The sequence below is a fragment of the Bombiscardovia apis genome, assembly GCF_033095945.1.
In the GTDB taxonomy this organism is placed as follows: domain Bacteria; phylum Actinomycetota; class Actinomycetes; order Actinomycetales; family Bifidobacteriaceae; genus Bombiscardovia; species Bombiscardovia apis.
Genome location: NZ_AP026800.1, coordinates 1728153 through 1785823 on the forward strand (window position 1 = coordinate 1728153; position 57671 = coordinate 1785823).

Annotated in this window: 41 protein-coding genes, 2 tRNA genes and 1 pseudogene (1 of these 44 only partly in view); 11 read left to right on the forward strand and 33 right to left on the reverse strand. The window is 55.9% G+C overall.

From position 1 onward, the window contains the following. Positions 1 to 253: 253 nt before the first annotated feature. Positions 254 to 1624, reverse strand: coding sequence for a glycoside hydrolase family 27 protein (locus R8377_RS07005; protein WP_317643735.1), 1371 nt, complete (start codon positions 1622 to 1624; stop codon positions 254 to 256). A gap of 119 nt (positions 1625 to 1743) precedes the next feature. After that, positions 1744 to 2832 (reverse strand): glycoside hydrolase family 43 protein, encoded by a 1089-nt coding sequence (locus R8377_RS07010; protein ID WP_317642787.1) that lies wholly within the window; start codon positions 2830 to 2832, stop codon positions 1744 to 1746. Between the two features lie 261 nt (positions 2833 to 3093). On the opposite strand from R8377_RS07010, the gene R8377_RS07015 reads away from it, so the two are divergent. Next, on the forward strand, positions 3094 to 4107 hold the full coding sequence (locus tag R8377_RS07015; RefSeq protein ID WP_317642788.1) for a LacI family DNA-binding transcriptional regulator: 1014 nt from the start codon (positions 3094 to 3096) through the stop codon (positions 4105 to 4107). An 11-nt stretch (positions 4108 to 4118) separates the two neighbouring features. Here the strand turns inward: R8377_RS07015 and R8377_RS07020 are convergent, their stop codons facing one another. From R8377_RS07020 to metG, 5 genes are all read right to left on the reverse strand, one after another. Then, positions 4119 to 7154, reverse strand: coding sequence for a beta-phosphoglucomutase family hydrolase (locus tag R8377_RS07020; RefSeq protein ID WP_317642789.1), 3036 nt, complete (start codon positions 7152 to 7154; stop codon positions 4119 to 4121). A gap of 9 nt (positions 7155 to 7163) precedes the next feature. Then, the gene (locus R8377_RS07025; RefSeq protein ID WP_317642790.1) at positions 7164 to 8057 is read right to left on the reverse strand and encodes a carbohydrate ABC transporter permease; all 894 of its coding nucleotides are present in this window, start codon (positions 8055 to 8057) and stop codon (positions 7164 to 7166) included. Beyond that, the gene (locus tag R8377_RS07030) at positions 8054 to 9037 is read right to left on the reverse strand and encodes a carbohydrate ABC transporter permease (RefSeq protein WP_317642791.1); all 984 of its coding nucleotides are present in this window, start codon (positions 9035 to 9037) and stop codon (positions 8054 to 8056) included. The genes R8377_RS07025 and R8377_RS07030 overlap by 4 nt, the downstream gene beginning before the upstream one ends. Before the next feature lie 89 nt (positions 9038 to 9126). Beyond that, the gene (locus R8377_RS07035) at positions 9127 to 10506 is read right to left on the reverse strand and encodes an ABC transporter substrate-binding protein (protein WP_317642792.1); all 1380 of its coding nucleotides are present in this window, start codon (positions 10504 to 10506) and stop codon (positions 9127 to 9129) included. A 409-nt stretch (positions 10507 to 10915) separates the two neighbouring features. Then, positions 10916 to 12793 carry a methionine--tRNA ligase gene (gene metG, locus R8377_RS07040; RefSeq protein ID WP_317642793.1) on the reverse strand — a complete coding sequence of 626 codons (1878 nt, stop codon included), beginning with the start codon at positions 12791 to 12793 and terminating at the stop codon, positions 10916 to 10918. A 328-nt stretch (positions 12794 to 13121) separates the two neighbouring features. On the opposite strand from metG, the gene R8377_RS07045 reads away from it, so the two are divergent. Beyond that, positions 13122 to 13958: a hypothetical protein gene (locus R8377_RS07045; RefSeq protein ID WP_317642794.1), complete on the forward strand. Its 837-nt coding sequence runs from the start codon at positions 13122 to 13124 to the stop codon at positions 13956 to 13958. Further along, positions 13958 to 14356, forward strand: a complete 399-nt coding sequence (locus R8377_RS07050; protein ID WP_317642795.1) for a variant leucine-rich repeat-containing protein — start codon at positions 13958 to 13960, stop codon at positions 14354 to 14356. The genes R8377_RS07045 and R8377_RS07050 overlap by 1 nt, the downstream gene beginning before the upstream one ends. A gap of 63 nt (positions 14357 to 14419) precedes the next feature. Here the strand turns inward: R8377_RS07050 and rsmI are convergent, their stop codons facing one another. Then, on the reverse strand, positions 14420 to 15409 hold the full coding sequence (gene rsmI, locus R8377_RS07055) for a 16S rRNA (cytidine(1402)-2'-O)-methyltransferase (RefSeq protein ID WP_425604997.1): 990 nt from the start codon (positions 15407 to 15409) through the stop codon (positions 14420 to 14422). A gap of 34 nt (positions 15410 to 15443) precedes the next feature. Between rsmI and R8377_RS07060 the strand changes: the two genes are divergently transcribed. The 3 genes from R8377_RS07060 (at position 15444) to R8377_RS07070 (ending at position 18138) form a co-directional block, all read left to right on the forward strand. Beyond that, on the forward strand, positions 15444 to 17114 hold the full coding sequence (locus tag R8377_RS07060; protein ID WP_425604998.1) for a dolichyl-phosphate-mannose--protein mannosyltransferase: 1671 nt from the start codon (positions 15444 to 15446) through the stop codon (positions 17112 to 17114). A gap of 166 nt (positions 17115 to 17280) precedes the next feature. Next, a complete protein-coding gene (locus R8377_RS07065) occupies positions 17281 to 17988 on the forward strand; it encodes a VTT domain-containing protein (protein WP_317642796.1) in 708 nt (235 codons plus the stop codon). 77 nt (positions 17989 to 18065) lie between these two features. Beyond that, positions 18066 to 18138 (forward strand) — tRNA-Ala (locus R8377_RS07070). A 623-nt stretch (positions 18139 to 18761) separates the two neighbouring features. On the opposite strand, the gene R8377_RS07075 is transcribed toward R8377_RS07070, so the two are convergent. Both R8377_RS07075 and R8377_RS07080 read right to left on the reverse strand, forming a co-directional pair. Next, on the reverse strand, positions 18762 to 19553 hold the full coding sequence (locus R8377_RS07075) for a TrmH family RNA methyltransferase (RefSeq protein WP_317642797.1): 792 nt from the start codon (positions 19551 to 19553) through the stop codon (positions 18762 to 18764). Next, positions 19546 to 20337, reverse strand: a complete 792-nt coding sequence (locus R8377_RS07080; RefSeq protein ID WP_317642798.1) for a type I phosphoribosyltransferase — start codon at positions 20335 to 20337, stop codon at positions 19546 to 19548. The genes R8377_RS07075 and R8377_RS07080 overlap by 8 nt, the downstream gene beginning before the upstream one ends. 167 nt (positions 20338 to 20504) lie before the next feature. Here R8377_RS07080 and R8377_RS07085 point away from each other — a divergent pair, with 167 nt between their 5' ends. Beyond that, a complete protein-coding gene (locus R8377_RS07085; protein ID WP_317642799.1) occupies positions 20505 to 21545 on the forward strand; it encodes a virulence RhuM family protein in 1041 nt (346 codons plus the stop codon). Between the two features lie 144 nt (positions 21546 to 21689). On the opposite strand, the gene R8377_RS07090 is transcribed toward R8377_RS07085, so the two are convergent. Beyond that, the gene (locus R8377_RS07090) at positions 21690 to 23060 is read right to left on the reverse strand and encodes a DNA recombination protein RmuC (RefSeq protein WP_317642800.1); all 1371 of its coding nucleotides are present in this window, start codon (positions 23058 to 23060) and stop codon (positions 21690 to 21692) included. Positions 23061 to 23239: 179 nt separating this feature from the next. On the opposite strand from R8377_RS07090, the gene R8377_RS07095 reads away from it, so the two are divergent. Continuing rightward, a complete protein-coding gene (locus tag R8377_RS07095) occupies positions 23240 to 25162 on the forward strand; it encodes an HAD family hydrolase (RefSeq protein WP_317642801.1) in 1923 nt (640 codons plus the stop codon). Here R8377_RS07095 and clpB read toward each other — a convergent pair. The 4 genes from clpB to gluQRS all read right to left on the reverse strand — a co-directional run bounded on the left by clpB (position 25080) and on the right by gluQRS (position 30820). Further along, on the reverse strand, positions 25080 to 27842 hold the full coding sequence (gene clpB / locus R8377_RS07100) for an ATP-dependent chaperone ClpB (RefSeq protein ID WP_317642802.1): 2763 nt from the start codon (positions 27840 to 27842) through the stop codon (positions 25080 to 25082). The two genes, R8377_RS07095 and clpB, sit on opposite strands and share 83 nt — an antisense overlap. A 202-nt stretch (positions 27843 to 28044) precedes the next feature. After that, positions 28045 to 28860: a fumarylacetoacetate hydrolase family protein gene (locus R8377_RS07105; RefSeq protein ID WP_317642803.1), complete on the reverse strand. Its 816-nt coding sequence runs from the start codon at positions 28858 to 28860 to the stop codon at positions 28045 to 28047. 61 nt (positions 28861 to 28921) lie between these two features. Next, positions 28922 to 29746 carry a YggS family pyridoxal phosphate-dependent enzyme gene (locus R8377_RS07110; protein ID WP_317642804.1) on the reverse strand — a complete coding sequence of 275 codons (825 nt, stop codon included), beginning with the start codon at positions 29744 to 29746 and terminating at the stop codon, positions 28922 to 28924. 33 nt (positions 29747 to 29779) lie between these two features. Next, positions 29780 to 30820, reverse strand: coding sequence for a tRNA glutamyl-Q(34) synthetase GluQRS (gene gluQRS / locus R8377_RS07115; protein ID WP_317642805.1), 1041 nt, complete (start codon positions 30818 to 30820; stop codon positions 29780 to 29782). Positions 30821 to 30959: 139 nt separating this feature from the next. Between gluQRS and R8377_RS07120 the strand changes: the two genes are divergently transcribed. Continuing rightward, a complete protein-coding gene (locus R8377_RS07120) occupies positions 30960 to 31949 on the forward strand; it encodes an aldo/keto reductase (RefSeq protein ID WP_317642806.1) in 990 nt (329 codons plus the stop codon). A 100-nt stretch (positions 31950 to 32049) separates the two neighbouring features. Here R8377_RS07120 and R8377_RS07125 read toward each other — a convergent pair whose 3' ends face one another. The 14 genes from R8377_RS07125 to ptsP all read right to left on the reverse strand — a co-directional run bounded on the left by R8377_RS07125 (position 32050) and on the right by ptsP (position 50035). After that, positions 32050 to 33387: an amidohydrolase family protein gene (locus tag R8377_RS07125; RefSeq protein WP_317642807.1), complete on the reverse strand. Its 1338-nt coding sequence runs from the start codon at positions 33385 to 33387 to the stop codon at positions 32050 to 32052. Positions 33388 to 33513: 126 nt separating this feature from the next. Then, positions 33514 to 34260, reverse strand: a complete 747-nt coding sequence (locus R8377_RS07130) for a GntR family transcriptional regulator (protein WP_317642808.1) — start codon at positions 34258 to 34260, stop codon at positions 33514 to 33516. A 154-nt stretch (positions 34261 to 34414) separates the two neighbouring features. Continuing rightward, complete coding sequence (ulaA, locus tag R8377_RS07135) at positions 34415 to 35818, reverse strand: PTS ascorbate transporter subunit IIC (protein ID WP_317642809.1); 1404 nt, start codon at positions 35816 to 35818, stop codon at positions 34415 to 34417. Between the two features lie 5 nt (positions 35819 to 35823). Then, positions 35824 to 36120: a PTS sugar transporter subunit IIB gene (locus R8377_RS07140; RefSeq protein ID WP_317642810.1), complete on the reverse strand. Its 297-nt coding sequence runs from the start codon at positions 36118 to 36120 to the stop codon at positions 35824 to 35826. A 36-nt stretch (positions 36121 to 36156) separates the two neighbouring features. Then, positions 36157 to 36642 carry a PTS sugar transporter subunit IIA gene (locus R8377_RS07145; RefSeq protein ID WP_317642811.1) on the reverse strand — a complete coding sequence of 162 codons (486 nt, stop codon included), beginning with the start codon at positions 36640 to 36642 and terminating at the stop codon, positions 36157 to 36159. A gap of 184 nt (positions 36643 to 36826) precedes the next feature. Beyond that, complete coding sequence (locus R8377_RS07150) at positions 36827 to 38341, reverse strand: hypothetical protein (protein WP_317642812.1); 1515 nt, start codon at positions 38339 to 38341, stop codon at positions 36827 to 36829. 304 nt (positions 38342 to 38645) lie between these two features. After that, positions 38646 to 42056, reverse strand: a complete 3411-nt coding sequence (locus R8377_RS07155) for an InlB B-repeat-containing protein (RefSeq protein WP_317642813.1) — start codon at positions 42054 to 42056, stop codon at positions 38646 to 38648. Between the two features lie 236 nt (positions 42057 to 42292). Next, positions 42293 to 42366, reverse strand: a tRNA-Lys gene (locus R8377_RS07160). Between the two features lie 101 nt (positions 42367 to 42467). Further along, a complete protein-coding gene (locus R8377_RS07165; RefSeq protein ID WP_317642814.1) occupies positions 42468 to 44000 on the reverse strand; it encodes a formate--tetrahydrofolate ligase in 1533 nt (510 codons plus the stop codon). Positions 44001 to 44090: 90 nt separating this feature from the next. Beyond that, positions 44091 to 45617 (reverse strand): C69 family dipeptidase, encoded by a 1527-nt coding sequence (locus R8377_RS07170; RefSeq protein ID WP_317642815.1) that lies wholly within the window; start codon positions 45615 to 45617, stop codon positions 44091 to 44093. 229 nt (positions 45618 to 45846) lie between these two features. After that, positions 45847 to 47421 (reverse strand): PTS ascorbate transporter subunit IIC, encoded by a 1575-nt coding sequence (ulaA, locus tag R8377_RS07175; RefSeq protein ID WP_317642816.1) that lies wholly within the window; start codon positions 47419 to 47421, stop codon positions 45847 to 45849. Between the two features lie 40 nt (positions 47422 to 47461). Then, the gene (locus tag R8377_RS07180; protein WP_317642817.1) at positions 47462 to 47734 is read right to left on the reverse strand and encodes a PTS sugar transporter subunit IIB; all 273 of its coding nucleotides are present in this window, start codon (positions 47732 to 47734) and stop codon (positions 47462 to 47464) included. Between the two features lie 137 nt (positions 47735 to 47871). After that, positions 47872 to 48318 carry a PTS sugar transporter subunit IIA gene (locus R8377_RS07185; protein ID WP_317642818.1) on the reverse strand — a complete coding sequence of 149 codons (447 nt, stop codon included), beginning with the start codon at positions 48316 to 48318 and terminating at the stop codon, positions 47872 to 47874. A 58-nt stretch (positions 48319 to 48376) separates the two neighbouring features. Next, complete coding sequence (ptsP, locus tag R8377_RS07190; protein ID WP_317642819.1) at positions 48377 to 50035, reverse strand: phosphoenolpyruvate--protein phosphotransferase; 1659 nt, start codon at positions 50033 to 50035, stop codon at positions 48377 to 48379. 252 nt (positions 50036 to 50287) lie between these two features. Between ptsP and R8377_RS07195 the strand changes: the two genes are divergently transcribed. Both R8377_RS07195 and R8377_RS07200 read left to right on the forward strand, forming a co-directional pair. Continuing rightward, positions 50288 to 50557 (forward strand): HPr family phosphocarrier protein, encoded by a 270-nt coding sequence (locus tag R8377_RS07195; RefSeq protein ID WP_317642820.1) that lies wholly within the window; start codon positions 50288 to 50290, stop codon positions 50555 to 50557. A gap of 139 nt (positions 50558 to 50696) precedes the next feature. Then, positions 50697 to 51770, forward strand: coding sequence for a LacI family DNA-binding transcriptional regulator (locus tag R8377_RS07200; RefSeq protein WP_317642822.1), 1074 nt, complete (start codon positions 50697 to 50699; stop codon positions 51768 to 51770). Positions 51771 to 51792: 22 nt separating this feature from the next. Here the strand turns inward: R8377_RS07200 and R8377_RS07205 are convergent, their stop codons facing one another. From R8377_RS07205 to R8377_RS07220, 4 genes and pseudogenes are all read right to left on the reverse strand, one after another. Next, positions 51793 to 52953, reverse strand: coding sequence for a DNA polymerase III subunit delta' (locus R8377_RS07205; RefSeq protein WP_317642823.1), 1161 nt, complete (start codon positions 52951 to 52953; stop codon positions 51793 to 51795). 245 nt (positions 52954 to 53198) lie between these two features. Further along, positions 53199 to 53861, reverse strand: a pseudogene (tmk, locus tag R8377_RS07210) (dTMP kinase); the annotation flags it as partial. Continuing rightward, complete coding sequence (gene topA / locus R8377_RS07215; RefSeq protein ID WP_317642824.1) at positions 53858 to 56839, reverse strand: type I DNA topoisomerase; 2982 nt, start codon at positions 56837 to 56839, stop codon at positions 53858 to 53860. The pseudogene tmk and the gene topA, both read right to left, overlap by 4 nt. 117 nt (positions 56840 to 56956) lie before the next feature. Next, positions 56957 to 57671, reverse strand: the 3' portion of a protein-coding gene (locus R8377_RS07220; protein WP_317642825.1) for a phosphatase PAP2 family protein. Its footprint extends 599 nt past the window's final position; 715 of the gene's 1314 nt are visible here — the last part of the coding sequence; the start codon falls outside the window, past its right edge; it ends in the stop codon at positions 56957 to 56959.

The following is a 57671-nucleotide window of genomic DNA, read 5'->3' on the forward strand; positions in this document are numbered from 1 at the left end:
TCTTACAATCCTACAATAGAAGTTCCGATAATCCTACATTAGAGTTACCGATAATCCTACATTAGGATTGCCGATAATCTGACATTAGGCTTCCAAAAAGGGCGGCATATCGGGTTTTCTTTGAACTCTTGCATAGATTAAATCAATGAGGGGAATACAGACGGTTTTTACCATTTGCAGTCCGGTCAACATCTACATAATCTTGCTCCAAACCAGTGCATACAGACACAAAAGCTTTAGCTCCTGCTTGCGCTCACTCCTCGGGCTCGGTCGGATCTAAGGATAGCCAGGCGGTGCCGTGGGCTGGGATGGTGGCGGCGATAACTCGGTCGGGGCCTTCGCCTTCGATGCGAGCGTCGGATTCCAGGGTTTCTAGGCCTTTCCAGAGGTTGGTTATGGCCCAGGGTTGGGAGGCTTTGGCGATGCCGACGATGCTTTGGAGGGCCACTGAGAACTCGTGGGGCTCGGAGCCGGTCCAGAAGATAGCAGCGTAGAAGCCGCCAGCGTGGGCGGAGGGGGTGCCATCGGCCCAGTCAGCAGCCTCAGCCTTCCACACGATTTGGTCGCCCAAGTAGCTTTCGTCTTTGCCCCACTCGGCGCCGACTCGCTCGCGGATAATCTCACAGTTGCCCTTCGACCCGGCTGTCACCTCTTGCAGGGCGGGATTGGCAAGCAATTCCAGTGTTGCAGGCTCACTCGTGGGCAGGTCGCCGCCCACCATGAGCGGCGAGCGCCCCATGGCCCACAAGGTCAGCAAGGTCCGCTGCTCGTTGGGTGTGAGCAAGGATTGGCGGTCGTCGCCGCGCTCAGCCCGCAGGCCAATGTGCCCTAGGGGAAGCATGTCTGCGTCGGCCCAGCTGCCGTTGCGTTGGAAGGGAGCCCAGCGAGCAAGGCGTGCAAACTGCTGGAAGATGTCAGACCAGCGATCCCACAAATCGTCGGAAATACGCCACATTTGGGCATGCTCACGCAAAAAGTCCACGTGCGTAGTAGGCACCCAGCCGCCGGGCGAGAGGGAGAGCGTTATCTCGCAGCCGTGGGCGCGCTCAGCCTTCTCGATAGCGGCCGCATAGGAGGCGATTTCCTCCGAGTAGAAGGGAGTCTGCATATCGTCGACTTTGAGATAGTCCACGCCCCAGAGCGCAAAAAGGTCAACTTGCGCATCGTACCAGGCTTGGGCGCCGGGCTGGGAGTGGTCAATGCCGTAATTGTCGGGATTCCAAGAGCACACGTGGCTTGTGTCTGCAATCTGGCTGGCGGTGTAGGGGGTGCCAAAAACGGGCAGATCACGCTCGACCGCTAGGCGGGGCAGGCCTCGCATCACGTGTATACCAAAGTTGAGCCCGAGCGCATGAATCTGGTCGGCGAGCGGCTTGAAGCCGGCTCCATTCGCAGCTGAGGGGAAGCGCTGGGGGTCGGGCAGTTGGCGGCCGTATTCATCTAAGACCAGCGGTGCGTTCTCGTTGTATCCGTGGGCGCGGGCGGTGGGGTCGTACCAGGCAATGTCTACAACAAGCGTGTTCCAGCCGGCGGGCAGCAGCTTATCGTGCATGGCTTGAGCATTGGCCAAGACCTCTTGCTCGTTGACAGTCGTACCGTATGAATCCCAGCTATTCCAGCCCATCGGTGGGCGCCATGCCTTGGTCATGCTTCCTCCTTGAATGCGCATTGCGAGCGCGAATTTCCTTTTTCTTGACTTAGTCAACTAATTATGAGGCAGACAGCTAGCCGTCCCAACCACGCTTAGGCCATATCGGTCAGCGTCCGCAAGCGCTCATATTCAGCCCTCTCAAGCGAGAGCACACCGCCATGTTTAGTGTGGGGAGCCATCAAAAAGTCAGGGCTTTGCAGGGCTTCAAAACCGAGCTCGGGGCTGCTCGAAACCATAGGCCGGTAGCCAATCGAAGGAATCACATCTACGTAGAGATACCACAGGTCTCGGCTGTGCGAAGCGAAGAGCGCCGGCCCTTCTACGCCGCCCGGATCGCCGCCGACTGCAAAACTCGCACCCACCTTGCTCTGCGCTAGCTGCCACTGAGCTTCGGGCAGCCACCAACGCCGGTCATCGGTCCAGTCCAGCCATATCCCCTGCCCAAAAGCGTTGTCTTTAGTGGCCCGGTAAGTGCGCAACTTGCCCGAGGGCATTCGGCGTTGAACCATTGTAGTGTCGATAGCATTGCCTCCGGTATCAATGAAGACACCGCCGTAAGTAAAGCTCTCTTGGCTAAAGTCGCGCGTTGCTCCCCACAAAATCTGATCGTAGGCTGCCGCGTCTTCATGTTTGCTGTCGCTATCTGCAAAGAGCTTTGACGCCCAATACAGCACAAAAGCGCCTTCGCCCGGCCCATAGTAGTCACTCACCCACAGGCATTCGGGAGCCCAGGCCATGCCCAGCTGAGCATGGGAGCCATCTTCGCGTTGCGACACGTCGAGCTGCCAAGGCTGCGAAAAATGGACTAAGTCATCCGTTTGCCAAATTGTGAGCTTGGTGGAGCCGTGGTGGGACCAGTATTCCCAGCCGGAGCCGCCCGCGCCTTCATCGCCATAGACCCGCAAATCGGTTGCAATTACGTAGACTCGGCCAGACTCAGGATTGCGCACCAGGTAGGGGTCGCGCACGCCAGTAGTACCAAGGTTTGAGGTGAGGACGGGCTGGCCGCAGTTGAGCGGATGCCAACGCTCGGGATTGTCTCCCTCAGATAAGTCGAAATAAATGCGCTCAGCGTAGCCGTCAGGGTCTTCGAGAAAGTGGACCAGCAAGTAGCCGTAGGGATCACGGTCCGTATCGGGCTGGTTTGCCTGCCCGGCAGTTTCTTGGAGCAACCGACTCATCTTTCTCCTTCTTTGCAGATTGATAGGGCCAGCATCTTCCGCTAGCCGCCGTCACTGTTAGCGCTCACATCTTACGCTACAACCGCCACATTTTCCAGCTCAGCCCACTTGCAACTCACATCGCGCCAGCAGCGCGCCCTCCCCCAACACCTTTCTGCGCCCCTGCATTTGGGCATTTCTACGGCAGTTGCAGCTCGACTCCGCCGAGCATTCTTTCCACACAGAACGCAATAGGGGCCGGGGAGGTGAATAATAGGGAGTATGACCGTACGAATTGAAGAGGTGGCCAGCGCCTGCCAGGTTTCCACCGCAACCGTCTCCAGGGCTTTGCGAGGCTTGCCAGGAGTCGGGGAGAAGACCCGACAGCATGTCTTAAAAACCGCGCAAGACCTCGGCTACACTCCCTCACCAACCGCCGCTTCTCTAGCCAGCGGCCACACTCATTCCATCGGTCTAGTCCAGCCGGATATGTCTCGCTGGTTCTTCGGCAAAATCCTCGAATCCGCCGAACGCACCTTCCGCAAAGCCGGATACGACGCCCTTGTCTACTCACTGCCCGACTACTTAGGCCCAGTCCGCGAGCGCTTTAACCCAGACGTTATCAAAGGCAAGGTCGATGCCGTCGTCGTACTCTCGCTCTTCTTCGACCCGGAAGAAGAGGCCCAGCTCCGCGCTCTAGGCATTCCAGTTGTGTTCGTTTCCGTGCAACAGCCCGGTTTTGCATACGTTGGTATCGACGACGAGGAAGCCGCCGCGCGAGCTTGTCGCCATCTCATAACCCTAGGCCACAAGCGCATAGGTCATCTTTCGGGCCAAACCAACGACAAATGCCCAGTCGCGCCCACTCAGCGCAGGCGAGAGGGCTGGTGCAAGACCATGGAACGCTTCCACCTAGAATCGTCCGAAGATTTAGACGAGGCAGTGACCATCATGACCGCCTCAAACGGCTACTTGGCTACCAACCGCCTCTTGGACCGCAGGCCCGACATCACTGCAATTTTGGCATCTTCAGACGAGATGGCCATGGGCGCTATCCACGCTATTCGCTCCCGCGGATTGCAACCCGGGCGCGATATTTCAGTGATGGGCATTGACGGACACGACCTGGGAGCAGCTTTCGATCTTTCGACCATGGCCCAGCCGGTCCACCAAGAAGGCACCGCCGCAGCCCGCCTAGCCTTAGATGCCATAGCGGGCAGAGGCTCAGAGTCTGAGACAGTAGTGTTTCCAACTACTCTCGTCGAGCGCTCTTCCGCCAAATCTGCCCACAAATAAGCAATACCGGTCTACACCAGCCGCATCTCTCCGTTTACTTCTATCTCCAGCTCGGGGCCAGATATGCGGTACAATTCCACGGCTTCTTGAGTCAGCTCTACCCGTATTAAACTGCCCTTGATGCTCAAGTGATAAGTCATCGACTTCCAGCCCTTGGGTAGGCGAGGCTGGAGGCTAATTCGAGTGCCGCCAGTATCTCGCAGACCGCCGAAGCCACCCACGAGAGTCATCCAAGCGCCGCCAGCAGCAGCCAAATGGATGCCATCTGCAGTGTTGGCATGCAAGTTACACACGTCAGCAAAGAGCGATTCCATGAAGTAACGCATGGCTAAATCATCGTGCCCAACTTCAGCAGCAATAATGGATTGTGAAGCCGCCGAGAGCGTGGAATCTCCGGTAGTGAGCGGATCGTAATAGTCGAAATCAGCCAGCTTTTGGTCCAGACTAAACCAAGAGGAGAGCAGATAAAGAGCCATTACCACATCGGTTTGCTTGAGGACCCTGTGTCCGTAGATGGCGAGCGGATGATAATGCAACAGCAAGGGACGAGCCGTGAAATGCTCAAAGTCCCACTCAGGTCGGCTCATAAACTGAGCATCCTGAGCGTGGACTCCCTCTTCTTGCGCGTAAGGCATGAACATAGCTTCGCTGGCCTGGCCCCAACGCTCAATCTCGTCTTGGTCAAAACCGAGGCGGTCTTTTGCCTGATCGTAGAGAGTTGGACTCTTCTGCGCCAAACTTTGGGCTGCCATGCTTGCGGATTGGAGATTGAACCGAGCCATCTGGTTGGTATAGAGGTTGTCATCTACCATCGCCGTGTACTCATCGGGGCCCGTTACACAGTGGATATGGAAGCATCCGTCGCTCTGGTAGGAGCCCAAAGACAGCCACATGCGGGCCGTCTCCACTAAGATGTCTATGCCTTCCTCTGCCAGATAATCGTCGTCACCGCTAACCTGCACATATTGGGCTAGAGAGTAAGCAATGTCACCGTCGATATGGTATTGGGCAGTACCGGTCGGGAAGTATGCCGAGCCTTCTTCGCCGTCGATGGTGCGCCAGGGGAAAAGGGCACCGGAAAGATTCATAATAGCGGCTCGTCTGCGGGCAGCGGGCAGCATCATGTATCGATAGTGGAGCGCCTTCCGAGCCCGCTCAGGGTCGGTATAAACCAAGAAGGGGAGGATGTAAATCTCGGTATCCCAGAAGTAATGACCGTCGTAGCCCAAGCCGCTCAAGCCCTTAGCACCTATACCGTTGGTAATGTGCGCAGTGGCTTGGGCCAGTTGGAAGAGCTCCCAGCGAGTCACTTGCTGAATTCGGCCGTCGTCTTCAGCATCAATCACGATATCGGCCCGCTGCCAGAACTCCTCTAGCCACGATTCCTGCTGAGCTGAGACCTGGTCCAAACCCTGGTCGCAAGCCTTGTTCAAGGTCTCATAGCAGCGCTCAACCAGCAGGCGAATATCTTCGCCCTCAGTTTGCACTACGAGCCCTTTAGTGATGCCCCTTGGCACCAGTGGGAAGCTCTGATATGCAGCGTAACGCTCAATCTCGGCTGGCTGGCCCTGGTGCACTTCTACATGCCACACGTCACCTTCGAGCCGGCGGCGGCCTTTGTCGCTATACAAGTACTGACGAACCGCCATAGCCATAGTCAGTTGAGAATTATTGCAACGATACACATGCGTCTCGCCCTGGACTGGGTTGATAGCACTGGCGTCTAGGACTTCGTGGATACCACAGCCGTCGATAGGCTGCGACTTACGGGGGTCGTCAGTAGCCGCCGCATTAGGCACTTCGGCGTTAATGCGACCCTCAACCTCAACTTCTAAGTCTCGCTCTTGGCACTGCAACCGCAGGCTGCACACAGCAAGGGCCGGATCAAAGAGGCAAGCCATGCGAGAAACCTCAACCGCGAGCATGGCGCCATCTTCCAAGCGATAGTAACTTCGGGTGGCAGATATACCAGCCCGGAAGTCTAAGCGCTGGGTAGTTGATTCGGGCTCACCTAAGAGCTTGCCGTCTACCCGCAGAGTGAAGCCGCAAGCGTCGGGCACGCCCTGAATCACCTGGCCCACTCGGGCGTATCCGTAGGCACCTTCGGCATGCTTAATAGCGTATGTGTCGTGGAAGCCACTCATGAAGGTACCAGAGCCGAGACTACGGTTAGGGTCGCCATTGGCTCTTATGCCCAGATTGCCGTTGGACACCGAGAGGAGGGTGGCAGACTCAGGCCTCGGCTGGCCTTCTTCTTGCAAAGCCCAAGGGTCAATTGGATAGATACCCTCGTCTAAATCAGGCTTTTGGTATATGGTGGTGCGCTTGGCTGAACCTTCAATGAGCTCAACCAACTCTGACACCACCATATCGGCTCCAGAAGCAAGCAATGCGGAAGCGCCAACACCGCGGTCAACGCCAACTACCAAGCCAAAGTTGCCAGCCCTGCCAGCAGCCACACCAGAGAGCGCGTCTTCTACTACAACGCAATCGCTATTGTTGAGCCCCAGCAGGTCTGCCGCCCGACTGTAGGTGTCGGGCGCTGGCTTACCTTTAAGGCCCTCTTGGGCACGAATGTTGCCATCTACGATGACTTCAAAATAGTTGCGAATGCCGGCTGAACGCAAGACCGTATTCGTGTTGCGCGAGCTTGACACCACAGCCAAGTGAATGCCCATACCCATCAGATGCTCAAGCAAATCTACGGTATCTGGATAGGGTTGAATGCCCTCTTCGGATAGAAGCTGCTCAAAGACGGCATTCTTTCGATTACCGAGACCGCAGATTGTTTCGTCATCAGGCCCATCTGTGGGACTACCCCAAGGCAGGTTAACTCCCCTGCTCTTGAGGAGGGAAGCCACACCGTCGTAGCGCGGCTTCCCATCCACATACTGGTAGTAGTCCTCTTCTTGGTAGGGCTCAACGCTGGCAGGCAGGGTTTGCTTGAAAAGCTGAGCCCAAGCCTGCTTGTGCAAGCGCACGGTGGGCACTAAGACACCATCGAGATCAAAAAGAACAGCAGAGGACTGGGTAATTGTCATAGACATGAGGGAGTTTTAACCTTTCACCGCGCCTGCGAGCATTCCGCGCACAAAGTATCGTTGCAAGAACAAGAAGACCGCCACCGGCACAATCATGGCAATGAAGGCTCCAGGAGCTAGCAGATACCAAGCGGATCCACGCGATCCAACCATGTCTGAAAGCCTTGAAGTCAGCGGCGCTGTAGCCGGAGTATTGCCTGCAAAGGCAAGCGCCACGAGCAGGTCGTTCCAGACCCAGAGGAACTGGAATATAGCGAAGGACGCAATGGCCGGCACCATGAGAGGCAAGACCACCTTGAGGAAAATCTTTACATGGCCCGCGCCGTCGACCTTAGCGGCCTCGACCAGCTCCCGAGGAATGTCTTGCATGAAGTTGTGGAGCAGGAAGATTGCCTGCGGCAAACCGAAAATGGTGTGTGAAAGCCACAAGACCCAGAAGGTGGAGTTCAAGCCCCAGTTGACGTATTGAGTCAGCAGGGGAATCATCGTGACCTGGATGGGCACTACTTGCATGGAAAACACTGCAATGAAGAGGACGTGCCTGCCTCGGAAGTCGACCCACGCGAAGGCATACGCAGCCAGCAGAGCTAGGGTGATGGGAATGAGCACGCCGGGGATGGTGATGACGAACGAGTTCACAAAGTATGCGCCCAGGTTGTAATTACCGCCCAAAACCGACTCATAATTGCCCAAGCCGAACTGATGCCAATTCGAGGGCAGTAAGGTCTCCCACCAACCGCTGCGAGAAATCGCCATACGGTCGTCTCTAAAGCTAGTGACCAACAGGCCCAGCGTCGGCACGGTCCACACCAGAGCAATCACAATAGAAATCGCAGATGCCCATGGTGAGGAGAGCTTGTTTTTAGTGCGAATAAGCGCCTTTTCCTGACGCGTAAGTTTCCTGCTCATCTTACTTCCTGCGACTTTCTCATCTGATGAACGTTGAAAACAATCAGCGGTATCACCACGATGAACATGACCACTGCCAACGAAGCACCAAGGCCGGCATTTTGATATTGGAAGGACTGGGTGTAAAACTCATTTGCAATGACCGATGTGCCGTAATTACCGGCAGTCATCGTCCGCACCACGTCGAAAGCCTTCAAGCCGCCCATAGCAACCGTTGTAGTTACCACCAAAATCGCGGGGCGAATCATAGGAATGGTCAGATAGAAGAACTGCTGGCGCCCGTTGAGACCGTCGAGTCTTGAAGCCTCAACAAGATCTTCAGGAATGGCCTTAATGGCAGCAGAGAGAATGGTCATAGAATACCCAGCATGCAACCAAATCATTACGAAAATCAGCAGGAAAGTGTTGATGGGCGCACTCATGAGCCACTGAGGAGCTACTACGTGCTGGCCGAATAGACGGGCCACGCCCGTATACAGGGCCGAGAGCAGGCCTACCTTTTGGTCGTACACGAACTTCCACACGATGGAAGCACTCACCATAGAGATAGCCATCGGTAAGAAGAGTAGGGCCTTTTCTAGTTTTTCAAATCGAGTACGGTCAACAAGAACCGCATAGACTAAGCCAATGCCCGTCGAGAAGAGAGGAACGAGAATCGTCCATAAGATGGTGTTGAGGAGCACTTGGAGGAACTGAGGTTGGGTGAAAATGGTCACGTAGTTGGCGAAACCAACTGCATTCGTGCCGTCTCGACCATAGAAGGACGAGCGAACCGTCATCACCGTGGGATACAAGAGGCCAAAACAGAGCAAAATGATTGTGGGCGTTAGGAACATAATCGCCACACCCCAGGAGGGCATTCGTTTCGGCAGATTCGTAAGGAAGAGTACCAAGGCCATAACTCCCACGAAGAGAAGGACAGCCAAAACCATGGCCAGCAACTTGGTCAGGTTGGTATCTGGATGCAGGATGGTGTCCATGCTGTATCAAGCCTTTCAATAATGAACCCGGCAGTTGGGTGCCTGCTTTCAACACCCAACTGTCGGTATTTGTCTAATGCTGTAGAGGCTTACTGCCCCTTGGGCCAAGACTGCTCGATTGCATCAAGCACTTCTTGCTCAGACTTGTCTTGCGCGAAGTAGGAGATCATCTGCTTCCAGAAGGAGCCGGAGCCCACTTCCGAAGGCATGAGGTCTGAAGCATCGAAGCGGAAGGTGGTGCCCTTGTCAGTCAGAGATGAGTACGCCAACTTGGACAGACCCTTGAGGTTATTGGTATCAATACCTGAATTGGGGGTGATGGCGCTCTTCTTGAACTTGACATAGCCATTTGCAAACTCAGGAGAAGCTAAGAAGGCTTGGAACTGCTGCACTTCTGGCCTATCCGAGAAGGCCATAGCGAAGTTGCCGCCGCCGAGCATGGACTTGGTGTCCTTATCTTTTCCGGGCATTTGGAAGGCCCAAGCATCGCCGTCAGGAGCTATCTTTATGTCAGGATTCGAGGAGTCGTAGTTGTTCTCATAGAAGAGGGCCATGTGCATCATATAGCTGGTGCCTTCAACCAAGGGATTGCCTGCATCCTGCCAAGCAGTGGAAGCAATAGACTGTACATCACCAAAGCCACCATTGACATAGGCAGCGTTCTTTACAATCTTGCCAATTTCCTTGAAAGCATTGAGAATCTGAGGATCGTTGAAGGGAATCTCGTGGGAAGCCCACTTGCTGTAAGTCTCACCACCCGCGAAGCGAATCACGGCATCTTCCAGCCAATCAGTACCTGGCCAACCGGAGTCAGCACCACCTTCAAGGCCCACCGACCAAGGCTTGGTATTAGGATCGTTCTTGGTATCTTGGGCGATTTTCTTGGTTAAATCCATCATCTCGTCCCAAGTTTGCGGAACTGTGTATCCCTTTTCCTTGAACTTCTTGGGCGAGTACCATACGAAGGACTTCACGTTGGCATCGAGCGGAATGGCTACGAGCTTGCCATCCACGCTCGAATAATCCTGCCAATCCTTGGAATAGTACTTAGTTACATTTTCTGCAGCGTCTTTTGGTACAGGCTTGACCTTGCCGGTGGCCGACATGGTTTTAATCATGCCAGGCTGAGAAACAGCTGCAATATCGGGAGCCGAACCGGCCTTGACCCTTACTGGTAGCTGGGAAGCCACATCGCGTGAGCCCTCGTGCTCGACCTTTGCACCGGTGCAGGATTCAAACTGGTTGAATACCTTGGTAATAGCATCTGCGTCTTGATCAATCCACAGGGTATATACCGAAATCTTTTTGCCACTCAAGTCGCCGTACTTTTTGTATGGAGAGCACTCGACCTTGCTGCTTTCGGAATCACTCTTGTTAGAACCGCCACTCGAACCGCAGCCAGCAACTCCTACGAGCGTAGCGATACTTACGGCCAGCGCTAGCCCTTTAGCCACTTTCCCCTTGTTCATAATTATCCACTCCATCGTGTTATTTTTCATTGCACTGAATTGTTTAGCGCGCCGATACGCACAGTGCAATCGTAACAAAAAGTTAGAGCTTGCGCAAACGCTTACTCTCTTCTCTCTATTGGTCTCTAGAAGCATTGAAAAGAGTGGAAAATGAGCAGTTCGTGGCTGCAACCTAGCCAATATGGTGGCATGGCCAGACTGTGTATACAAAAAGAAAAAGCCCGGCGAACAACACCGGGCTTTGAGAAGAGAGAGAAGAAGGTTCAATTATGGGGTTCCCGGGGAAGAACCTCACCAACCGTTCACCACCGGCCGGTAATACTTATATAACCACCCAATACTGGGCAACGCGGTAGAGCAAGCTCAAAGTTACCTCAAAGTTTTGTATCGACTCTGTGAAGGCTTGGGCTTACTCATGGACTTGGCCGGCCTTGAGTTTGGCTTGCTCAGCCTCGAAACGCGCTTGAGCCTTGGCCTTACGCTCGTCTAGCTCAGCTTGGAAGCGGTTCAACTCCTCTTCAACAGCTTCCGGGGGAATCTTGGCAAAAATAGGAGTCGGTTTAGGAACTACAGCCCCTTCTACAATGGGCTCGCTCTTCCAAGGATGCACCGTTTCGCCCAGCTGGTAGTCGCCGGTAATGGTGGGATAAGTAAAGCCGGGCTTATCTAAGTCCTCTACCTCTTCAATGCGAGGCAGGGGCGAGAAGGTGCCCGTGCCGCCGAGAGCCTCCCAGACCTTCTGCGCAGAGTGGGGCAGGAAGGGCGCGAGCAGGTGGTTGGCATCAGCAACCGCCTGGGCCGCCGTGTGCAAGACCGCAGCCAAACGCTCGGGGTCGTCCTTAATCTTCCAAGGCTCAGTAGCCGAGATGTACTTGTTGATATCGCCCACCAACGCCATAGCCTCGCCAAGCGCCGCCTTCTGCCGCTGGCGCTCAATCAGGCCACCAACCGTATCAAAAGCTGCCTGAGACAGCTCCAGCAGAGCCTTATCGCGCTCGTCGAGCTTAGCTGGATTCACCACCGGAATCTGGCCAAAGTTCTTGTTAATCAAATTGGCTACGCGGTTGACCAGATTGCCCCAAGCAGCAGCCAGCTCTTCGTTGTTGTGACGGGCAAACTCGGCCCAGGTGAAGTCTGCGTCGGAAGTCTCTGGGCCAGCCACGGAAATGTAGTATCGCACGGCGTCTACCGGGTAGCGGGCCAAGATGTCTTTCACATAAATCACGATGCCGCGCGAGGAGGAGAACTTCTTGCCCTCCATGGTCATGAACTCGCTGGCCACCACCTGCTCGGGCAGGTTGAGCTCGCCAAACTTGCCGGGCTCGCCGCCCTTAGAACCCTCGCCGTTGTAAGCCAGCAGCTCGGAGGGCCAAATCTGGGAGTGGAAGGTGATGTTGTCTTTGCCCATAAAGTAGTAGCCCAGCGATTCTGGGTCACTCCACCACTTGCGCCAAGCGTCCGGATCGCCCTGGCGGCGGGCCCACTCAATCGAGGCAGACAGGTAGCCGATAACCGCGTCGAACCACACGTAGAGCTTCTTGTTGGGATTGTCTATCCAACCAGCAACCGGCACCGGAATACCCCAGTCAATGTCTCGGGTAATGGCGCGCGGTTTTACCTCGCGGAAGAGGCCCAGCGAGAAGTTCAATACATTGGTACGCCAGTCTTTGCGGGTCTTGAGCCAGGCTTCGTTGGCCTCGGCCAGCGCGGGTAAGTCGAGGAAGAAGTGCTCGGTCTCCTCAAAGCGCGGAGTTTCGCCATTTATCTTGGAGCGAGGGTTAATCAGCTCGTCTGGGTCGAGTCCGTTGCCGCAGTTGTCGCACTGGTCGCCGCGAGCGCCGTCGTAACCGCAGATAGGGCAGGTGCCTTCAATATAGCGGTCGGGCAGGGTGCGGCCCGTGGATGGCGAAATTGCAACCTTTTGGGTGCCCTTGTAAATGTAGCCGTTTTCTAAGCACTGCTTGAAGAGCTCTTGAACCACCTGCTCGTGGTTGCCGGTCGTGGTGCGGGTAAAGAGATCGTAGCTCAAACCCAGCTCGCACAAGTCTTTGACGATGACCTTGTTATAACGGTCGGCAATCTCCTGTGCACCAATGCCTTCTGCCTCGGCCTCAACCAGAATGGGGGTGCCGTGCTCGTCGGTGCCGGAGACCATGAGGACTTCGTTGCCCTTCATGCGCTCGTAGCGGGCGAAGACGTCTGAGGGCACGCCGAAGCCTGCTACGTGGCCGATGTGACGGGGGCCGTTGGCGTAAGGCCAGGCTACAGAAACCAGTATTTTGCTCATACTGGTAGATTATCGGCCCTAGGGTACAAGGCGGGCGCTTTCCTTTACTGAGCGCAGCAGCGAGCGCGGGCTTGGACCGAGCCGGGTTGTAAAGGCGGACTGCGAGGGCGAGGGAGCGTTTTATTTGCTCACTTATGCACGCTCACTTGTCCACAAGCCGCAAAATGGGTTGACTTTATGCACAAATCTACTGTCCGGAATCACTTTCAGGTCGCTTTCAACACACTCTTATGCACCGCCAAGCTCACCGCGAGGGCAAACATCCACATCCGCCCCTTGCAGCAGCGCACGATTCGCCACCCCCTGTGCCCGCCTTTAGGCTCGAATCATGACTGATAGCAGACTCACCAGTAGCGCCGGCAGCCCCTCCGACGCAGGCACAGCCCTCCTCGAACGACCAGCAATCATGCAGCCCAGCGGCCCTACTCCTGCCACTGCTCAAACCTTCCGACCGCCCCTGCGAAGACCTCCCTCTCGCCCGGCCCGCCGCCATCCAAGCAAAGCCCGCAGTTCCGCTTGGAAGCAGGGCATACTTGAGGAGCAGGGCCAGCCTGACCAGGTCACCCGCCGTCAAATCGCCTCCCTGTCTAAGCCCAAACCCAGCGCCAGCGATTCCCTGCCCGATCTGGTGCTCCTGAGCAAACTACCCGGCCCCAACAGTATGCGCCTGCTGACTCAATACCGCCTCGTCGAGCCTCTCGACCCCAACGCCGCCTACCTGAGCGAGCGCGCCAGCGGTATTTTCGGCCGCGCCGCGATTGCTAAGCGCCTCATACCTTACGGCACCACTGCCTGCAACAGTTTGGCCTCTTGGGTGTGGTCGGGCGGCCTTTTCCCGCCTTACTTGGACGTAGTTTCTAGCTCCCACTTCCGCACTCCCATGTATAGCCACCCCTTGCGGGTTCACAACCGCAAGCTCCCCTTTGAGCACATGATGAAACTGGGTAGGCTCTGGACCACTTCACCCCTGCGCACGGCCTGCGATTTGGCTTGCGAGGAGCGCTCAGACGAAGACAATTCTGGCAAAGTAGCTTCCCTGCATACACTGATGGAGCAGTATCAAGTTAGCTCGAACGCCTGCCTGAACCTGCTGGCCGCCAATCCGCGCTGGCCCGGGCACAATTCGGGCATTGAAACCTTTAACCTTTTACGAAAGTTGGCATAATGAAGCTGTTTTCCAGCATGAAACGCGGCCGTCGAGCAGTCAAGAAAGTAGACAAACTCAAGCAATTACGGGAGGGCACTCAGGCCGGCGCTAATCCTAGCCAGCGCCCAGCTCAGAGGTCAAGCAGCGCTGGCAATACGGGCAATGCAGGCAATCCAAGCAGTGCAGCGCCCCCAGTGCCACCCCTACTGCTAACTCCCGCGCTTGCTTGCGACCCGGGAACACCGCCGGAAGTGCTCTGGCATATAGCCCGCGAGGTGCCCGAACTGCGGCGCTGGCTGCCGGCCAACCCTAAAGCGTCGCCCGAGATGCTTGAAACCATATCTCAACTGGGCGGCCCCGGCGTCAAGCAAGCGCTCACTATATTGTTAGAGTCGCTGGGAGGCAGCAGCAGATAGTTTTGCTGACTTTCTGCACTACTCACGCTTGCTGGAAGCCCCCGCTCAGCAGCGCTTACCCGCTTATGCGCCCTGCTGCTGCTCAAGCTCCAAAACTGCCGCATACACGGCCTTGCGCTTAGGAATCGAGCCGTCTGGCAGCGGATGCTCGGCCACTACCTGCCCAATGGCATCCTTAACCCGCAGACCTTGCTCTTGTGCGCGAGCGATGGATAATTGCGCCAGCGCTTGCGTCGAAAGCACCTCCGGACTGGCCTCAATCGCCTCCTGCGCCGAGGCTCCGGCTACCACGAGCACGAACTCACCCCGAGGCTCATTTTCATGGACAAAGTCATGTAATTCTTGCAGGCTGGATCGCTTCACTTCCTCATAAGTCTTGGTTAACTCCCGGCACATAGCCATCCGCCGCTCCGGGCCAAAAGCCTCCAGCAAGTCGTCCATAGAATCAGCCAAGCGCCGAGGCGACTCGTAAAAAACCATCGTGCGCTGCTCAGCCTTCAGTGAGCGCAAATATTGCCTGCGTTCAGACTGCTTGCGGGGCAGGAAACCTTCGTAGCAGAAGCGGTCCGTCGGCAGACCAGACAAGGCCAGAGCGTCGAGCACCGCACTCGGCCCGGGCGCGCAAGTTACCGGCAGGCCGCGCTCAATAGCCCGACGTACAATCGCCAGCCCGGGGTCGTTAATAGTAGGCATGCCTGCGTCGGAGACTACCAATACGCAAGCCCCCTGCTCCACTTGGTCTAGCAAATGGTCGGACTGCTTGCGCTCGTTGTGGTCGTGGTAAGCCACCACTCGCCCGCCCACGCGCACACCCAAGCGGTTAGCCAAATCGTAGAGCCTGCGGGTATCTTCGGCCGCAACAATGCTGGCTCCGGCAAGCAAATCACGCAAGCGCTGGGAGGCATCAGCCGTGTTGCCAATAGGCGTGGCCGCGAGCACCACCGTTCCGGCAGGCACCAAAGCGCTCGACGAAAGCGAAGCCGGGCCGCTTTCCGCAGCTAGTTCCTGCTGTTGTGACATGTCTTGTGTTGATTCCTGCTCTGCCTCACTCATAGCTCTAGTATCGCTTAACCTAGAGATGATGAGTATGGTGAAGCTAAGATCCTTGCAACATAGCTCCGGCCGGGCATTGGGAACCGCCAGGAGCCGTGTGCGCGCGCAGCTTGCCCGCCTGAGCCCCCGCGCGAAAGGCTGGCTCGGCTCCCTGCTTATGGCCGTGTTCGCCGCGATCCTGCGCTTCGCCCGCCTTGGCTCCCCGCGAGCTGTGGTTTTCGACGAAACCTATTACGTTAAAGACGCTTGGACCATGCTCATGACCGGCGAGCCGCGCGATTGGCCCGAAAAAGTGGGGGCCGCCAAAACTCCCATCGACCAACTGTTTGCCTCTGGCCAAACGGATTTGTGGCTTTCTAGCGCCGAATACGTGGTGCATCCGCCCATGGGCAAGTGGTGCATCGCCTTGGGTTTGAAGCTCTTCGGCGGCGCGGGCAACCCCTTCGCTTGGCGGGCTGCAACCGCTCTGGCGGGCACTATAGCCGTGCTCCTCTTATGCCGGGTGGCCTTGCGCCTCTTTAAGAACCTGCCCTTGGCCTTGGCAGCAGGCTTCCTCATGGCGGTCGACGGCCTGGGTATTTCCATGAGCCGCACGGGTTTACTCGACAATTTCATCATGATTTTTGCCCTAGCCGCCTTCGCCTGCCTGCTGGCCCACCGCGACTGGGCCCAAGAGCGCCTACGCAGCTCCTACCAGCAAGACATCCACTCGCGCGCCGCCAATTTTGCAGTCACTACCCGCCGCTTGGGCCGCAAACGAGGGCAGACCCGCCTCGTGCTCGACTCCTCCGGCCCCTTCATTGCCTGGTCTTGGTGGAGGCTGGCAGCCGCGGTATTGCTGGGTTTAGCTACCGGTACTAAATGGTCGGGCACATATTTCTTCGCAGTATTCGCCCTGATTTCCGTGCTCTGGGATGCTTACGAACGCCACGAAGCCGGCTACCGCGCCTGGCTCCTCGCCGCAGTGTTCAAAGACGGTCTGCCGGCCGCCGCTTACATGCTCCCCGCTTGGGCCGCGAGCTACATGGCCACTTGGCTTGGCTGGTTTATCCACCCCGATTCCTACCTGCGCAATTGGGCCGAGCGCAACCCGGGCGAGGGCCTGACTTGGCTGCCTGGAAGCCTGCGCTCCTTCGTGGAATACCACCAGCAAATGTGGCAATTCCACACCACCCTCGACTCGCCCCACCCCTACATGGCCAACCCGCTCACCTGGCCCCTGCAAATTCGCCCCACCTCCTTCTACTGGGAAAAACTGCCCGACCATCCGGGCTTGTGCAAGCTAGCGCCCGGCTCCTCTTGCATCGCTTCGGTCACCTCTTTGGGCAACCCGATTCTGTGGTGGCTGGGCTCAATCAGTCTCATATTGGGAATCATTATCGCTTGCATCTTCCGCCGCGGCGACTGGCGCTTCCTAGCCGTCGGAGCTGGTCTCTTGGCTGGCTGGCTGCCTTGGGCCCAATACCTACACCGCACCACCTTCACCTTCTACGCCATCGTCATCCTGCCATGGATGATTCTCGCTATCTGCTATCTGGCCGCCTGGCTCAAAGACAACATGGCCGCCCGCAGCTACCGCCGCACCTGCACCATCACCCTCAGCCTTATCGGCGCAGTCTCCCTCTTCTTCTACCCCATTTGGACCGCTATCCCTGTGCCGTACGGCTTCTGGCTAGTCCACATGTGGCTCCCCAGCTGGGTGTAGGGCCAGCCGCACCCCTCTTCTCGCGCCGCTTCTCGCAGCCCAATTGCGCCCGACTTGTGTGCCCTTCGCACGGGTCTGAGCACGCCTGCCCACTTCGCTGCCCGGCTTGCTATGGTTGATAGGGTTTGATGTGTCTGCGCTCGCTAGATGATGGGATTTGCCACCTATGGGCTTTATCAATTGGATTATCGGATTATTGAAGGATCCTCGCTCGGCCATTGCCTCTTGGATTGCTATGGGCCTAGTGCCAACGTACGCGTTTATTTTCCTGATTATCTTCGTCGAAACGGGCGTAGTGTTCATGCCCTTCCTGCCCGGCGATTCGCTGCTCTTCGCGGCAGGTGTCTTTGCCCACGATCCCAAGTCTGGCATGGGGCTCGATATTTTGCTGCCCATAGTGTGGATTGCGCCTATCTTGGGCGACCAGAGCAACTATTTCATCGGCCACTATTTCGGCCGTGCCATCATCCGCTCCGGCAAAGTCAAGGCCATGACTCCCGAGCGCGTGGCCAAAACCGAAGGCATGATTGAAAAATGGGGCCCGCTAGCTGTGTTCCTGGGCCGCTTCTTCCCCTTCATCCGTACCTTTATGCCCTTCATCTCCGGCATCTCGGGCATGCGCTGGTCTCGCTTCACGCCCTTCTCTATCTTGGGCGGCCTAGTCTGGTCTACGCTCTTCACCCTTTTGGGCTACTTCTTCGGTGGCATTCCGGCCGTGCAGGATCATTTCGAGCTCGTTATCGTGCTGATCCTGCTGGTTTCGGTCTTGCCCACCGTAATCGGCTTGTTCAAGGCCAAGTTTGGCAAAAAGAAGACGGCAGCCGAGGCCGAACCTACCCCGCTTGCAGCCGAGTCGGAGCAGAGCGAGCGCTAACCCTCCCCAAGTTTTGCGTTTGACCTGCGGTCGCGCTAAAGTAGCTAAGTTGCTCGGCTACGGTCGGGCAACGATTCGGGGCTGTAGCTCAGTTGGTAGAGCGCTTCGTTCGCATCGAAGAGGTCGGGGTTTCGACTACCCTCAGCTCCACAAACAGTATGTATAAACAAAAGGGCCGTCTTCATAATCATTCATGAAGACGGCCCTCAATAGTTTGTTGACGTTAAATCGCAATCAGGCTAAAACCTCAGAAAACGCGCATTATATGTAATAAGAGTCAATACTAAGAGTTCAGCTGAAGTAAAAATACGGGCGGATAGTTTTTGGCGGGTCACACATGTGTGAAGCTGGTAGCAGACACAGCAACATCACTTTCCAAAGTACCTCATCATCTGCCTAGGTTGCGAGTTTCCAGCCACTCACCAGCTCTAACGGCCAAAAGCTCGCGATACTTTCGCCAATTCGCGAACATTCGGCCACTTTTTCGCGTTTTATGGCACAAATTTCGCGACTTCTTGGCCGAAACGCGAATTTTCGGCCATTTTCGGGGTTTCAGTGGCCGAAAGTTCGCGACTTCCGGGAGCATAGTCCTCAAGCGGAACAGGGCCACCACTCATTGAAAAGTAACAGTTTGGACTTGTAGGCGACGGCTATCAGAGCTCAGCACAAGCCAATCGCCCGCCACAAGGCAAGCAAAAACAGACAACCCCAAAACCGAAGTTCGCCAGCGGCCAGTCACGCTCAAAAAGAGCCATAAAGCCAGATTCCAGCCCTCAACCCCGCAAGTGTTGGGCAACCCATGAATGCATAGCTACTGCGGCGGCGGCACCGGCGTTGATAGAGCGCACCGAGCCAAACTGCGAGATGTAGACCACCTCGTCGGCCAGGTCGAGCGCCTTCTCAGACAGCCCCGGCCCCTCCGCGCCAAAGAGCAGCAGGCAGCGATCCGGGAAGGTATAAGTCTCAATCGGCACTGCGCCGGGGATAATGTCTAAGGCGATGACCTTGGCTTGGGCGGCCACTTGGTTCATGGAGAGCAGGTAGTCGCGCTGGAGCGGGTCACTCGCATCTTGCGCTTGGAGAGCGAAGCTGTGGGCCTCGTGAATGCGCTCCTGCTTCCAAGCCGTAACCAGCGACTCGATGGAGGGATAGTGGTCTACGTGCTGGTAGAGCTCGGTCATAAGTGAACCCTTGCGGTTCCACTTGTGAGGCCCAACAATGTAGACGTGGCCCGCACCGAAAGCGTTGGCCGAGCGCACCATAGAGCCGATGTTGAAGTCGTGAGTCCAGTTTTCGACAGCCACCTCGAAGCCGTGGCGCCCGCGTATATCTAAGTCGATGCGGATGGCCTCCACCCGCCAGTAGCGGTAGCGGTCGAGTACGTTACGACGGTCGCCCTCGTCGAGGAGCTGGGGGTCGAGTCTGGGATCATAGTTGGGTGAGTCAGCATCGTCTGGCCTAGATTCGCCGGGGTGCTCCTGGGCCCAAGGACCTACTCCCACTTGGCGAAAGACCGGCTCGCCCGACTCCATAGCTGCCTGCGTAATCGGATTGGGCTTAGTCATGAGACTCACCCTCGCTAGTTGAAGCTGGAGCGAAGAGCTCCTCGTCGTAGGCGCAGATAAAGGGTAGGGTTTGCTCGGTGTTATCGATGGGGTCGATGACTTCGACCGCAGCGTGGAGCGCACCTTCGGACAAAGCTTGGGCTGCATTTGGGGCAGTTTGCTCTGCGGACTCAGCATCGGAATCAGACGCAGATTCGAAATCAGACGCAGACTTGCCGACGCCTCCCACTAGCGAGGCTATAGCTACGACGCTAGCGCCCTGACGGCTTACGATACCGCAATCCAAACTTAGCTCGTTTCCATTGCGCAAGGTGACTAGCGAAGAGGTTTGCACATAGGACTTTTCGCTCAGCCAAGCATCGAGCAAGATAACCCGCTTGCCTTCTATGGAAGGCCCCTTAATGCTGGGATAAACGAAGTCCATCACGAATGCGTCGAGGTCTTGCCCGCGCGAGGCAGCGGCGTGGAGCATAGCGCCGGCCAGCGGCACGGCAGCAGCAGTCAGCGCCCCGACTGCATCGAAGTCGTCGGTAGAGTAGCCCGCCTCTTCCAAAGTATCGAGCAATACATGCCCAGCTAGTTCAGCTCCCCGGTGGTCGAAGCTCACGCCCGCCAACTCAGCAAAAGCTCGCCCGTCAATCTCACGCGCTAGGAGCCCGCGCAGCTGCTCTCGCGGCTCCAGCATCTCCTGCCCGCCAGACGCGCGCTGCCCGCCCAGCTCCCCGCTTCCAGTCAAGCGAAAAGCTCGGTCGTCTGTATTCGTATCATCATGCTCAAAACCCATACTCCAAGCGTATCGCAGCAACGGACGAGGCACGCTATTTACCGCCAAATATCACAGCCGAAAGCGGTTCGAACTTGTATAATTATGCTTGAGGGACTGAGACTGCGCACAAGCTATTGAAACCAAAGGCTCCTCGATTGAGAGCTAGGGCCATACGAGGAGAAAAAATGAGCGATGACTTATCGGAGCAGCCGCAAGCCCGAGTAGTGTTGTACCAGCAGGACGGAAACAACGTACCGGCCCAAGTCACCTACTGGAACGAAACATTCTGGATGCCGCAAAAGAACATCGCTGGACTATTTGGCGTGAACGTGCCTGTCATCTCGAAACACTTGTCGAACATTTTTGCCGATGGTGAGCTTGACGAAAAGGCAACAGTTTCCAAAATGGAAATAGTTCAAAACGAAGGCAGCAGAACGGTTTCACGGCCTATCTCCTTCTACAATCTCGATGCTATCATCGCCGTGGGCTACCGAGTTAACAGCAAACAGGCCACCAAGTTCCGCCAGTGGGCCACGGCCACGCTCAAGGAGTACATCGTCAAGGGATTCGTGCTCAACGACGACATGCTCAAGAACGGCCGGCCTTTCGGCAAGGACTACTTCGACGAGCTGCTGAGTCGTGTCCGCGATATTCGTGCCAGCGAGAAACGCTTCTACGCGAAAATTTGCGAAGTCTTCCAAGAGATAAGCGTGGACTACGACAAAGATAGTCGCATCACCAAGGAGTTTTACATGGAAGTGCAAAACCGCTTCCACTTCGCAGCGACAGGCAAGACAGCACCGGAAATCATCGAAAGCCGCGCCGACGCGAATAAGCCTCACATGGGATTGACTACTTGGAAAGGCTCTCCGGAAGGCCGCATCCACTCCTCGGACGTGACAATTGCTAAAAACTACCTAGATGACAAGGAACTCGACCGGCTCAACCGTCTTTCCTCTGGCTTCCTAGACATGATTGAATCACGCATCGAAAACATGCAAACTACCACCATGGCCGAATGCGTCGAACTAGTAAACCAATACATAGGGCTAACAGGAGGGGCAATCCTCCAAGGCAAGGGCAGTAGGTCGCGGGCGCAGGCCGACCAGAAAGCAAGAGAAGAGTTGAAGAAATTCAACGATATAGACCCAGCCCAGCTCTCCGACTTCGAGCAAATGGTTCGCGGTATAAACAGTGCATCAACCGCCAAGAGCAAAGGTCTCTAAGACCAAAACAGACGCACCAAATACAGCTGGAAGCAGATTCCCATGTACTGAGCCCCGATAGCAACTCAACACCGACTCGATGATATGTATTGGCCAGGCGAAGTGTGCTCTGCGTTGTGGCAGCAAAGCACACTTGCTGGGGAATTAGAGGCTGAGGGTGGGGAGTTCTGAGTTGAACTCTGACTGAGTCTCGGGTGAGGTCAGCTCTTTGATGTCGGATTGGTCGGAGTCTAGGATTTCTACTGGGTCTATGACCTTGGAGGGGTCTAGATTTTGGAGTTTGCGGGCTGTGACTAGAACTCGCGATTCTAGGGTGGTGGCGAACTGGTTGTATGCCTTGACCGTGCGACTGATGGAAGAGCCGAGCTTGTTAGCCCTCTCGCCCAAAGTAACGAAACGCTCGTAGAGTTCACGGCTCAAGGTGAAGAGTCGCTTAGCGTCGTCGGTCAGACTCTGCTGCTGCCAGGCGTAAGCTACCGACTTTAAGACAGCCCACAATGTGACTGGCGAAGTCAAAGCTACCTTTTGCGCGAAAGCGTCGTCCATCAAAGAAGGATCTGCCTCCAAGGCAGCTTGCAGCAAGGACTCGCTGGGAATGAACGCAACTACGAAGTCTGGCGCAGTCTCGAAAGCGTTCCAGTATTCCTTGTCTGCCAAGGCTTTGACGTGGTCGCGCAGGGCCTTCGCGTGAGACTTGAGCAGCTCCTGCTTGCGGGCCAATTCCTCTTCGGAGGCGGTCTCTGGAATATCGCAGGCACGCTGATAATCAGAGAATGGTGCCTTGGCATCGATAGGAATGGTCTTGCCACCAGGCAGGTGCACCACCATGTCTGGCCGCAGTACCCGCCCGTCGGAAGCGGTTACAACCACCTGAGTGTCAAAGTCAACATGCTCCAAAAGCCCCGCAGATTCGACGATATTTTTGAGCTGAGCCTCGCCCCAAGCACCGCGGACCTTGTTGTTGCGCAGGGCAGAAGCTAGGGAACTTGTCTCCTTATCCAAACGGCCCTGCTGCTCGCCCAAACTCTTCAACTGCTGGCCGAGAGCGCCCATCTCTTGCTTGCGACCCTCTTCAATCTGAGAGACCTTATGTTGTAAAGCATCTAAGTTCTTCTGAACCGGAGCCAAAGCGCTGAGCACCTTACTCTGCTCTTGCAAGGCCTTGGCCTGCTCTTGGCGCTTTTCTTCCTCGCGCTGCTGAGCCAATTCGCGCTCCCGTGCCAAGCGCACCTGCTCAGCCTGCTGGGCTTGAGCCAGCTGCGACTTCACAAATGAGAGCTGCTCACTAGCCCCCTCGAACTGGGCCCGATACTGAGCCACCCGCTCATGAGCCTGCGCCATTTGAGCCCGCAGGTCTGCCACCTGAGCGTCGGCTTCTTGATTAGCCCGATTTTGCGCATCTCTCAAGGCTTCGCGCCCACGAACTTGACCCATACGAAGGCCCACAAAACCGCCAATCGCCAGGGCACAGATGACCGCGAGGAGCAGGATAATCATAGATAAAGCGTCGAACATATGTTCTAGTCAACCACACGAGCTGGACTCGGTAACAGTCAGCAATTCGCACGTTCCGCGAATGAATGAATACAAATCGTGCGCGCAGGCCAAAAATAGGAGACAATAGAAAGGAAGGAATCTAATATGACTCAGCGGGGCAACCTGCCCAGTTGTTTGCGCTGCCTTGAGGAGGCCCTGTGGGAATTGACATCTTTCTGGCGGTAGGTGACATCCTCGTAGCCGCCGCGCTCACATGGTTCATCGTATGGTATTTCCTCTTGCCTACTCTGCGCAAGGAGGAGCCCGATAGTCCAGACAGCGAGCGTTCTGCTTCAACAACCAACAAGCAAAACCCCATCACCTACCAAGCCGACAGCTCAGATTCTGCGGCCAATCTCGGTAGCAATAACAGCGAGCAAGAAGCCAGTCCACGAGAGCGGTCAACAGCCCTGCAAGCCCAACGCCAGCACAGCCGCCGACTCACTCTCATCGCAGCAATCCTGAGCGCGCCCGTCTTAATCGTCGATGTGTGCGCCAGGCTAGCCCCCGATTTCCTCCCCACTTGGCTCACCAGTCCTTGGATCCAAGCCATTCTCATAACACCTGCCGTTTTTTACTGCGGCCGCCCCATTTATGCAGACAGCTGGAATCGACTGAAAGCCCACCAGACCAGCATAGGCACCCTGGTTACCATCGCTGTGGCCCTCGCATACGCATACAGCCTGGCTGCCTGCGCCTTCCCCAGCCTCTTGCCCGAAGGCTCCCGCCAGCCCTACTTCGACGTTATCGGCGTTATTACCACGCTCGCACTGTTTGCGCAGACGAGCGAGCAGAGCGCCCGGCTCACCATTTTTTCCGGCCGCATAGAAAACGATGGCAGCAGCAATGCACACAATGTCAACACTGCAGGGAGCTTGGCTCAGCTGATTACCCGCGCCGTTTTTACCCCTTCATCTGCCCAGCGCCAGGTCGACATGCTGATAGCTAGGGCTGAGCCGGTGGTGATGATTGTGGCTGTCTGGACTTTTATGCTTTGGCTGCTCGTGGGGCCTCAACCCCGGCTGGCGCATGCCGTGGCCAACGCTGCTAGCGTTCTCATTATCGCCTGCCCCACAGCCCTCGCTCTCGCCATCCCGCTCGCCTTCCGGGCCGCTTTGAGCGCTGGTCTCAATCACGGCATGCTCTTCACTTCGCCGCGAGCGATGGGCCACTTAGCCGACACCACGAGCGTAACTATCGACGAATCACTACTCAAAGCCAGCAATAATGCCGACGCCAACGAAAGCACCTGCGTCCAGTTAGCGCGGACCAGCACCCACCTACGCGCCATGAGCATAACGAGCATAGTTCTAGAATCCAGCAATGGTGGCGACAGCGTCGAGCAGTCAGCCCGACGGGCAGGTGTCGATTTCCTGCTGACCGGTGTCGACAGCGAGCGCAAAGCACGCTGGGTGGAGCGCTTTATCTACGATTTGCATCAGGCCGTGGGCATGGAAGCAAGCCAAAAGCCCATACAAGAGAACGCATCGGGCTTGGTTGCATTCGCCTCTTACCAGGGAGCGGAAGCGCAGGCCCAGTCCACAGCACAGGTTCACATCGATATAAGCGATGCGGCTCAAGCCCTTACCAGCGGCCCCGAAACCATTACACAAGAGCAAACCAGCGATTGGGGCAGCCGGGATTTGGTGCTCCAGACCGGAAATATTGACGGCATTGGTCAAGCAATTGAGTTAGCCCGCGCAGCCAAGCGCACCATCAATCAGAATCTGAGCTGGGGATACGTTTACAACATTGTGGCCATTGCTCTAGCAACTGGCTTGACCTATCCGCTCTTTGGGTGGATGCTCAACCCAATTATCGCTCCTGTTGCAACGGCCATGGCTACGATTATTTCGATGCTCAACATTCGCCGCCTCAAGCAGCACAAGAGGCTGCGCAAGCATTGGAATACTCTCTCGCTCGCGCAGCCCGAAGAGCTGCCCACTTTGGCAGCCCACCGCCCACAAGTGATTGCAGACGGTGGTCACCAATTCGCGGTCAGTCCTGAGACCCAGACGGATTCTGCAACCCAAAAGGCTGAGAACCTTGGTCGCCCTGACCTACCTGACCAGACTCGCTAGCAGAGTCTCCATCGATTGACACATCGTCAACCAACTTGTCGGTAGGCCAAGCGGTGAGTTCCAAGTGCTCGCCGCCGGTCTGGTCCACTAGAACCGTGTCGCCGTCGTGAACACTGCCAGCTAGGAGCATGCGCGCCAGCTGATCGCCCACTTCGGTTTGTACCAAGCGGCGCAAGGGGCGGGCACCGTAGGCCGGATCGTAGCCCATATTGGCCAACCATTCGCGGGCCGAGTCGGTCACGTCGAGCGTGATACGGCGGTCGGTTAGGCGACCAGCCACCTGCTTGACTTGGATATCAACAATACTGCCCAGCTCCTCGCGGGTGAGCGGCTGGAAGATAATCAAATCATCCAAGCGGTTCAAAAACTCGGGCTTGAAGGAGGCGTGAACCGTGTCCATAACGGCCTTGCGCTTAGCTTCCTCATCCATCTCGTCGTTCACTAAGAACTGCGAGCCCAAGTTCGAGGTCATAATCAGAATCGTGTTCTTAAAGTCCACGGTCCTGCCTTGACCGTCGGTCAACCGCCCGTCGTCAAGCACCTGCAAGAGAATGTCAAACACTTCCGGATTGGCCTTCTCAACCTCGTCAAAGAGCACCACAGAGTAGGGCCTGCGCCGCACAGCCTCGGTGAGCTGACCGCCCTCTTCGTAGCCGACGTAGCCGGGAGCTGCGCCGATGAGCCGCGAAACCGAAGCCTTCTCCATGTATTCTGACATGTCGATGCGGACCATGGCCTTCTCGTCGTCAAAGAGGAAGTCAGCCAATGCCTTAGCAAGCTCAGTCTTACCAACGCCGGTGGGCCCTAAGAACATGAAGGAGCCTGTGGGTCTGTCGGGGTCTGAGATGCCTGCACGCGAGCGCCGGACCGCGTCCGAAACCGCGCGAATGGCTTCCTTCTGCCCAATCACCCGCTGGCCTAAGTAGGCTTCCATGTTGAGGAGCTTCTCGTTTTCACCCTGCATGAGGCGGCCGACGGGAATACCAGTCCAGTCAGAGACAATTTCTGCCACTGAATCGGCATCCACATGGTCGGGCACCATCGGCTCTTGCGCGGAGCCAACTGCCGGATTTGCACCTTGCGCTGCCCCGCTCGGCTCAGAACCTTCCGAAGCCTTGTCAGCCTCGTTTTCCGCCTCAGCCAATTGCTTACGAATCGTTGGAATCTCTCCGTAGAGAATGCGCGAAGCCTTCTCCAAGTCTCCCTCGCGGGTGGCTTTATCAGCTTCAACTCGCTTGGCATCCAACTGGGCACGCAGGTCGCCGACCTTGTTGTGACCGGCCTTCTCCTGATCCCAGCGGGCCTTGAGTCCGCTCAACTTCTCGCGCGTATCAGCCAGCTCTGCTTGCAACTTGCTCAGTCGGTCCTGCGAGGCGGGATCGTCTGCCTTCTTGAGCTGCATTTCTTCCATTTCAAGGCGGGTGACCTTGCGCTGCAATTCGTCGATTTCCTCGGGCTGCGAGTCTAGTTCCATACGCAGGTGGGCCGCTGCTTCGTCGACTAAGTCAATGGCCTTATCTGGCAGCTGCCGACCGGTAATGTAACGGTTGGAGAGGGTGGCCGCAGCCACGAGTGCATCATCGCCGATAGTTACCTTATGGTGGGCTTCGTAGCGCTGCTTCAAGCCGCGTAGGATAGCTACAGTATCCTCAACTGAGGGCTCCCCCACAAACACTTGCTGGAAGCGCCGCTCAAGGGCCGGATCCTTCTCGATATTTTCGCGATACTCATCCAAGGTGGTAGCGCCAATGAGCCGCAGTTCACCGCGAGCCAGCATGGGCTTAAGCATATTACCCGCGTCCATCGAGCCCTCGGAAGCGCCCGCACCAACTATCGTATGAATCTCATCAATGAAGGTGATAATCTGCCCGTTTGCCGACTTAATCTCGTTCAAGACTGCCTTCAGGCGCTCCTCGAACTCGCCACGATACTTAGATCCAGCCACCATCGACGACAGGTCTAGCGAAATGAGCTTCTTGCCCTCCAAGCCAGCGGGCACATCTCCCGCCACAATGCGCTGGGCCAGGCCTTCTACCACGGCCGTTTTACCCACGCCAGGCTCGCCAATCAAGACCGGATTGTTCTTGGTGCGCCGCGAAAGAATCTGGATAACCCTACGAATTTCGCCGTCGCGCCCTATTACCGGGTCGAGTTTGCCGTCCTTGGCCCGAGCAGTCAAGTCGGTAGAATACTTCTCCAGAGCCTTATATGTGCCCTCAGCGTCGGGGCTCGTGACTTTCGCCCCTCCGCGCACTTGCGGCGTGGCCTTGCGCAAGGCATCGGCAGTAGCGCCGGCCTGTTTCAAGATGCTGGCCGCCTGCGAATCCACATCTGCAATGGCAATGAGCAAGTGCTCGGTTGAGACGTATTCATCGCCCATCTGACGCATTTCCTGCTCGGCCCGCGATAGCACCTGGCTGAGTTGACGGCTGGCCGAGGGTTGCGCTGCGCTCGAACCCGAAGCCGAGGGCAGGGCCACTAAAGCATTGCGCACGCCAGCACTTATGGCCTGCGGGTCCGCTCCAGCTGCCTGCAACAAGCCCGGCACCACGCCCGACTGCTGGCGAAGCAACGAGTCCAACAAATGCAGGGTATCAACCTGCGGATTGCCTGCCGCCGATGCGGATTGAATAGCGTCTCCCAAAGCCTCTTGAGCCATGGTTGTAAAGTTCTGTTCCATGCTTCCTCCACTCTCTGAGCCCCGCATTCCTTGTAAACACAGGGCTTTCTTGTCTTGTCTATAAGGCTCAACCTGGCAGCAAGGAGCATTATTCCCAAACTTGAGTCTTTTTGGCTCAAGTTTTGAGTAGGCATAAAAAAGGCAGAGAACGCGCTGTGCATTCCCTGCCTTAAGCCCCTAATCTGGACCGCCTGTGCGCCCCTTACTCAGCCACAATCACATTGCGCAAGTCACCGATGCCGTCGATGTGAACAATGGCTTCATCACGCGGGTGCATCTGGCCGGACTTGTGCGGCGAACCAGTCATGATAGCGTCGCCCGGCAGCAGGGTTGCAAAGCTGGAGATGAAGGCAATCTGGCGTGGAATGTCGTTAATCAGATTGGCAGTCGTGCCGCCAGCGTCCTCAATCTCTTGGCCGTTGAGCTTAAAGGAAATGCGAGCATCAGAATAGTTGAGATCAGTCTCAATCCACGGGCCAAGCGGGCAGGAAGTGTCGAAGCCCTTAGCCCTAGTCCACATGGGATCGTCGTGCTGGAAATCGCGCATAGATACGTCGTTGCCGCAGGTAAAGCCCAAGACATAGTCCATGGCGTTTTCTGCACTCACATTCTTCGCCACGCGACCCATGATAACCACGAGCTCCGGCTCGTATTCCAAGTCGTGGCTAGCAGAGGGATAAACAATCGGATCGTCGGGGCCAATCACGGCAGTCGACGGCTTCATAAAGACGTTCATCTCGCTCAGCGGCTGCTGGGGGATGTCGGGATGCTGGTTAGCAAACTCCACCGTGTGATCGCGATAATTGAAAGCCAAACCATAGATTTTAGAGGGAAGGACCGGGGCTAGGAGGCGCACACCTTCGGCATCAAGGGCGTAGCGTTGGCCAGTGGGCTGCACCTGCTGACCGCCCAGCGGGTAGCCGTCCAACTCCACGAGAAAGTCTTTACCGCTCGCTTCATCCTTCTGCACGAAGGCATAGTGAGGGGTATTGTTGAGTGAAAATCGTGCTATTCTCATGACTCCAGTCTAGTCCTATTTGCGCCCACGCAGAACCATGCGGAACCATAATTTTGGGAGCCTACATAAAAGCACGCTCACCGAAGATGGCAGTGCCCACCCGCACTATTGTTGAGCCCTCAGCCACGGCATAGGCCAAGTCCTGCGACATGCCCATCGAGAGCTCATGGCAGTTGGCAGTGCCGGACTGCCGCGAGGATTGAATCTCATCTCGCAGCTCGCGCAAGTGAGAGAAACCAGCGCGAATGACCCGCTCTTCGTTAACATGAGCGCCCACAGTCATGAGACCGCGCAAGCTCAGCCCCTCAAGTTCCCCTATTTGATAGGCCACATCCGCTGCCTGCTCAGGCGCACAACCCGACTTGGCCTCCTCGCCCGACTCGTTGACCTCAAGAAGAACTCCAGTCGTTTTCCCCTGAGCGAGAGCACGACGGGCTATTTTCTGCGCTAATTCGAGACTGTCAACTGATTCGATGGTGTCCGTATACGGGATTACTTTGCCGATTTTGTTGGACTGAAGCTGCCCAATCAGGTGAAAACCTACGCACGAGAGGGATCCCGGAACTGGCTTATCGTCTACCCAATCACCAATAATTAAGTTGCGCTGGGCACACTGCCGGGCCAAACCCTCAAACTTCGCCACTACTTCCTGGGGCCGGTTCTCCCCTATCAGACGCACGCCCGCATCCAGGGCCGCCGCAATCTCGCCCACATCACGAGTTTTTGTGGCCGCCAGCAAGCGCACCGAACCTTCGGAACGCCCAGCCGCCGCCTCAGCCTGCGCAAGCTGGTCCTGAACCCTGCGGACCCCATCAGTAATCTCCTGAGCCCGCTCGCTTGAGATATGCTCATTGGCCAGATTCTTGTGCTCCATATACGCAACCATAGGCACCAGCTTAAGCGCGGCCCTCAACCTCGCTTAGAGCGACCACCACCCATCTGCAGTCAGCACCTTGTCCTCGCGGTTCTTGGCGAGCGATTCCCAGCTAAAAGCCTCCAGCAGGGTTTCCAGATCAACCTGCTCTGGCCCATTTTGGAGCCCCAAGAACCAAGCGCACAAGCCCAAAATCTGCTCTGGAGCCACGCCCGCCTGCCGCAAATTGCCCAAATCTAGCGAACCGTAGCGCTTGGAAAGTCGGCGGCCATCAGCAGCATCAACCAAAGGTAAATGGGCCCACTCAACCGGTTCGGAAGCGCCCAAATGCTCGCGAATCCACAGCTGAATGGCGGTAGAGCGCAGCAAATCACGCCCACGCACCACCTGAGTGATGCCCATATCAAAGTCGTCGACGGCCACCGCCAGCTGGTAAGCCATAATGCCGTCGGAGCGCAAGACCACCACATCGCCCACTTGCCTCGGCAAATCGTAACTTTGCGGCCCAAATATTTGATCGATAAAAGCACAAACAGAGCCCGGCTGCCCTCCGCTGGGCACCGCGATACGCCAAGCGTGACGAGCGCCCGCCTCTACTTGATCGAAAGCCTGAGCCTGTGGAAGATGCCTGCACGTGCCCGGATATACAAGGAAACCATCGCCCTCGTTGGGAGCCGAAGCCGCGCGAATGTCAGCCCGCGAGCAGAAGCAGGGATAGATAAGTGCCTGCTGAGCCCCGGAATCACCCCCGCTAGCTGCGGGCAAATACTGCTCTCTAAGCCCGGCGAAAGCTTGCCGGTAAAGGTCTTGACGCTCGGATTGATAAACAACCGGCCCGTCCCAGTCCAAGCCCAACCAAGCTAAATCGTCTTGAATCCACCGGTCAGCATCAGCCACCACGCGAGGCGTATCAATATCCTCAATCCGCAGCCGCACCTGCCCGCCAGCAGAGCGAGCCCCCAACCAAGCCGCCAGCGCTGCATAAGCATTCCCCAAATGCATCCGCCCCGTAGGAGAAGGCGCCATCCTCCCCACTACTTGCTCACGCTCGCCTGTATTCAATTCCGCTTCTTCCTTGCCTGCCACGCTTGCCGCCACACACGAGCCGGCGTGCAATCCAACTGATTTGCTCTTCAAGTTGCTTGAAGTATTAGTCTCAGTCTTACCGTATTAGTTTGGGCACGTCAACAGTTTGCTGGGGGCGGCAAGGGTGTGAGGGGTTGCTGTGAAATATACCAAGTTGGGAGCGTCGGAGCTCACTGTTTCTCGGGCCTGCATGGGGTGCATGGGCTTTGGAGATTCACAAGCCGGGCAGCATCATTGGACCTTGGGCGAAGAGGACTCGCGCGCCATTATCAAGCAGGGATTAGAGGCCGGCATCAACTTCTTTGACACTGCAATCGCCTACCAGGGCGGCTCCAGCGAGCGCTACTTGGGCAGAGCACTCAAAGACTTTGCCCGGCGAGAAGACGTGGTAGTGGCCACCAAATTCCTGCCGCGCACCGACGAGGACATTGCCGCCGGCGTCTCGGGCAGCGAGCACATTCGCCGCTCCCTCGATCTCAGCTTAAGTAATCTAGGCATGGATTATGTGGACTTATACATCTATCACATGTGGGATTATCGCACGCCCATGGAAGAGATCTTAGCCGGACTCGACAGCGTAGTGCGCGCGGGAAAAGCCCGCTATATTGGCATTTCTAACTGCTACGCCTGGCAGCTGGCCAAGATGAACGCGCTGGCCGGAGCCGAAGGATTCCCCCGTTTCGTATCTATCCAAGGGCATTACAATCTGATTTTCCGCGAGGAAGAGCGCGAGATGGTGCCCCTGTGCAAGCAAGACAACATTGCCCTGACCCCTTACAGCGCTCTGGCGGCCGGTCGATTGTCTCGTAAGAGCGGCGAATCGTCCAAGCGCCTGCAAGAAGACGCTTACGCCCGCTCTAAATATGACCGCACCCAGGACCAAGACCGGGTCATCATCGAGCGCGTTGAGCAGCTGGCCCAGCGCTTGGGTGTGAGCATGACTCAGGTGTCGCTGGCTTGGCTCATGAGCAAGGTGAGCTCGCCAGTAGTGGGCATGACCAAGCCCACGCACGTGCAGGGTGCCGTTGATGCCACCGAACTGGTCTTGAGCCCTGAGGATTGCGCTTGGCTGGAAGAGCCTTACCTGCCCCATGCGCTCGTGGGAGTCATGGCCGAAAACCACGCATAAGCTGGCGCAAACTTGCTACAAGCGCTCACATATAATTCAGGCCTGCGAGAGGCATATTTCTTGCAGGCCGGAACTATATCAACAACGTTGAGAGCAAGGCTTAGAAAGTCTCAACCAAACGGTCAACTTCTGCAATATGCTTGACCTTAGGACGCCAGACTGGCCAACCGCGAGCGATAACCAGATTCGGATGTTCAAGAACGCGCAGGTCTTGGGCCGGATCGCCGTCAAGCACAATCAAATCTGCATCTTTACCAATGGCGATGGAACCGGTAACGTCGTCGACACCCAGATTCTTCGCGTTCACCTGAGTGGCAGCATGGAAGGCCTCGGCAGGCGTAAAGCCAGCGTAACGCACCATCAAATCTAACTCGCGCCAAGTGTTGTATTGCGTCACCAGCGTCATACCCGTATCGGTGCCCACGCCCTCGCTAATCCCGTATTTGTGGCCATCGCGAGCGCCCTGCACCATGCCGGAAGTCACTTGCTCAGAGTTAGCGCGAATAATGTCGCTAATGCCCAACTCCTCTTGGCTCACCTTAACCAACGGCAGGCAGGCCGAAAGCGTGGAGTTCAGCCCCGAGAAGCCGCGCAGGGCGCGAGGATTGTGGCGATAAAGTTCCACCAGTTCCTCATCCATAGGGCTTCCGTGCTCAATCGTGTCTACGCCAGCCTTGAGAGCCGCACGCACGCCAGCAGCGCTCTGGGCATGCGCAGCCACGATAACGCCAGCCTCGTGCGCTTCTTCGCAGATGGCCGCCATCGATTCCTCGTCCATCTGAGGAGTGCCTGCCACGCCCACTTCTTTCGCGTCAGTCACGCCGCCAGTAGCCGCTATCTTGATAGCATTCACGCCATGTTCCAAGTTAATGCGCGCGTTGAGCCGAGCCTGCTCGGGAGTAGAGGAAGACAAGGCGATATAAGGGTCGCCGTGACCCCCGGGAATCGCCAGCATAGGTCCAGAAGCTAAGATGCGAGGCCCCAACACATCGTCGGAATCAACCTTGTCTCGCAGGGCCACCATTTCGTAGCCAGCGTCTCCCAAGGAACGAATCGTAGTAACGCCCGAGTTCAGCAAAGCCTTCACGTTTGAGCGCACCTTGGCAGCCAAATAAGCCTTGCCCAGCGGGCTATGAATCAGTGCCAGCGCAGCCTTTTCTTGCCGCGGGCTAGCGTCCTTGCCCTGAATGAGCTTACCCTCAGCAAAGAGATGGGTGTGGGCATTGATCAGACCCGGTGCCACAACTTTACCGCTGGCATCAATATGATGGTAGCCCGCCGGCACAAAGGCCTTGGCAGAAGGTGAAATCTGCTCAATGCGCCCATCGGAGCCAACCACAATCGTGGTGTCATGCAAAATCTTACCGTCGGCATTGCCAGTGGCCACACTCGCATGCTCCAGCGCAAACGGCTCGCGTTCTTTTCTTCCTATTGCCATAATGCCCAACTTTCTCTAGGGCTACGGCGGCCAGACCAGCCGCAGCGGCACATTGCCTTAACATCTATCGTAGTGCCCCGCAAGACAGAACGCCAAGATATGACCAAATCTTGGACCCCACTAGCGCTACTGGGCTGTTTCCTCAACGCGCACGGTGGGATTGTTAATAACGAACTTAATCTCGCTATGGTTTGGTGGATGAAGAGCCTCTCCGTAGCAAATTACACGATTATCGGAATCATAAACAGTTGAATCCATAGCGAGGACAGGCGTGCCAGCCTCCACCTCAAAGTAGCGGGAGACTTTCCCCTCTACAGTCTCCACCCGAACTACCACTTCGTCTCGCTCCAGACGCACACCGTATTCTTTTTGTAAAAACTCATAGAGCGAACCATCGGAAAAATCTTGCTGCAAGACCTCGGGGAAGCGTTCCAGGCTTAAGAACGTCACCACATGCTGTTGCAGGTGCTCGTTCACATAGCGCAGGCGCTCTAAGCGGACAATACCAAAACTAGGGTCAATGCCCAACATGCGCGCAATAAGGGGATCGTGGACCACTTCGCTCGCCACCACCCGGGTGCGCACCTGCCGACCTTGGTCTACTTGCTGGCGGTAAAAGCCCTTAATCTGGCTATTGATAACCTCGCGGGCAGCGGCAGTATTTTCAGCCTTAAAAGTGCCTTTACCTTGCGAGCGCACCACTTGGCCCTCTCGAATAATGTCGTCAATCGCCCGCCGTAGCGTAATACGGCTCACCTTATATTCTTCGCATAGCTCAGCTTCGGAGGGCAACTGTTCCCCTACAGCCATGCCCCGCAACCGGCTTCGTAAACGGTTGCCTACCGTCACATACTTGGGTATGCCACCTACCATACCGTCATCCTTCCCATCGCTGCTTTCCTACCGACACTACCTGCTATACACCAATTGTGCCGATTGTGCCTTATGGAAGAGGGACCGGCCAGACTGCGCGAGTCCAGCCGATCCCTGCAACATTTCAGTAGAGCACAGCACTACCGTCAATAACCTAGGCCTCTACTGCGGCACCAGCCTGCTCGCTCAATGCAGCAGCAGTCTTAGCACGCTTGGTGAGGAAGTAGGAAGCTACGTAGAGCAGGACCAATACGACAGCCAAGCCTGCGATAATAGCAACCTGACCACCGGCCTTGTTCAGGTAGCCAAGGAAGATGCCGGCCACGCCGAAGTCCGCGTCGGAATATGTGGCAGAGCCCGTGCCGACCTCGCCCAGAACTGGCAGGAGGAAGAGAGGCAGGAAGGTAATGGCCAAACCGTTGACAAAAGCGCCAATCGTAGCACCGCGACGGCCACCTGCGCCGTTGCCAATAACGCCAGTTGCGCCACCGGTCATGAAGTGAGCCACAACGCCAGGAATGATAACCGTGGAGCCCGAAACAGCCATGATGACCATACCTACGATGCCGCCCACGAAGGAGGAGAGGAAGCCAATCAGCACAGCGTTGGGAGCGAAGGTGAAGGTCACCGGCACATCGAGAGCAGGCTTGGCATTCTTGACCAAATGCTCGCTGATGCCCTTGAAAGCGGGGACAATCTCGCCCAAGACCACGCGCACGCCAGCCAAGATGATAAACACGCCAGCCGAGAAGGTTGCAGCCTGAAGCACCGAGTAAACGATGAAGTTCTGGCCGTCGCTCAGCTCGGACTCGATGTAAGGAGCGCCAGCAAAGATAGCGACGATGATGTAAATCACAGCCATTGACAGGGCGATAATCACCGTGGTGTCGCGAAGGAAGGAGAGATTCTTTGGTACGTTAATCTCTTCCGTGGACTTGGAGGGATGCTTCTTGCTGCGGGTCAAGGTTGCTACCAAACCGCCCAGAGCGATACCTGCGCCGCCCGTGTGACCCAAAGCCACATCGTCGGAACCGGTCACGTTCTTCATGAAGGGCTGCACAATGGCGGGAGAAATCGTAACCACCAGGCCCTGGGCGATGGAGCCGAAGAGCAAGGTCTGCCAAGTGGGGAAGCCTGCTGCCACGAAAATAACCGTAATCATCGTAGCCATGTAGAAGGCCACGTGACCCGACAGGTAGACGTACTTAAAGTACGAAGTTGCCGAGAGCAGGATGTTGACAATCATGCCAAAGAAAAAGATGAGCGCAGCGATAGAGCCGTACTTCACCAAGACAGTGCCTACGATTGCTTCGTTGTTGGGCACCACGCCCTGCACATGGAAGGCATGCTGGAACATGTCGCCGAAGGGGTTGAGAGCATTGCTGACCACGCCAGCGCCTGCCGCGAGAACCAAGAAGCCCACGAAGGTACGGATAGTGCCCTTCAAGATGTCGGTGGCGGGCTTGCGCTGCAAGGCCAAACCGATGAAGGAGATAAGAGCGACAATAACCGACGGCTGCCGGAAGATGTCGAGGAGGATTTTAAGAGCGCCGTTCATGAGTCCTATTCCTTTCCGGGCACCTGAACACCATGGCGTTCGAGGGCAGCTTTGACCTTTTCGGTGATTTCATTCATATCGATGAGACTGTTCAGAGCCACAACATCACCCAAGCCTTGACCTGAATCAGCAATGTCGCGCCCCATGAAGAATACGTCTGCGTCGTTGGGAGTGGCAGAGCCCAAATCCATGTGGTCGGTCTCAACACCGCTGACACCCAGCTGCTTGAGCGCCTTCTCGATATTGAGTTGGGTCATGAAGCTGGAGCCCAGACCCGTGCTGCATACTGTTAAGATCTTCATAATTTTCCCTTTTCCTTCTGAACTCTTCAGTTCGCTTTATTGCTCAACCGCGGTGAGCACAGATTCTAATTCCTGACTGCTCGACACCTTTGCCAAACGCTCTTGGTTGGCTTCGCTACTCAGGAAGGTTGCCAGGGCCTGCATGAGACTCAGGTGCTTATTTGCATCCTCGGCAGCTAGGCAGAACATAGTAGTGATTGGATGGTCGGGATCATCCGCAAGGAGGAAGGGCTGGCCTACGTGCAGAGCTGAGAGAGAGGTCTGCACCACTCCAGCTTCCGGCCTGGCGTGGGCCAGGGCAACACCCGAGCCCAAGTCCATGTAAGTGCCGCCTGGCTTCGCAATGGATTCCTTAATGGCGTCCACGTATTCAGGGCGGATAGTGCCAGCATCTAACAAGGGCTGAGCTGCCTCGTCTACCGCCTGTTGCCAACCCTCAACATTGTCTTCGTAGAGCACTGCTCCGGGCCTCAAAAACTCTTCGAGCACTTTGCCTCCTTGCAAGATTTCATACAACCACATCTACAAACATTATAACATCATAACAAGTTGCGGTAAAGCTACACACCCAAAAGATTCCATACATGCTCAGACCACGAAAAAAGGGCGGCACCCAGAAATCTAGGTACCACCCTTATCCCGCAGAGCACGGATGCTTACTGCGGTATTACAACCTTATCTGCTCGTGAGCAGAGAGGGGTCGCGCTTACTTGTTGCCGAGGCGACGAGAAGCAGCCAGACCAGCGCCAGCCAGAGCCAACAGTGCTACAGCACCAACGGCAAATGGCATAACATCGGAACCAGTAGAAGCCAAGGACTCTCCACCCTTAGCTTCATTCTGTGCCGCAGGATCAGCAGGCTTCGGGTCGGCAGGCTTAGGAGCAGGTGCCGGATCAGCAGGCTTCTTCTCAGCAGCAGGAGCCTGAGGAGCAGGCTTCTCTTCAGCAACCGGGGTCTTGGTATCATCATCAGATGGCGTTGTGGTGTCGTCATCGTCTACAGGAACTACAACTTCAGTCCACTTGGCAGAAACGGTAACGTCCTGGTAATCGCCGGTTGCAGAATCTACCGAAGCCTTGACATCGGCAGAATCGAATGCAGAACCGTCAGCATAGAACCAGCCATCGAAGGTGTAGCCATCGCGAGCAGCTGCAGGCGCAGTGCCGTCGAGAGCAATCTTGCCGCTGGCATCGTACTTGGTGGCGATGGTCTGAGCAGCTACAGTACCGCTGGCATCCTGGAAGGTTACCTGAGGAGTTGCACCCTTGACGTGAACATCCATCTGAACGACGCCAGTATAGGTGATGCTGCCGTCCTTCTTGCTAAACTCATAAGAGTAGGTAGCATCGCCAACTGCGGTAGGAGCAGGCCATACAACGTTGTCGAGATCAATGATGACATCGCCGCCAGCAGGAGAAAGGTTCGAAATATCAGTATCGGTTAAAGCAACTTCTGAACCAGCAGGGCCGACCTTAATCTTAGGAAGCTTAACGGGAGCAGAGTTCCGAATGACCGTTTCGTCAGGCTGAGCTTGCAGGCCCATCTGAATCTGAACACCATTGATCAGGTTGGGGAATTTAGCATAGGTTGCTGCACTGAGGTTCGTGTTAGCATCCACGCTCAGAGTGCCTACACCCGGAAGTTCCCAGTTACTATTGGGGAAATAGCCATTCTGTGGGTTATTGCCCATCAAAATTAACTCAAATATCGCGGGGGGGGGGGTCGGCGTTACGGCCTTGGTAAAACCGCTCAGAGAGCTGTAATCAGTAATAGTAGGATTGCCCGAAAGATTCAGAATTTCAATCTGGCCAGCAACAGGAGTTGCAGCAAGCGCAGCAAGATCTACAGCCGTCATTGCGGTAGCGGACGCATCAATCTGGTTAAGATTGGTGAGCTCACCAATACCGCCCCAGTTCTGCACCGGGAACGAGGTGATGTCAGGCTCCCGAGCAATGGTGATATCGGTAATGTTGCTCACCATCGAAGAGGTAAAGACATCAGTGTCGCTAGCAGCACCTGCGGCGTCAACGATGATGGGGGCCAAATCGGTAGAGAAGCAGTCAGCGATAGTGCTTGTATCGACAACGCAAGCTCGCGGGGAAACTCCGCCTGCAAATGCAGACGAATTATTCAAAACTGCTACCCCTACGCCAGTGGCGAGAAGCGCGGATGCTGCGAGTCCCGCAGCGGTCCGTTTCAGCGAAATGGACGATAATTTCAATGCATAACTCCTTATTTTCATAAGTAGTAGCTTCTGCTAGATGCAGAGCTGTTCGAAACTAATCTCCCCCAAATCAGCATAGCGTGTAGTCGCCAATGGCACACAAGCACCACTGCCGGTGTCTCCCCCCAACACAAACGCTGTCTTCTCATACTAGCCTCTAATTCCTCACATTGACACTCATATCAAAAAAATCAACATCAAATCATCTCAAGCGTGAGGTCATAAAACGACCATGAAAAGCCAAGAGGAACAACCCCTTGGCTTTTCATGGTCGTCACTAGAAGATAGCTAGTTAGCTCCTTTAGGGCCTACTCCTACGGCGAGAAAGAAGCAGGCCAACAGCAGCGAGCACCGAAAGAAGAACAGCTAAAAAGACCACTGACAAGACATTGGAGCCAGTGTGAGCCAAATCGGTACTCTTTTTGCCTGACTTCCTAGGAACTTCTGATTCGCTAGCGTTTCCAATACTGTCAAACCTATTCGAGTCTGTCGAGTCGCTAGTGCCGCCGTTATCTGGCTGACTTGAATCAGCTGAATCGATGGGATCACTGGGGTCAGCTGGAATGCTCGGTTTTGGATTATCCACCTTTCGCCACTTGGCTATCAGATGTACCTTACCGTATTCATCGCCAGACAGCGTTGACGGCAAATCATCGGGGTCTACAGGATTACCGTTGTCATCAACCCAGCCTTCAAAATCATAACCCGAGCGTGATGGCACTGGGAATTTACCGTCAATCAATTTAATCTTATGATTATCGGTAAGTCCGGTCTTATCTGTGCTGGGAACAGCTGTGCCGCCCTGTGAATCAAAATCAACTGTAGGCAGCTTAACCCAACGACCGTTTAAGGTCACATCAGTATAATCACCATTTGCATTCGGGAGGAACGTGACATCGTCAGTAGTGACGGCCTTACCGCTACTATCAATCCAACATAAAAAGGCATGTTGTGAATCAGCTGGTGTCGGAATCGGCAGGCTGCTTACACCACTAAGCTTAACGCTTCCATCTGGGTTCAGCTCTGTCTTGATGACGGGAGGGACATCTGATCCGCCATTCGGAATAAGATTGAGAACGGGAAGCTTGCGCCACACAGCCTCAACATAAGCATCATTGAAGCCTACACGCTTATTCCCCTTGATATCAAGCTTATTGGGATCTACTGCAGTTGACGTATCTTTGTAAACCCAGCCGCCAAACTTGTAACCATCTTTGGCTGGCGTCGGCAAATCACCCGCAAGGTTGAAATCCTTACCTTGTATAGAAGTGTCCATCACACTCGGGGCAGGATTGCTGGTACCACCCTTATAATCCAGATGGACCTTAGGAGCCGGTACCCAGTGGGCGACAACTTTTACCTCTCCATAGTTCCCATCACCATCTTTTGGAGCATCAAGGTGGTCAGGATCAAATGGGGTTCCGTCTAGATTGCGCCACTCGTCGAAAATCATACCTGGATTATCTGAAGGATTGGGCGCAGGGATATTACCATTCAATTTAGGATTGTTATTATTAACATCTACCGAAGTAGAAATGCCTGAGTCTTCGAAATTACCATCATTTTTCTTGTCAATCACCACCGTTGGCAGCTTAATCCACTTGGCATGTACCGTCACATCAGTGAAGTTGGGGTTAGTTCCCACATGAAGCAAGCGGTTTGGATTAACATTGTCCGTTCCGTTGACTGTATATGTCCACTCGATGAACTTGTAACCAGCGCGTTTGCCTGTGGGTAGAGTACCGTCAAGCTGAACAACGCCACCAGAGAGCTTTGTCTGCATTTGGCTAACCGAGCCAGCACCGCCATTGTAGTCAAAGTTAACTTTAGGCAAATCAGCCCACTTGGCGTGAATGTGAATCGGGTCATACTCATGGGAAGAGTTAACTATCAGCGGCAAGTGGTTCAAATCCACGGGATTGCCATTATCATCTACCCATCCTTGGAAGACCGCATGGTCCTTGCTGGGCTGTGTCAAGTTGCCAGACTGGGCCGTGTTCGTACCATCCATCTGCTTCTGAGTCGTTGTAGTCTGCTCCTGGCCGCTTGTCCCATTGTTGGGATCAGCAATCACCAGCGGCATCGCACGCCAGTGAGCCACCAGCTTCATGTTGTCAGTAACAATATTGCTTGGCACAAAGACTGGCTTGTTCAAATCCGGAGCTTTACCAGAAGCGTCAGCCGGATACCAGTCGTCAAACTCCATATCGCGCGAGACAGTAGTCATACCCGGCGTATACCCAGCAGGAACTTCGCTAGAAGTCAGACCGGAGTTACTGCCCCGGACTGTCGTGCTCTTGATAATGGCATTGTCAGCCGGCTTATGGCTGGTCGAATCTAAGAAGTCGACAATAAAAGAGGACCGCACACCAAACTTGACAGTGCCATTAAATACCTTGGGACTACCGTCGGGGTTCACACCAATTGTCTTGGTGAATTTGAAGCTGTAATCTCCAGCCCGTGGAGAACTCCAATGCAGGTCGCCGGTGACAGGATCGTAATTAAAGGTTCCATCGGAAACATTGTCGATCTGCACGTCTGTGGGATCTTCGGCGTAACTGTTGGGGCTTACCTGCCCGTTCTTCACATCGAGGGGGAACCCTGCGTCGCCGATAATCCCTAGGTCGATGGTCTGATCCACGCCAGAGAAGGTATTCGACGGATTGCTGGCCGCGGCATACACGCCCGACATGTCATAAATGTGGTTGCGGTCAAAACTCACATTGGACAGCTGGCTCAGCGACCCCAAATTTGCCAAGCTAGCGTGCATGGTATTGTCGTCGCGCAAACCCACTTGGTTATCGTCGAAGTGTAAGTTCTTGAGATTGGTTAATTGTTTGAGCTCGGTTACGTCCCGAACTTGGTTCCTTTTGAACGACAAGTCGGTCAGTGTGGCATTGAGGGCAGCCAGCGTGTCAACTTCACTTACTTGGTTGTCATCGAAGGAAAAGTTGCGCAAGCTGCCCACGAATCCGTCTACCGTGTCCTGAGGGAGCACATCCAGTCGATTGACATTGAGATCCAAGCCTTTCAGATGTTGTATGTCAGACAGTGAAGCAAGCGTGACCAACTGAGCGGTGGTCAACTCGTTCTTTTCGGCAGAAAGCTCCTCCAAACTTGTAATGCCACCAAAGGAACGTAGTTCGGTATCTGACAAATAATGGAGGTAATCCTCATCCACGTTCAAACGCTGCAGTCTAGTCGAATTGCGCAGTGGACTGAAATCATTCAGCGCTGGAACATCAGGTATGTTAACAGGATCACCAGTATCGTTATAAGACAAATTCAGATTCGTCAAACCAGTAATGTTGCCGATGCCCTCAATATTTGTAAGATGTGCAACATATCCCCTGTCGTTGCCAGAATCAATCGAATTATGACCCGAAAGATTCAATTCTCCCGGGCTGCTTTGGAATCCATCACGCATAGCCGAAGCATTAAGCTGTTGCATTTCCTGAGTAAAGATTGCACTTATACTGACGCTTGCATTGGCAGAACCCGGCTGTTTGTATGCATTCATTAAAGCCCGGCCTAAAGCGCGGTCAAAACACTGTCTCAATTTACTAACGTCCGGTTGGCAGTTTTGCAAGTAATCATCATCGGTCAAAGCGTAGGCTGGTTGGCCCACCGATAGAATCACCCCTGCTAACAGTATGCCTACTGCAACAGCACCGCTCATTGCACGTTTGAGCGCAATCGACATTCTCCCCATATTACTTCCCCCGTTATATAGAAGCAACGAACTCCCTCTCTGCAGCAGTGCAAATTCAGTGCACTGCAGACAGCCTTCTCTGGATAGTACCCACCGCGAAGGAAGAAAGTTCGAACCTTAGAATTTCCTGAGTTGAGTATAACGGAAGGTATTACCAAACAAGCACAGGTGTCGAAAACTCTAAAGAGGCATATATAAAAAATGGCCCGGAATAAACCGGACCATTCCTCTTCATGTGCCCCCGCGGGGGCTCGAACCCCGGACACGCTGATTAAGAGTCAGCTGCTCTAGCCAACTGAGCTACAGGGGCGACGGCACTTTGAAGAGCCAAAAGAAAACTATACTCGATTTTTGTAAATACGCAAGACGAACGCTCTTCGGCGTGCCGACCGTTTGGCCCGCGTCCTGCGACTACACAATCTTGGGCATAGGCGTAGTGAGCGAAGTGGTCACATTGGCCTGAATTAAGCCAGCGCCGGTATGGACTTCCAACTTTTTCAAAGTCACTGTACGATCAGATTCGGGGGCTGCGTCGTTGTCGGTCATAGTTGCCGGCGATTTTACTGCCACCGGCACCAAGTCGTTCACGTTAAGCCCCTGCTCCTGGCACAGAGCGCGCGCGGATGCCAACGATTCAGCGAATGCAGGACCCTCAAGCACACGCTCCCCCGCGACTCCGTAGGCACTCTGAGCAATCCAACGCAGCTGATCAACCACATCCATGCCCTTGTGGCTGCTCACAGCGTCTGCAAGTGCAGGACTATCAGAAGCCGCAGTATCTAAGGCAGCAGCGAAACCGTCAAGCTGGCTAGACAATCCCTGCCCGCCGTCGCGGAAGAGATTACCCATAACTGGCTGGCGTAATCCTAGGGAAGCCGCCGTCTCTCGCAAAGCATCTACCTCGCTATCTTCGCCCGCCCACAAATTGACCAAGGGGAAAGTGGGAATGCCCAAGCCTTCTAAACGATTGATATGGAAGGGATAGCGCCAGCGCAAGGCAGGATCATCCCGCCAAGTTGAAGCGCGGGTAACGACTACTGCCGCCGAGGGCCAAGCAGCTCCGAACTCGCGAGCTGCAATGTCGAGCCACTTCTGAGCACCTGCATCAGCGCCATAACCAGCTTCAACTACAACCACATCGTGGCGAGCGCAAGCCATCTCTACCGATATCAAGCTCGGAATGCCAAGCGATACGTTAGCAAAAGGCCCGCAGTGCACATAGACCGGCGAACCCTCCTGCGTGGTCATATAGGCGGGCTTGACCGCATCGGCCAGCATGTTGGTAATGCGCCAGAGGTCAATGAATGAGCCGAAAGTGACCGGTTTGCCGGCTTTGGTTCCGGCAGTCATGGCAGCCACCCGCTGCCCGATTTCGTCCATCGATCGCGAGAGCACTACGATTTGCATCAGTTCGCAGGTAGGAGTTAAGACCACTCGCTCGGGAAGGTCGCTCTTGCCTCGGTCTACCGCAATCTGGCGCAGGGACCGAGAGGGCACTTCGGAAACTCGGGGCACCAAGATGTCGTCCAAAAGCCCCTCATCTACTGCCTTCTCAGCAAAGGAAACCAGCAAGTTCTGAGCGTTCTCAATGGCTGCCATCTCGCCGCACAGGCCCCAGTCCACCAGCTCCGGGTGAGCCAGAGAGGCCTTACCACCACCCGAAGCTCCACCCTTGGAACCGGCCGCAGTAATGCCCATGCTCGGCTGACGCAAGACCGCCGCTGCGTCAACTCCTCGCGAGCGCAGGGCGTCGATTAAAGCAATCGTTGTAGTGGTTTTGCCCTCACCACGGGAGGCTTTGAGAGGAGTATCAGCAGTAACCAACACCACTTTGCCCTGCTTGGTAGATTCGTTGGGATGGGCTTTGAGATAGTCCAAATAGCCAAAAGCGTCTACCTTGCTGACCAATCCGTAAGGTGTCACAAAATCGTTAAAGGTGGTCATGCTCGCTCCATCCAATTCTCCCGTTTTTATAAGCATACATATACCAGTGCCGGGGCGCCTAGAGTAGGCAGCCCCGGCACTCATAAGAACTCAGTGGTCAGACATGTGGTAAGCGTTGCGCATCTTTAGACTTACCGTGTAGAGCACCTTACCCAAGAGGTCGTCGGTCTCTTTACGCAGCTGGCTTGCCATCGATTCGTTGGCAGCTTCGAGCACCTGGCGCACTTCGGCATTGCTGGTTCCCTCGTTTGCTCCTGCCAGACGAGACACCTGCGCATCAGTCGCAGCAATCATGCTGTGGCCCAAGGCACCAATCTTCTGCTGGTAGAGTTCGTTGGCATTGATGGTGTCTGCAAAGGCCGAATCAGACAGGGCCGCGATGATGCGGTCAGACCAGTAGAGGGTGTCGGTGGTAACCCTTGCGCCGGCGGCCGACATGTACTCGGGCATGGTGTCGACATTGGTGAAGAAGGGAATGAGCGCATTGAAAGCATTGGAACCGAAAGCCATCCACTGTACTGCCATACAGCCTTGAGCACTGTATGGGCGCAGCTGGATAACGCCCAACTGGTCGTTGCGGTTGATGCCGATGGGGCGGAAGAGACCGCGCGTATGCTCGTCGCCGATGATGGCGTAAGGATCGTAAGCCGTGCCCTGATAGTGGGAGCTGAGCACATATTTTACATCTTCAATCGTAACCTTGCGCTCAGGCTGGCGGCACCAAGGAATGTCGTTGCTCATGGGATTATGCTCGGCATCGGGGCCGTCCCAGACTTCGTCGTAGGGGTTGAAGAAACGCTGCATATACCAAGCGCGGGGCGTGTTATACACGTGGTCCGAATCAGAGTGTGTGCCGAAAGCATCACGCGGGTTGAAGGGGCTGCTGGGCTCGATAGACAGGTCGAGATGGTTCTCGGCAATGAACTCGCGCAAGTCCGCCGAGCACATGAAGTCTTCTTGGCTGCCGAAAGCGTCGTCAAAGTCGAACTCGTCGATACCCAGCTGGTTGGGCATGGTGACATAGCAGTCGTCGGGCACGCGGCGGGCGATCCAATGGTGACCGCCCACAGTCTCCACCCACCAAATCTCATTGATGTCAGAGAAGGCGATGCCATTCATCTCGTAAGTGCCATACTCCTCAAGCAGGGCACCAAGACGCTCGACACCTTCGCGAGCTGAGTGAATATATGGCAAGATAATGGTGACCAAGTCTTCTTCGCCGATGCCGCCTGCCTGCTCGGGCACGTAGTCAGCGCTGCCGGGCTCACCTACTGCCGGGACCAAATTCACTAGAGGATCCGCGCCCAAAACGCGCTCGTTGCAGTTGATGGTTTCAGTGGCCGTCATAGCAACATTGTCTGAATTCACACCATTTTGGCCCCACACACCTTTGTCTGGAATGGAGTTGGGCACAGCCGTATACCGCATGGGATTGTCTGGCAACTCAATCTGCACATGGCTCAATACACTCTGATAGTGGCGGGGCTGCTCACTAGGCTGAACAACAATCAGCTTCTTAGGGCGGAACTGGCCGTTGGCTGAGTCTTCGTTGCGGGCGATGATAGTTGAGCCATCGTAGCTCGCATTTTTTCCGACAAGTAGCGTGGTGCAGGGCATGAGGGGCGCCTTTCTGTTGGTAAGCGTGAACCTACTGTATTCCCACTCTACAGCTTCTACGTAACGGAGAAAAGACGCGTCTCAACTGCTGGAAGATTCGCAGCATATAGGAGACTTTGCAACTACCTCTGCCGCATAGAAAAACCCGAGCCAGCTAGCAGAACCAGCAAACCCGGGTTTATTCAAAGGACAGGTAGGAGCTTACAGGGCAAGCCCCAAGCCTGACATATTACTTAACGGGAGCAGCGCCTTCGACGCCAGCTTCCTGAGCCTTAGCAGCTTTAGCAGCCGTGCGGGCAGCCTTAGCGGCGGCCTTAGCAGCTTCCTTTTCTTGCTGCTCCTCAGCCTTGATACCGTCGATGAACTCAGCGTGCTTAGCAGCAGGCAGCCAACCAGCGTTGACAACCTTGACCTGCCATACCCAAGCGCAAGCGAAGAGCACTACGGCCACAATCATCAGCACAACGCCGCCGACGGGCAGACCCATCTGAGCCAGCTTGCCCACAACGGTACCGTACCAAGCGAAGTCAGCATCGCCGAAGGTGGCGTTGGACAGACCGAAGGAGCCCAGAACCGTCATCAAAATAGCGGGGAGGATGGTGATGAGCAGACCGTTGATGAAAGCACCAACGATTGCGCCGATACGACCACCGGTTGCGTTACCGAAGACACCAGCACCGCCACCATCGAAGAAGTGAGGCACCATGCCGGGCAGGATCAGAGCCAAGCCCCAAACCGGGCCGAGCCAAGCAGCGATAATCAGCAGGGAGACCAAGCCGCCAGCGAAGGAAGCGAGGAAGCCGATCAGGGATGCGTTAGCGCCGTAGGGGAAGACAATCGGGATATCCAGAGCGGGGCGGGCACCAGGCACAACCTTGTTGGCAATACCCTGGAAGGCGGGAACCAGCTCGCCCAAGATGACGCGCACGCCGTAAAGGATGATGGAAACGCCGATACCGAACTGCAGGGCCTGAGCGAAGGCAGCCATGAAGAAGGCGCCGTAGTTCTCAGGGTGAGAGGGGAAGATGGCGAATGCATCTGCAGCAGGAACTACGATTGCAGCCCAAACCGAGAACACCAAGTAGAGGATGACCATCAGCACAGTGGTGGAAACCATGGAATCGCGCAGGAAGGACAGACCCTTAGGGAAGTCGATGTCCTCAGTGGAGCGAGACTTCTTGCCCACGGCAGTACCGACAGCACCGGAGACAATGTAGCCCAAGGTGTTGAAGTGGCCGATGGAGAGCTTGTCGGAGCCGGTCACGCGGTTCATGAAGGGCTGCGCGAAGGCAGGCATAACCACCATGATGACGCCCATAAGCACGGAGCCAATCAGGACAATGAGCCACTGGTTTGCACCCTCACCAAAGCCGACCGAAAGTACCAGAGCCATCAGGGTCGACATGAAGACCATGTGGTGACCCGTCAGGAAGACGTACTTGAGCGGGGTGAAGCGTGCGAAGACCAGCATGAGCAAGAAGCTCAGCACGATGATGTAAGCGGAGGAGGCACCAAACTGGCTGGAAGCCTGCGCTACGATTACCTCGTTGGTCGGCACAACGCCGTGGGCACCGGTAGCCTTAAAGACCAGCTGACCGAAGGGATCGAGGGCGTTGGTCACAACTGTGGCGCCCGCGCCCAAAATCAGGTAGCCCATGGCTGCCTTCAAAGCGCCCGAAATGACCTGTCCGACTGAACGCTTGAGAGCAATCAGACCAACAGCAGCCACGATACCAATAAGGTATGCGGGAACGTTGAGTATCTCCTGGCTGATGAAGTTCAGCACAGCAAGTAAGACATTCATTCTTTCTTCTCTTTCTGGTGGGGGGTACTAGGCCGACGAATCAGTCTGCGTACTCTTTCAGAATATTCTTGATCTCGTCCATATCCATGAAGTTGTCTACGGTCTCCACCGGAGTCGTAGTTCCTTCCAGCTCGGATGCGAGCTCGTTGGAGGTGAGAACCAAGTCGTTCATATTTGCGGTGCCCTTGGCGGAGCCAGCGTCGGAAGTGGTGACGTTGACATCCATACCCAAATCGGCAGCAGCCTGCTCAACGTTGACCTTGAGCAGTACAGAAGTGCCAATACCATTACCGCAAACGCACAGGATATCCATTGTGTCCTTCTTTTCTAAATAAGTCTTGCAACAGTTTGTATTTCTCACTACTGCTAGCAGGCGTTACCGCCTGCCGCAGGGGGGGGGTATCCATAGTGCGATACCCATATCGGGGAAAGCGCAGCTTCTACTGCAGCTCAGCCCTCGAGGATGGCGCGAATCTCGTCTGGAGTTTCGGCTTGGGCCAGTTTTGCAGTCTTTTCCTTGTTGGTTAAGGCGCCAGCGATGGCTGACATAACCTGCAAGTGCTCCTGCTCGTCGCGCCCGGCTAAGCCAATCACCAAAGAGACCGGATCATTGGCTTTGTTGCCAAACTCGACCGGAGTCTTCAGGCGAATCCAAGACAGACCAGTGCCGAGCACAGCGTCTGAGGGGCGGGAGTGAGCCAGCGCGAGACCCGGGGCTATTACGATGTAAGGCCCCATCTTTTCTACCGTCTCAATCATCTGCTGGGTGTAAGCATCAGTTGTGAAACCGGAGGCCACCAAAGCGTCGCCAGAGCGCTGAATGGCGCCCTTCCAGTCTTCAACCGACACATCCAGCGCGAACGATGAGTCCGGCAGGAAAGCCTTAAAATCTGCCATGTGCAGCTCCTTAGTATCTATCTTGTGAATTGTATAGGTCTACCGCTGAGGGCATTCCTTATAAGTCCCAGCCCTGAGGATGGTAGAACTCGCCATCCAGAGCTCGGGAAGCTAATTGCTGAGCCTCTTCGAGGGTGTGCTTTGCCAGTTCGGCACGCACATCGTCGAGGGCCACAGGAGTCATCGACAGGCTGTTGACACCGATACCAGCCAGCACTACAGCCAAATCTGGATCGGCAGCAGCCTCGCCGCACACACCCACCGGCATGCCGTTAGCATTACCAGCGTCTGCAATCAGCTTGATAGCGCGTAAGACGGCAGGATGCCAAGCAGTCTGGTAGTTGGCAACCGAACCCAGAATGCGGTCGGCAGCCAGCGTGTACTGGGTCAAATCGTTGGTACCAATGGAAACGAAGTCGGCCACCTGAGCCACCTTGTCTGCCACCAAAGCAATCGAAGGCACCTCGGCCATAACGCCGACCTTCTTCAAACCCTTGGACTTACCCAACTTTACGAAGTAAGCAGCCTCGTGCTCGTCGGCCACCATCGGAGCCATAACCCACAGGTCGGCATTGGTAGCAGCATCGGCGCGTGCTAAAGCAGTCAGCTGGTCGTCCAAGACCTGATAGTGCTGCTTCAATGTACGCAAACCACGCAAACCGAGAGCTGGGTTTGGCTCGTCTTCAGGAGTGAGGAATGGCAGGGGCTTATCGGCACCAGCATCAAGCATACGGATTACGACTTTGCGGCCGGGGAAGCGCTCCAGCAGCTCTTGGTAGGCCTTGGCCTGCTCGTCGACCGACGGCGGGTTCTCCAAACCGAGGAAGAGGAATTCAGAGCGGAAGAGGCCCACGCCCTCAGCTCCGTATTCCAAAGCTGGGTCGGCATCTTTGGGCTTACCAACGTTAGCCAAGAGCGGAATCTTGTGTCCATCCTTGAGCTGACCGGGCTGACCGCGCAGGGCCTTGGCCTGGTCGGCAGCCTGACGAGCCTGCTCGGCTTCAGCAATCTGCTCTTGGCTGGGATCTGAGGTGACCTGGCCCTGAGCTGCGTTCACAATCAAGTTCTGACCGTCGCGAATATCATCAGCTTCGGGAGCTGAAACCACTGCTACGATGCCGCGCGAACGGGCCAAAATAGCGGTATGGCTGGTGGGGCCACCCTGGCTAGTGACAATAGCTAAGACCTTGTTGAGGTCCAAGTTAGCCGTGTCTGCCGGCGAAAGATCGGGAGCAACCAACACGAATGGTTTGTCAGACTCAGGCACGCCAGGTGCAGCCACGCCGAGGAGAGAAGCAATAACGCGCTGGCCCACATCGTGCAAGTCGCCTGCGCGCTCGCCCATGTAGCCACCAATAGCCTTGAGCTGCTCCTCGAAGGAGCCGAAGCCCTCGTATACTGCGCGCTCTGCAGTCTTACCGGCCTCAAGCTGCGACTGAATGGCATTCTTCAGAGCTGGATCTTGAGCCATCTGGGCCAAAGCAGTCAGAATGGGAGCGGCCTGCTGAGCACCTTCGTCACCATGCTGGGCAGCATCCGCACGGGCAAGCAAGTCCTTGTTGACCTCATCCATTGACTGCTCAATACGCACCATCTCGCTGTCGACCGAAAGAGACGAGTTGCGCTGCTCTTCAGACGGCACATCCAAGCTCTCTGCCATACGAATAGCTGGACCAACGGCGACACCGCGGCCAATTCCGACACCCTTAATGATCATGCTGCACTCCTCAGTGCTCGTATCTGTACTCCGGCAAGTTTGCCCTGCTGTATGCTCTTTCTGCGCTGACTTACTGCCCACACAGCGGTGTGAACAGGGCCACATAGGTGACAAGTATACACACTTTTTCCGCAGAATTACAACGGTAATCGATTTCTGCAAGAGACCGGGGGCCCTGCTATGCTTGAGGGAACAGCTCGGCGGCTTTGCCCGCCAGCCGAACACCTACACATTAACCAAAGGAGTTTCCTCATGGCAGCTATCACTCGTTCCGTTCTCATTACCGATCCCGTCGGCATTCACGCTCGCCCTGCTTCGGAGTTCTCCCAGGCAGCCGCTGCTTCGGGCTGCAAAGTCACCATCTCCAAGGAGCCCGGCAAGCCCGGTGTCGATGCCGCTTCTATCCTGATGGTCATGAGTTTGGGCGTCGCCAAGGGCGATACCGTTGAACTCACCGTCGATGGCGACAATGCCGAGCAGGTAGCCGATCAACTCATCGAGGTGCTCACCAGGGCTGAGTAAGCACTACATTCAACGGCTTTTAGGGCCCTGCTAAAAGGTTTACGCACCTTCCGCAGGGCCTTCGTACGCTTCATTTATAGTTATGTATGTTCGCATTTGGCGTAAGGGCTGAATCTTAGAGCAAACGAAAGAGCAGAGTATGGCACGAAATCTAGCAACGGGCCAAGTGTCCATTGCCAACGTGGCTGCTCTTGCGAACGTCTCTACGGCCACAGTTTCGCGCGTACTTTCCGGTCAGCGAGACAAAGACGACGATATCAGTCGGCGGGTCAAAGAAGCTGCAGCCAAGCTAAATTATTCAGTTAACTTCGCAGCATCGAGTTTGCGCTCCGACGTAACGCGCACCATCGGACTAGTTATCCCCGAGATTAGCGAAGAGCAGACTCCTACGCTCTTGCTCAACTCACTCAGTGCAGCCATTCGCGAAGCCAACCGCTATCTGCTGCTGGCAATCGGCGCCGATGCCGAACGGCAAAAAGAAGACTTACACTCCCTCCTGACCCGCGGTATCGACGGGCTCATTATCATCTCGTCCAACGACGAAAACCTTGTGGAATCGCTCGACGAAGAATACAAAAACCTACCCATTGTGCAAATTGGCGGTAAATCACTCACACCCCATATCAACTGGGTGGGCACCGACCAGAGCGAAGCCATGCGTATGACTGTGGACCACTTAGCTGAGCAGGGCTCCCACGCCATCGCCTACTTGAGCCGAGAAATTGAATCGTACACAGCGGCTGATTTATTCACTACTTTTTACACGCAATCCAAAGCCCTCGACCTCACCCCAGATCCGGATTGGGTACAGTTTGGCCCCTGCACGATGGAACGCGGATACCAGGCCGCCATCTCCCTCTTCCAAGACCGGCGAGTAGTGCCCGACGCGGTAGTTTGCGCTAGTGATTCTATTGCTATGGGCGTGCTCATCGCCTGCAAACACTTAGGGTTAGACGTGCCCGAAGATGTGAAAATCATTGGCTATGGCGATGCTCCGGCCTGCGAAATTGCCCAGCCTGCCCTGACTTCGATTCGGCCCATGTATGAAGAAATCGCCGAAGAGTCGGTGAGCATCATCTGCGATTGGGATACCAATAAACCGCGCATGGCCGCCTACCAAGCCTTCAAACCGGAGCTCATTTATCGCGAGTCCACTTGGTCACCACGCACCGGCTCCAGCGATATGACGCTTCCCGGTACTGCCGATAATTAAACGAACAGTAAGGCGACAGGCACTACACCAGCAGGTTGCACAGCATGGCTTCAAGATCGAGCAGCTGCGCACCGTTGCCTTCGATGCGGCGGCGGGCCACAGCTATCTGCTCAATACGGTCCACTGCTCCCTGCCGACTCAAGCGCACAGAAAGCTCGGTAATGGCAGCCCGGTTCTCAATATTGACTAGGCCCACTTGCTCTTCGGAATTATTTTGTAAGACGCACACATCGCGATATACCGAGGTCAGCGTCGTGAGCGCGCGGTCAATAACGTCACGCGAGCGCCGAATGGTCCGCCTGCGCAGCTCGTCTTTGCTAGCAATCTGATGGTAGGCTCCCAAGAGCTGCCGGGGTACTCGCTCCTCAGGGTCCAAGCCATTGATGCGGCGAAAATCGGCTTCTTCTCGCGCCACTTGGGCCTCGGCATCACGGGTGGCCTGCTCTTTGGCTTGGTCAGCAATTTTGACGGCTAACACTACAGCATCCGAAGCGCGCTCCATCCGGAGCAGGTCGACCACAAGTTCGTCGCGGTCTTTCACCACTTGCGGGTCGCTGGCATAGAGCTTAGCAATACCGATATGGCCTTGAGCTAGGCGGGCTGCGAGCGCTGCCCGGTGTTCGTCAACACCGAGGCTCTCCCGCAAATATCCAGCTACTGCCTTGTTGGAAGGCACCGCTAAGTTGATGATGCGCGTGCGCGAGCGAATGGTCGGCAACACATCTTGGGCGCTGGGTGCGCACAGAATCCAAACCGTATGTTCGGCCGGCTCCTCTATCTCTTTGAGCAAGACATTGGTCGTGCGCTCCACCATGCGATCCACATCTTCAATAACAATCACCCGCCTAGGCGCGGTGGAAGGCATTTGCTCCGAGGTCATGATGAGGTCGCGCACCTCTTGAATCCCAATAGTTACCTTGTCGGTAGCTAAGTAGGTCACGTCTGGGTGGCTTCCGGCGAGAACTTCGCGTGTCTCTCGGGTAGCTTCCTCATTCAGTCCTTGATCCGGACTCACGAGCGCGGCAGCAAAGGCCTTAGCAAGGTTGGAGCGGCCCGAACCGGGAGGACCGCAGAAGAGCCAAGACTGCGTCATGGTATCTCGCTGCGACCCTTGCGAGGCCACTATTTGCTTGAGTAAGTCCACCGTCGGCTGTTGGCCCACGATGGAATCCCATACGCTCACTGCCCTTGGCCTGTCTGGTCTAAGGCATCATCGGTGCTGCTTTCGCTCTCAGCATCCGCAGCAGTATCGCTATCCTCGCTGTCTAGAAAATCGTCAGAATCCGCATCGTCCATGTCGTCGTCGAGCTCGTCGCTCTCGTCTTGGTCGTCATCGTCGTAAGATTCGTCTGCATCTTCGTTGTATTCATCATCATCGTCAGCGTCATCATCGCTGGGCACGGGTGCTAGGTTCACAGTCATATCTTGAGTGAGCGTTTCCAAGTCGGCTTGGATAATCTGCCACACTTCGTCAATAGATTTGGAAGCATCGATGACTACGAAACGCTCGGGGTCTTCCTTTGCCAACTCCAAGAACTTCGCCCGCACTTGGGCTTGGAAATCATCGCCGGCAGCCTCCATCCGGTCGGGTTCCTCGTTTACCCGGTCGTGGGATTGGCTGGGATCCACGTCAAGCAAGTAGGTACGCTTCGGGTTCAAACCGGCCGAAGCCCAGCGACTCAGCTCTTGCACCTCATGCTCGTCGAGCTCACGGCCGCCAGCCTGGTAAGCAATCGAAGAGTCGATGTAGCGGTCGCACAACACTACGTCACCGCGCTCTAGGGCTGGGCGAATCACCTGTGCCACATGCTCGGCCCGGTCAGCCGCGTAGAGCAGGGCTTCGGTACGCGAATTCAAATCGTCGGAAGCGCCCACCACGTCGGTGCCGCCCGTAACTGCAATCGAGGGGAAGGCTGCCATGCCGTGCAATACCAGCTCACGAATCGCTAGACCTGCTGGAGTTCCGCCCGGCTCGCGAGTGACCATAGAGCGCAGGCCCTTGGCTTGGAGGAAGTCCCGGGCTCGCTGGGCTTGCGTGGTTTTACCAGCGCCATCTACGCCCTCGAACGATACGAACAGTCCTTCACTCATGCCTTTTCCTCACTCGTCTTGCTGCTGGCCCGCTTCGTCGTTTTCGCGGCGCTAGCCTTGCCCTTGGCAAGCGTAGTGGACTTTGCAGACGATTTGCGCGCACTAGTCTTGGTAGCCGAGCTGGCCTTGGTACTTGCACTCTTACGAGTCGTGGTCTTACTACTGCTCTTCTTAGCCGTAGCTTTCTTAGTTGTCGTTTTCTTAGCAGCAGTCTTGCTGGTGGCACGCTTGCGACGCTTGGTTGGCCCAGCAGCGCGCTTCTCGGCTAGCAGGCGGAAGGCCACTTCGGGCTCAACCGTGGCGGGCGTGTACTGCTTGGGCAGGGTGCGATTGGTTTCGCCATCGGTTATGTAAGCGCCGTAGAAACCATCTTTAATCGTAACTGCTTTGCCGTTTTCGGGGTCTGGCCCGAGTTCGCGCAGGGGCGGCTTGGCACCTCCGCGAGCGCGCTTGCCGTACTTGGGCTGGTTAAAGAGCTCTTGAGCCGCCGCAGCATCGACCGTGAAAATCTGGTCTTCCGAGCTCAGAGAGCGCGTGTCAGTAGCGCCAGCCTCGGTAGTGCTCGTCAGGTAGGGGCCGTATCGGCCGTTGCTGGCCGTAACCATTGCCTTTACCAACTCGCCGCTCTTAGCATCTGCTATCTCGATTTGCCCCACTTCGCGAGGTAAAGACAGCAACTTCAAAGCATCGTCGAGTCCGATAGCGTCAGGGTCCATCGTCTTGAAGAGGGAGGCCATCTTGGGCTTGGGCTCGCTCACCTTTTTGGCGCCAGCAGCCTTCTTCTCTTCGGCTTCCTGAATCTCCTGCTCCATCTGCGGCGTAATGAGCGCTAAGTAGGGGCCAAACCGCCCCTTGCGCACTTCTACACGACCGCCAGTTTCAGGGTCAGTACCCAAGACGCGAGGCCCGCCAGAATTGGTGTCAATCAGCTCGTGGCCCTTGGCTACCGTCAGCTCGTCGGGAGCCAAGCTTTCAGGCAGGGAAGCCCGCTTGGGATTGCCCTTCTCGTCTAAGTTTGCAGTGTCTTCCAAGTATGGGCCATACCGCCCCACGCGCACTTGGAGACCATCGCCAATTTCGATAGTGTTCACTTGGTGAGCGTCAATCTCACCCAGCTGTGCTACCTGCTCCTGCAATCCTTCGTGCGCTTCGATAGCGCTCTTCGCCGCTCCAGACCCTGAACCGAAGTAGAAGCGTGTCAGCCAGTCAGTGCCCGTCTCCTCGCCGTGGGCAATCTGGTCTAGCCCGTTCTCCATGAGGGCAGTGAAATGGTAGTCCACATACTGGGGGAAGTTGGCTTCCAAGAGCTTGATTACTGAGAAAGCTAGCCAGGAGGGAATCAGCGCCCGCCCGCGCTCGTAGACATATCCTCGGTCAATAATCGTGGAAATAATCGAGGCGTAGGTTGAAGGGCGGCCTATTTCCTTAGCCTCTAGCGTCTTAACTAGCGAAGCCTCGGTGTAGCGCGCTGGGGGCTGAGTTTCGTGGCCTTCGGGCTCAACCGAGCTGGCCTTGAGCTGCTCGCCCTCGCTCATCTGCGGCAGGGAGCCGTCTTCCGCTCCCTTTTCGCCTTTCTTAGAGCCCTTGGCTGAGTCAGAACCGTATCCCATAGCCTTCATAAAGCCGGGGAATTCGATGACGGTACCGGAGGCCTGGAAGATGGACTCGCCCATGCTCTCAGTCGGTGCACTCAAGCGCACCGTGGCGGTAGAACCAGTAGCATCGGCCATCTGCGAGGCCAGTGTACGCTGCCAAATCAGCGTGTAGAGCTTGAGCTGGTCTGGCGGCAAAGACGAAGCCAGCTCTTGCGGGGAGCGGAAGCGGGAACCCGCCGGGCGGATACACTCGTGTGCCTCCTGAGCGCCCGCGGTCTTCGTCACATACTGCTTGGGGCCGGAAGCCAAGTATTGCTTACCGTAGACCTCTTCCACACTCTGACGGGCAGCCGCGATGGCCTGCTGAGAGAGCGTGACCGAATCGGTACGCATGTAAGTAATATAGCCGTTTTCGTAGAGGCTCTGGGCCGCGCGCATGGCAGAGCGAGAGCTCATACCTAGCCGGTTGCCAGCCGTTTGCTGCATGGTCGAAGTCGTGAAGGGAGGCTGAGGCCGGCGGTGGTAGGGGCGCGTTTCCATGCCCGCCACCGTGAAGTCAGCAGAAGCCAGCTCGGTAGCCAGCTGCTTCGCTTTGGCTTCGTCTAACTGCAAGACTTGCTCTTTGCTCGCCGAAGCAGTGAGCTTGCCGTCTGAGCTGAAATCTTTAGAAGCAGCTAGGCGCTTACCGCCCAGCTCAACCATGCGCGCTTCGAAACTCTCCTGCCCCGATTCGCTCACACTGCTCTTAGCAGCGAGCGTGGCCAGCAAATCCCAGTAAGGAGAACGCACGAAAGCGATACGCTCGCGCTCGCGCTCAACGATAAGTCTAGTAGCCACGGACTGCACACGGCCAGCCGAAAGCCCCGGCCCTACCTTGCGCCACAGCACCGGAGAGAGCTCGTAGCCGTAGAGACGGTCGAGCACACGCCGGGTCTCCTGGGCCACTACCATGTTGGAATCCACGTCGCGAGTATTGCTGAGCGAGTCCTTAATGGCCTCGGGCGTAATCTCGTGGAAAACCATGCGCTTGACCGGCACCTTGGGCTTCAAGGTCTGCACAAGATGCCAAGCAATGGCCTCGCCCTCGCGGTCCTCATCAGTTGCCAGATAGAGTTCGTCAGCGTTTTTGAGGGCCTGCTTCAAGCTAGAAACAGTCTTCTTTTTCTTGTCATCGACTATGTAATAGGGCTTAAAGTCGTGGTTGACATCGACACCAAACTTACCAAAGTGGTCTTTTTGCGAGGCCGGAATCTGCGAGGGCTTAGCCAAATCGCGGATATGCCCCACCGAGGCCATAACCGTATAGCCAGAGCCAAGGTAGCCGCCAATCTTCTTTGCCTTAGTGGGCGACTCCACGATGACCAGCTTGTTGCCGTGTGCCATGGCCTCTCCTTTTATATACGCTTTCGCTCGCCATCATACTCACCTGCCGTGGTCATTGAGCTCTGGGAACGGCAATGTGGTCGAATGTGACTCCCAAATGTGGATAAGTCGACAGCTTTACAAATCCTCCGGCGGCGTAGGCGGTGCACCTAACAATCCTATCTTAGACAGAGGGGAAGCCGTGACCTGCCGCAGAGCCAGCAAGGAGCCAAACACGATGGCAGACGCTGAGGCTATAAATACCACCGCCGAGACGTGAGCCCCGTAGAAAGTCCAGCGAGCGCCCATTTCCAGGCCCGAGACCATCTGCCAGACCAAGAATGCCCCATAGAGACCGCCCAGAATGCCTGCGGTAATCATAATCGTCGAGACGATTTGTACGCTGGCCGAAGAATAGCGAGTGCCGGGCTCGTCCATGCCCGAAGCGCGCGTTGCAGCCAACATTATCAGAGCTAAACCGCCGGCGATAAGAATGGCCATAATCACGTCGGTGGGTCTATGCCAGCGGCCGTCAATTACCGAGTAGCCTACCGCCATCGTAAAGAGGAAGCCAATAACGGCGCAGAAAGCTCGCCACACTCGCGGTACTACGCACAGCAAAACGATAACGACCGTGGCCGCCATAATGGTGTGGCCCGAAGGCGCGGAATTGCCGTGCATCGATTCAGAGTTGATGATGTAAGGCCTTGGCAGGAAAGCTTTGAGCAGACGCCCAGCCCCGTAAGAAATAATGGAATAGAGCACTACTTGGGCCAGCAGCCACCAGCGTTTGCGCAGGGCAGCGATGGCGTATCCCAGCGCGCCGATAGCACAGCTCACGCCGATGGTGAGC

What these genes read in the sequence shown, in the direction of transcription:
- R8377_RS07005 (WP_317643735.1), bottom strand. Translation starts at nt 1,624, where the DNA reads ATGGGCTGGAATAGCTGGGATTCATACGGTACGACTGTCAACGAGCAA.
- R8377_RS07010 (WP_317642787.1), bottom strand. Translation starts at nt 2,832, where the DNA reads ATGAGTCGGTTGCTCCAAGAAACTGCCGGGCAGGCAAACCAGCCCGAT.
- R8377_RS07015 (WP_317642788.1), top strand. Translation starts at nt 3,094, where the DNA reads ATGACCGTACGAATTGAAGAGGTGGCCAGCGCCTGCCAGGTTTCCACC.
- R8377_RS07020 (WP_317642789.1), bottom strand. Translation starts at nt 7,154, where the DNA reads ATGTCTATGACAATTACCCAGTCCTCTGCTGTTCTTTTTGATCTCGAT.
- R8377_RS07025 (WP_317642790.1), bottom strand. Translation starts at nt 8,057, where the DNA reads ATGAGCAGGAAACTTACGCGTCAGGAAAAGGCGCTTATTCGCACTAAA.
- R8377_RS07030 (WP_317642791.1), bottom strand. Translation starts at nt 9,037, where the DNA reads ATGGACACCATCCTGCATCCAGATACCAACCTGACCAAGTTGCTGGCC.
- R8377_RS07035 (WP_317642792.1), bottom strand. Translation starts at nt 10,506, where the DNA reads ATGAACAAGGGGAAAGTGGCTAAAGGGCTAGCGCTGGCCGTAAGTATC.
- metG (WP_317642793.1), bottom strand. Translation starts at nt 12,793, where the DNA reads ATGAGCAAAATACTGGTTTCTGTAGCCTGGCCTTACGCCAACGGCCCC.
- R8377_RS07045 (WP_317642794.1), top strand. Translation starts at nt 13,122, where the DNA reads ATGACTGATAGCAGACTCACCAGTAGCGCCGGCAGCCCCTCCGACGCA.
- R8377_RS07050 (WP_317642795.1), top strand. Translation starts at nt 13,958, where the DNA reads ATGAAGCTGTTTTCCAGCATGAAACGCGGCCGTCGAGCAGTCAAGAAA.
- rsmI (WP_425604997.1), bottom strand. Translation starts at nt 15,409, where the DNA reads ATGAGTGAGGCAGAGCAGGAATCAACACAAGACATGTCACAACAGCAG.
- R8377_RS07060 (WP_425604998.1), top strand. Translation starts at nt 15,444, where the DNA reads ATGGTGAAGCTAAGATCCTTGCAACATAGCTCCGGCCGGGCATTGGGA.
- R8377_RS07065 (WP_317642796.1), top strand. Translation starts at nt 17,281, where the DNA reads ATGGGCTTTATCAATTGGATTATCGGATTATTGAAGGATCCTCGCTCG.
- R8377_RS07075 (WP_317642797.1), bottom strand. Translation starts at nt 19,553, where the DNA reads ATGACTAAGCCCAATCCGATTACGCAGGCAGCTATGGAGTCGGGCGAG.
- R8377_RS07080 (WP_317642798.1), bottom strand. Translation starts at nt 20,337, where the DNA reads ATGGGTTTTGAGCATGATGATACGAATACAGACGACCGAGCTTTTCGC.
- R8377_RS07085 (WP_317642799.1), top strand. Translation starts at nt 20,505, where the DNA reads ATGAGCGATGACTTATCGGAGCAGCCGCAAGCCCGAGTAGTGTTGTAC.
- R8377_RS07090 (WP_317642800.1), bottom strand. Translation starts at nt 23,060, where the DNA reads ATGTTCGACGCTTTATCTATGATTATCCTGCTCCTCGCGGTCATCTGT.
- clpB (WP_317642802.1), bottom strand. Translation starts at nt 27,842, where the DNA reads ATGGAACAGAACTTTACAACCATGGCTCAAGAGGCTTTGGGAGACGCT.
- R8377_RS07105 (WP_317642803.1), bottom strand. Translation starts at nt 28,860, where the DNA reads ATGAGAATAGCACGATTTTCACTCAACAATACCCCTCACTATGCCTTC.
- R8377_RS07110 (WP_317642804.1), bottom strand. Translation starts at nt 29,746, where the DNA reads ATGGTTGCGTATATGGAGCACAAGAATCTGGCCAATGAGCATATCTCA.
- R8377_RS07125 (WP_317642807.1), bottom strand. Translation starts at nt 33,387, where the DNA reads ATGGCAATAGGAAGAAAAGAACGCGAGCCGTTTGCGCTGGAGCATGCG.
- R8377_RS07130 (WP_317642808.1), bottom strand. Translation starts at nt 34,260, where the DNA reads ATGGTAGGTGGCATACCCAAGTATGTGACGGTAGGCAACCGTTTACGA.
- ulaA (WP_317642809.1), bottom strand. Translation starts at nt 35,818, where the DNA reads ATGAACGGCGCTCTTAAAATCCTCCTCGACATCTTCCGGCAGCCGTCG.
- R8377_RS07140 (WP_317642810.1), bottom strand. Translation starts at nt 36,120, where the DNA reads ATGAAGATCTTAACAGTATGCAGCACGGGTCTGGGCTCCAGCTTCATG.
- R8377_RS07145 (WP_317642811.1), bottom strand. Translation starts at nt 36,642, where the DNA reads ATGTGGTTGTATGAAATCTTGCAAGGAGGCAAAGTGCTCGAAGAGTTT.
- R8377_RS07155 (WP_317642813.1), bottom strand. Translation starts at nt 42,056, where the DNA reads ATGGGGAGAATGTCGATTGCGCTCAAACGTGCAATGAGCGGTGCTGTT.
- R8377_RS07165 (WP_317642814.1), bottom strand. Translation starts at nt 44,000, where the DNA reads ATGACCACCTTTAACGATTTTGTGACACCTTACGGATTGGTCAGCAAG.
- R8377_RS07170 (WP_317642815.1), bottom strand. Translation starts at nt 45,617, where the DNA reads ATGCCCTGCACCACGCTACTTGTCGGAAAAAATGCGAGCTACGATGGC.
- ulaA (WP_317642816.1), bottom strand. Translation starts at nt 47,421, where the DNA reads ATGAATGTCTTACTTGCTGTGCTGAACTTCATCAGCCAGGAGATACTC.
- R8377_RS07180 (WP_317642817.1), bottom strand. Translation starts at nt 47,734, where the DNA reads ATGGATATCCTGTGCGTTTGCGGTAATGGTATTGGCACTTCTGTACTG.
- R8377_RS07185 (WP_317642818.1), bottom strand. Translation starts at nt 48,318, where the DNA reads ATGGCAGATTTTAAGGCTTTCCTGCCGGACTCATCGTTCGCGCTGGAT.
- ptsP (WP_317642819.1), bottom strand. Translation starts at nt 50,035, where the DNA reads ATGATCATTAAGGGTGTCGGAATTGGCCGCGGTGTCGCCGTTGGTCCA.
- R8377_RS07195 (WP_317642820.1), top strand. Translation starts at nt 50,288, where the DNA reads ATGGCAGCTATCACTCGTTCCGTTCTCATTACCGATCCCGTCGGCATT.
- R8377_RS07200 (WP_317642822.1), top strand. Translation starts at nt 50,697, where the DNA reads ATGGCACGAAATCTAGCAACGGGCCAAGTGTCCATTGCCAACGTGGCT.
- topA (WP_317642824.1), bottom strand. Translation starts at nt 56,839, where the DNA reads ATGGCACACGGCAACAAGCTGGTCATCGTGGAGTCGCCCACTAAGGCA.